Origin of the sequence: Actinomadura rupiterrae (assembly GCF_024172125.1) — a bacterium.
Lineage (GTDB): Bacteria > Actinomycetota > Actinomycetes > Streptosporangiales > Streptosporangiaceae > Spirillospora > Spirillospora rupiterrae.
On record NZ_JAMZEA010000001.1, the window covers coordinates 57672 to 114593 of the forward strand.

Sequence of the window (56922 nt, forward strand, 5' to 3'; positions counted from 1 at the left end):
CAGGCCGCGGTGGCCGAGCCGGTCCCACAGGACCGTCCCGGCAACGTAGAGCAGGACGAGCACGCCGCAGAGCACGAGCTTCGGCCACATGCTCTCGTGCACCCCGTGCCGGGTCACGAACCGGGACGCGGACGCCGCGAGCAGCAGGAAGAACGCCACGTGCATGGCCAGGTCGATCCGCGACTCGGCCGAGCGCGCCACCCGCGCCGCGCCGGTCAGCGGCCCGGTCGCCTCGGCGTCCGCCGGTTCCGTGCTGATCACAAGGCCCTCCTCCCCTGCTCACGAACGGTACTCGGAGCGAAGCTCAGCGCAGCCCACCGGGCATCCATCGTTCGGTTGATGTCGGTCCCAACCGTCCTTGCGATGGAAGCGGCGCGCCCCCGGACCAGAGTTGGAAGCACCGCAGACGGAAGGGATTCACCACCATGAAGAGCATCAAGAACGTCAAGACCCTGGTCGGTATGACGGCGGGCGTCGCCCTGGTCGGCGGCGCCGTGGCGATGTCCGCGGCGACCGCGTCCGCCGCCGCCCCGTCCGGCCCGGCGAAGGCCCCGAGCGCCCCGAGCGCCGTGAGCCAGACCCGCGTGCTCACCGCGGACGCCGCGATGAAGGTCGCCGACGCCGCGCAGAAGGAGGCCGCCAAGCAGCACCAGCGCGTCGCCATCGCGATCGTGGACCGCTCCGGCGACCTGAAGCTGGTCGTCAAGGGCGACGGCGCCGGCCCGCAGACCGTCGAGTCGGCCAAGCGCAAGGCCTACACCGCCGTCGCGTGGGGGCAGCCGACTTCCAAGCTCGCCGCGAACGCCGGTGGCAACGGGCCGTCCGTCCGGGACATCCCGAACACGCTGTTCCTCGCGGGCGGCGTCCCGGTCGCGTCCGGCGGCGCCCCGATCGCGGGCATCGGCGTCGGCGGCGCCCCGCAGGGCTCGATCGACGAGTCCATCGCGCAGGCCGGCCTGAACGCCATCGCGAACCAGCTCGGCTGACGCGCGCATCCTTTGGACGCCCCTTCCGGGCGGCCCCTTCAGCGCGCGTCCTCACGGACCATCCTCCTGGGCCTTCCCCTGTGGGCCCGAACCGGCTCGTGGCTTCCCCGGCCACGGGCCGGTTCCTTTTTGCCCGGCTTGCCGGGCTTTACCAGGAGCCGCCGCCTCCGCCGCCGTCCCCGCCGCCTCCGCCGTGGCCGCCACCGCCGCCGAACCCGCCTCCAGCGAAGCCGCCCGCGTCGCCGCCGGTGTGGCCGTAGCCGCCGAAACCGCCGATCGACGAGCGCGTCCTGCGTGGACGGCGGCCCTTCCGGCGCCGGACGGGGGCGACGCGCTTGGGCACGCGCTTCAGCCCGTCGGGCCCCGCGAACATGAAGGCGAGGGAGTAGAACCGGCGCTCGGCCTCGGCGTCGTCCTTCTTGCCGGTGTAGGAGTACCAGGACGGCAGCGAGCCGCGCGCCCGGTGGGCGCGGATGAAGTGCTGCATCCAGGCGAAGTCGGCCATCGCCGCGGCATACGGGAGGTGCTCCTCCGCCTCGGTCTTGTCGCGTTCGGCGGGGAGCGCGTCGACGTAATGCTGGTAGCGGACGCTCATGTCCTGGCCGCGCCGCGTGTAGGGGTTGTTCTCCGGGCGCAGCAGCCCCGCCGCGAAGGCGAGGACGATCAGCGACGTCCCGATCGCCGCCTCGTCGCCGAAACCGCCGTCCCTTCCCAGGCCGTGCAGGAGCACGACGGCACCGGCGACGCTGACGCCCCAGCCCGCCGCGAGGAACCACGTGCCGAGGCGGGCCGTCCGTTTGCGCAGGTAGGGGTCCCGGCGTTGGCCGACCGACCGGCGGATGGCGTGCTCGATGCGCTTGAGCCGCTCCCGCTCGTCCTGCCCGGGTTCGGCACGGTCCCGGCCGTTGAGCAGCTGTTTGAGGAAGGCCGCTTCGTAGCCGGACAGGTCGCTCGGATCCTGGTCGCCGCAGGTGAGGGTGACGCGTTTGCCGTTGTCGGCGATCCGCAGGTATCCCCGGACGGCCAGGTCGAGCGCGACGACCGCCAGCACGTCCGGCGGGGTGTGGCCGTTCGGGACGCTCGCCACCTCGGCCGGGGGCACGACCTCGCGCGGGAGCGTGGCGGGCAGCCTGCGGCGACGCCGCCGGTCGAGCCAGCGCGTCCCGACGGCCGCGAGCACGGCCAGCAGAACGAACGCGAATGCGGAAAGTCCCGGCACGCCGAGGTGCACCGGGAACGGGCCGGGACGCTGGTTCCGGACCGTACCGGAAGGGAATTTCGCGCGGATCAGCATGCCCTGCCCGGCGCCGAGGTTCTGGCCGAACGCCGCGTTCCCGCCGCCGGTGTTCCACGCGCCCTTGCAGGGTTGCATCCCGAGCGCCGGGCCCGCGAGGCACTCCAGCGACGTGAACGCGGCCGGGCCCTTGAGCCGGACGGTCGCGACGTCGATCGGGACCGTCCACTCGCCGCCGATCGCGTTCCAGCTCAGCTTGTCGGACGCGACGGCGTGCCGGACGTCGTAGTCGATCGTGTAGTGCCGCTGCCCGGTCACCGTCCTCGACGGATCGCCGATCCGGACGTCCAGCTCGTTGCCCTTCCGCGTGACCTGGCTCGGGGCGGGACCGTCGGTGCTGGTGGCGCGCACATGCTCGATCTCGATCCGGTTCGTGGGGATGACCCGGTCGATGCCGTGCTTTCCGGACGCGTCCCCGAAGTCGTACGCGATCTCCTCGTGCACGCGCAGCAGCCCGTCCGCGCCGAGGTCCAGAGTGACCGCGTAGGAGCTGATGTGCTCAGCGGAGGGCGCGGCGGCGTGTGCGGGCGCGGGCGCGGCGAGTGCGGGAGCGGGTGCGGCGTCGGCGGGAGCGGATGCGGCGAGGACGGCCAGTCCGGCCACGACGCAGAGGGGGAACCAGCGCATGACGATTGGACCTACCAGACTTCCGTGCCGGTTCCAATCCGCGCTGATGTGGCGCTAGTCGGACGCCTGGTCGGCGATGACCTCGACGACCTGGTGTGCGGTCTCGGTGGGAAGCGGGAGCGGGTGGCCGCGCCAGCGCTGTGCGGCGAGGACGGCGGCGCCCGTCGCGCCGCCTCCGTACACGGCAGCGGCGATCAGCGACGCGATCTCGGGCGGCAGCTTGCGTTCGAGCAGCTGGAGGCTCGCTCGGTAGGACGCGGCGGTCGCGCACGCGCCAAGCAGTCCCGCCACCGCGCCGAGGCGGAGGGCGGGCAGGCGGAGGCGCGCCTTGCCCGCCATCTCGCGCTGCGCGGAGTCCATGACGAGCTGGACGAGTTCGACGTTCTCGGCCAGCGGCCCGGAGGCGACGGCCCCATGACCCGCGACCTTCGGTTGGCGGCTCATGCCGCGTCCGATACCCGAAAAACACCGGAAAATGCGACCACCTTCGGCGTCCGGGAAGGCGAGCGGTGACCGGGCACGCGACCGCCCTCAGCGTCCGGGAAGGCGGGCGGGGGCCGGACATGCGACCCGCCCTCGGCCTCCGGGAAGGCGGGTGGTGGCCGGGCATGCGACCGCCCTCGGCGTCCGGGGAGGCGGACGGCGAGGGCGGTCCATCAGGCCACCGCTGCCGATCGGTTCAGGCGCGGTGCTTCAAGCCGCGCCCGGACCGGGGCGTTCAGGCGCGGGCGCCCGTCTTCGGGTCGAGGAACAGCTTCCCGGCCCGCGGGTGACGGAAGTCGAACAGGCCGCCGAGGCCGTTCGAGCGCGTGTCGAAGGAGTGGTCGCCGATCCGGCCGAGACCCCAGTTGTCCTCGATGAACTTCAGCACCGAGGTCTGCTCGCTGTAGGAGTGGTCGACGTGGTTGACCTTGCTGTAGGGCGAGATCACCAGCAGCGGCAGGCGCTGGGACGGGCCGCAGCGGTCGGCGTAGCCGCCCGCGACGCGGGCCGTGCCGCACAGCTTGGAGTCGTCCACCGACGCGTCCTTGGAGCCGGTCAGGATGGTCGGCTTCTGGTGGTCGTACCAGCCGTCGGAGTCGTCGTAGGCCACGACGATCGCGGTGTCCTTCCAGAACTTCGACTTCTGGATGGCGTTGATGTACTTCACCAGGAACTGCTGCTCGTCCAGCGGGTCGGAGTAGCCCGCGTGGCCGTCCTGGTAGGCGCCCGCCTTGAGGAAGCTCACAGCCGGCAGGTGGCCGGCCTTGAGCGCGGCGTCGAAGTCGGAGATGTCGTACTGGTGGTTCGCCTGGTCCTGGTGGCCGATCTTCGCGACCGAGGACGGCGGCAGGTGCTTCTCGTTGGCCGTCGACTTGTAGTACTGGAACGGCTCGTGGTGCGGGATGTAGTCGGTGGACGAGATGCCGCCGACGTTCGGGTGCGACGCGTCGCAGGCCGCGTAGGAGCCGTTCTTGCCGGTCGGCTTGAAGCCGCCCTGGAACCAGCCCCAGGTGACCTTCTTGCGGTTCAGCAGGTCGCCGACGTTCGGGCCGGTCATCACGGCGAGGTTGTTGGTCGCCGTGTGGTTCTTGGCCGAGCAGTCGTCGAAGGCCGGCTGCGGGTCGTTGATGACCGTCCCGACGCCGTTCTTGTCCGGCGACTGGATCGCGTAGGAGTCGCTGACCTTCTGGTGGGTCTTGGCGTCCACGGCGTAGCCGCCGTGCGTCTGCCCGGAGACCAGGTTGAGCGCGCCGGGAGTGGACGGGCCGAACACCGTGTCCCACGAGTTGTCGCTCATGGCGTAGTGCTGCGCGTAGTTCCACAGCCCGGTGACGGTGTTGCCGTCGTAGTAGTCCATGACCAGGCCGGGCTCGCCGAACAGCACCGGCTGGCCGGTGCACTTGTCCTTCTCGGTGGCCTGGACGAACTGGTCCATCTTGCCGCCGTTGACGGCCTTCTGCTCGTGCCCGTACGTGTGGTCCTGGTCGCAGGTGAGCGCCTGCTTGGGCGTCAGCCGCTTCGGGTTGTACTGGTTCGGGTTGTGCGTGAGCAGGTTCTTGCTGAGGCCGTTCACCTTCGGCGTCTTCCGCGCGGCGGTGAACTTGGTGCCGTCGGTGTTCGCGGCCTTCGGGTAGGTGCCGAAGTAGTGGTCGAACGAGTTGTTCTCGTCGAACAGCACGACCACGTGCTTGATGGGGGTCTTGGTGCGCGCGTGGGACGCGTCGGTGAAGGTCTCGGCCGCGGTCAGGGCCGTGCCCCGGCCCGTGGCCGTGCCGCAGCCCGCGGCGGTGGCGAGCGCGAGCACGCCCGCCGCGACCGAAGCGACCAGGGCGGGGCGCCGCCTGGTCCAGTTCCCGGGGGTCATTCTTTGCCTCCTGAGCGGATCGCGGCGGCCGGCCTTTCGTTCCCGTGGCCGCGCCGGTCTCCGGATTGATCTCGGGCGGTATCCCACCAGCGCGCGGCGACGAACTCAAGGGCCCCAGGTAACAGCCAGATGACCAGCAGAGATCCGCTGGATGATCGGGTTAGAAAGGTTAGCGAAAGGTTAATTAGCCAAGCGGTCTTTCCCCGCGGAACCCCGCCTCGGGATCAGGAGAGCAGGGCGCGGCCGAGGTAGTCCTTGGCGTCGCGGACGCCGGGCAGGACGAGGAAGTAGCCGCCGCCGAACGGGCGGATGTAGTCCACGAGCGGCTCGTCCTTCAGCCGGTGCTGGACGGCCTCGAACTGGGACGGGATGTCGCGCTGGTAGCAGGTGAAGATCAGGCCCAGGTCGAGGTCGCCCGCCGCGTCCACACCGCGGTCGTAGTTGAAGCCGCGGCGCAGGATGCGGTTGCCGGCGGTCTGCGGGGTGCGCGGGTTCGCCAGCCGGATGTGGCTGGTCAGGGGGATGACCTTGCCGATCGGGTCGGCCGCGAACTTCGGCTCGTCGAACTCGCGGTCGCCGTCCAGCGGCGCGCCGGAGTCGCGGGCGCGGCCGATGAGCTGCTCCTGCTCGCTGATGCCGATCCGGTCCCAGAACTCCACCAGCATCCGGATCAGGCGGACGACCAGGAAGCTGCCGCCGTCCGGCGTCCAGACGAGCTTGCCGAGGTCGGCGGGGGCGGGGTTGGCGGTGCCGTCCCGGAAGCCGAGCAGGTTGCGCGGCGTTCCGGACGGCCTGGGCGGGCTGACGAACCCGTCCATCCGCCAGCGGATCTGCGCCGCGCCGCGCGTGTGCCGGGCGATGTCGCGCAGCGCGTGCAGCACGGTGTCCTCGTCGCGCGCGGACAGCTGGAGGCTGAGGTCGCCGTGGCACCAGGCCGGGTCGAGCGCGTCGTTCGGGAAGGTCGGCATCGCGGTCAGCCGGTCCGGACGGCGCGCGGCGAGGCCGAAGCGCCCGTCGAACAGGGACGCGCCGACACCCACCGTGACCAGCAGGTTCCCGCCGGGCACCTCGGGCCCGAGCATCCCGGAGTCGGTCGGCGGCCCGGAGATGCCCGCGCCGTCCGGGACCCCGCCCGCGGTCAGGACCCGCGCCCGGTCGGTGATCGTCCGCATCAGGTCGGTCAGCTCGGCGCGGTTCCGCGCGATGACGTCGAACGAGACGACCGTCGTGCGCGGCAGCGGCGCCTCCTCGATGCCCGCCTGGTGCGCCCCGTGGAACCCGCGCAACGGCCTGGCGGACGCCTCCGACGCGGCCGCACCGGACACCGACGCCGCGGCCACCCCGCCAACCCCGGCCGCAAGCGCCCCCCGCAAGAACGATCGCCGATCCGTCACTTCACCCTCCCGGTAGAGCCGTCGCCGAACACCCAGGCGCCGTGCTCGTCATGCGTACGGTTCGCGCCACGCGAGCAGCCCAGACCATGCTCGGCGCGCGTGCGGCTCAGGCCGTCCTTGTCGTGCGTGCGGTCCGGGCCGTGCTCGGCGTTCGTCCAGCTCAGGGCGTGGTTGGTGTACGTGTGGTTCATGAGGTGCGGCGGGGGGCGGCGATCTCGGCGATCGGGGCGAGTAGTTCGAGTGCCTGGCCGGTCGTGCCGTTGAGGCGGCGGCGGTCAGGTGGGGACAGGTCCGAGAGCGACGAGCGGCCCTTGAGCTGGGCGTCGAGGCGGTCGAGCCAGGCGTCCACCTGGGGCAGCGCCGGGTAGCGGTCGCGCAGGACGGGGCGCAGGGCGTCGAGCACGAGCCGCGTCCCCTCGACGTTCGCCGCCGCCGTCTGCAACGACGTGCCGGAGCCCTCGTCGGACGCGCCGGTCAGCTCGAACCGGAGCGTCCCTTCGAGGATCTCGTGCGCGCGCAACGGAAGGTCGGCCGGGTCGATGCGCTGCCGGGGCAGGTCGGCCTGGAGGTCGCGGACGTCCTTGTCGAGGCGGTCGGCGACGCGGCCGAGCGAGGACGCGCCCTCGCCGTGCCACAGGCCGTATTCGAGGCGGTGGAAGCCCGTCCAGTCCGGGTCGTGGACGCCGCCGGGCAGCCCGTCCGGACGTCCGTTGATCTTGTCGTCGAAGTCGCCGAACGTGCCGTAGGCCGCGCCGAGCCGCTCGTAGGCGAGGTGCGCGGGCAGCCAGGCGCGGCGCGCCTCCCCGACGTCGCCGGACGCCACGGCGGAACGCAGCGTGCCGGTCAGCCCGGCGAGCCGTCCGACACCGGCGGTGACCTTCGTCCAGTAGGACGTGACCGCGCCCGCCAGCTCGTTCCCGTCCACCGCGCGGACGGCCGGACCCCCGGGACCGCCGCCGGCGATCCGCACGAGCGGGCCGGTGCGCGGGTCGCCCGAACTGTCGTCCGAGCAGCGCAGCGCGTACTCGCCCGCGCCGAGCGTCACCCGCATCGGCCGCGTCACGCCGGGCCCGAGCCCCTCGATCTCGCCGTGCACCGCGCCGGAGCGGTCGACGAGCATCACCTCGGCGATCGCGCTGCCGCTGTTGCGGACGAGCAGCGTCTGCGGACCCGCGTGCGGCCCGGACCAGCCCCTGCCGCAGCGTCCGATCGACGCCTCCAGGACCGTCCCGGACGGCCCGGAGCCGTGCCCGGAGGACAGCAGCCGGTCACCGCCCACGGCCGCCGCGGCGACCGCGGCGAGGGCGGCGACGCCTACCAGCGGCATCCAGGGACGCATCGGGGGAACTCCATCGACGAGCGGACGAACGGGCACACTGTAGCCCCCGTCGGACGCGCCGGCGCCTTCGCCTTGTCGCAGGTGAACGGGGTCGGACGGGCCGGTGAACGGCCGCGGGCGTGCTGACCGCGAGCGAGCGGCGGGATGCGCAGCGTGGGGGCCGGGTTCGCGCGCCGTTCCGTGATCATCTAACGTCCTGCCCCATGGCGTGCGCGGTTTTTTCTGCGAATATCCGGTGTCGCACGATCGGGGTGTTGCATCCTACGGTACGTGTCCGATCGCGCTACGCGCCGTCGCCGCGGGCCGTCCGCACCGGTCCCGCGACGGGCGCGCCGCGCGCCGGCACGAGCCGGTTCGCGCGCACGACGTCCGCCTGACCCCGCCCCCCGAGGACCTGATTCCATGCCAGCACCCGTCCCCGCCGGTCGCCGGGGTGATCACGCCCCGTTGGAACGTGCTCTCGCGGTGTGGCTCGTCGCCGTCGTCGTGCTCGGCGCGGCCTGGCTGTACGGCGTGTTCAAGGCCGGGCACGACCTGCGGCCGGTCGTCGCCTGGGCGGGCGGCGGCGCGGCCCTGGCACTCTGCGTGACGCTCGCCGTCGCCGCCTACTACGCCGCGCTCGCCCGCCGCGCCTGGGACGCCGCGCGGGCCGAGACCGGCGGCGCGGCCTCGCTCGAACGGCAGATCGCCGAGGTCGCCGACTCCACGATGCCCGCGCTGCTGCACCGGGTCGCCGCGGGCGCGCCCGCCGAGGCCGTGCTCGGCGAGATCCTGCCGCCGGCCGACCCGGGGCTGCGGCGCGTCCTCCGGCTCGTCGCGCAGGACGGCTCGGCCCGGCGCCGCGACGCCTCGTCCGCGCAGGCCGTCCTGGACGGGCTGGAGAAGGAGGTCGACCGGATCATCGACGAGGCCATGCCGGTGATCGTCGAGCGGATCCGCCGCGACCGGGTCGGGCCCGAGACCGTCCTGCCGGAGGTCGGCGAGCCCGACAACCCGCTGCTGCGCCGGCTGCTCACCCGCGTCGTCACCGACCTGGCCACCGGGGAGCGCGGCAGCGCCGCCGCGATGATGTCCTGCGCGAACGCCGCCGCGCGCATCCAGGCCGCCTGCACCCGGCTGCTCGGCGACCTGCGCGACCTGGAGCACCGCTACGGCGACGACCCGGTCTTCCACGACCTGCTCGACATCGACCACGAGGTGTCCCAGGCCGGACGCATCGCCGACTCGATCGCGCTGCTCGCCGGCGGCCGCTCCGGCCGCCGCTGGACCAAGCCGATCGTGATGGAGTCGATCCTGCGCGGCGCGATGGGCCGGATCCACGACTACCGCCGCGTCAAGCTGCACTTCACCACCGGCTCCGCCATCGCCGGGTACGCCGCCGAGGGCGTCATGCACTGCCTCGCCGAGCTGATGGACAACGCCGCCTCGTTCTCCGCCGCCAACACCGACGTGCACGTGTACGTCGAGGAGGAGGACGCCGGGATCGTCGTCACCATCGAGGACAGCGGCCTCGGCATGCGGCAGCGCGAGCGCGCCCGCGCCGAGCGGCTGGTGAACGAGCCGTCCGACCTGACCGCGCTGCCCGGCACCCGGCTCGGCCTCGCCGTCGTCGGCCGCCTCGCCGCCAAGCACGGCCTGCGGATCAGCTTCCGCCCGTCCTCGCGCGGCGGCACCGCCGCGATCGTGCTGATCCCCCGCCAGCTGGTCACCCAGCCCCGCCAGGACCTCCTGCCGCCCGAACTGCGCGAGCCGTGGGACGGCTCGTCCCGCCCGCCCCTCGCGGGCACCGGCCTCCCCTCCCCGGAGACCACTCCCCTCACCCCGGGCGAACTCCTCTTCGACGCGGCCTCCGACGGCGCCGCCCCCTCCACCCCCACCGCGTCCGCCTACGGTGCCCCCTGGACCGACGACGACGAAGCCTTCATCTCCTCCGCCTCAACGACGCCCCCCACCTCCCCCCGCAACGACACCCGCACCGGCAGCAGCCAGCCCCCAGCCACGAACACCGCCCGAAGCGCCCTCACGCAAGACACGGACAGCGCGCGAAGCGCAGTCCCCGGAGGCACGGAAAGCGCCCTGCCCCAAGCCACGAACGGCACGCCGACGAACGACCCGCTGGCCGCGGAAGGCGCAGGAAGCCGCCCGCCCCGAGGCGCGGACGGCACGGGAAGCGACCCGGCGCGTGGCGAGAACGGCGCGGGCCCAGCGCGAGGCGCAGAGGGAGCGGGCCTAACGCAAGGCGCGGACAGCGCCGGCCTGGCGCCCGGCGCGGACGGCGCGGACGGCGCGGACGGCGCAGGAAGCTACCCGACGCAAGGCGCGGACAGCGCGGAAAGCGGCCCTGCGCTAGGCGCGGACGGCGCGGAGAGCGCCCTGACGCGAGGCGCGAACAGCGCGGATGGCGCGGGGAGTGGCGGGCCTTTGGAGGACGGCGACGAGGACGACGGGTTCGAACTGCCGCAGCGGCGGCGCGGTGCGACGCTCGCGGCGTCGCCGGACCCGATCGCGCAGGCCGTGGGACGGGACGACGAGAACCGGCCCGCGCCCGGCGCGCGGTTCGCCGCCTTCCGGTCGGCGACCGGCGGGCCTCGGACGGTCGCCCGCGACACCGGCGGCATCCCCACCCCGTCGGCATCCGGCGGCACGACGACCGCATACGCCGACCCCGCGACCGAGGACGCCAAGGCGGACGTTCCAACGCGCGCTGAGGCGGACGTTCCAACGCAGATCGAGGCGGACGTTCCGGCGCAGGCCGGGGTGAACGTGGCAACGGAGGCCGAGGCGGACGCTGCGGCAGAAGTCGAGCCTGTCGCCGGAACCGGTGCCCAGACGGCCGCCGAGATCGACACGACCAGCACGAGCGAGCTGGACGGCGCCCACGTCGCCGCATCTGACGCCACCGCGCCGGAGAGCCCCCTCGCCTCCGACTCCCCCGAATCCGACTCCGCAGAGTCCGAATCCGCAGCGGCCGACTCGGTTGCGCCCAACTCAGTTGCGCCTGACTCGGTTGCGTCCGACTTCAGCGCGTCCCACTCGGCTGTGTCCGGCTCAGTTGCGTCCGAGTCTGGTGCGTCCGAATCCGGTGCGTCCGGGCCAGGTGTTTCGGACGGTTCTCTTGCGTCCGGGGACGGCGTGTCGTCCACCCCGCCTGACGGCACGGCTCCGGAGCGGGATCCGGGGCGGTCATGACCGTCCCCGCGTCCCGGCCCCCGCACGGCGGACTGCCCCTGTTCCGCCCGGCACAACAGATTGGAGGCAGGGGCGGACGTCCCGTGGCGTTCCCCCCGCGATCCCGATGAGTCCCGAAGAACGCGACCTGAGCTGGCTGCTGGACGGGCTGCGCGACCGGACCCCCGGCGTGCGGCACGTGCTGGTGCTGTCCAAGGACGGGCTGAAGATCTGCTTCACCGGCGACCTGGACGTGGACCGGGCGGACCAGCTGTCCGCCGTCGCGGCCGGCGTGCAGAGCCTGTCGCTGAGCGCGTCCGCCGAGTTCGGCACCGGCCTCGGCGTCGGCCAGTCGATGCTGGAGTTCGCCGGCGGGCTGCTGCTGATCGTCCCGGCCGGGGAGGGCGCGCACCTGGCCGTCGTCGCGGCCGAGGACGCCGACGTCGGCCTGGTCGGCCACTCGATGAACGAGCTGGTCGAGCAGATGGGCTCGTTCCTCACCGCGCCGCCGCGGCATCCGGCACGGCGATGAGCGCGCGGCGGCACGAGCAGGAGGATCCGGACCGGTACTTCACCATCACCGGGGGGCGCCGCGACGCGTCCCTCGACCTGGTGGCCCTCGTCGTCGCCGAGATCGGCCCGCTGCCCGGCATGACGTCGGAGCAGGTGCGGATCCTGCGGCTCTGCCGGGACCATCCGGTCGCGGTGGTGGAGCTGTCGGCGCACCTGGCGCTGCCGGTGAGCGTGGTGCGGATCCTGCTGCGCGACATGCTGGCGGACGGCCGGATCTCCGTCCGGCACCCGGTGTCGGCCCCCGAACCCGAGCAACTCCCCGACCTGGAAACCCTGAAGCAGGTGCTCGTTGGACTCCAGAATCTCTGACCCCCCTGCGGCGGCGACCCCGCTGCGCGGCACCGCCGCCGACGGACTGAAGATCGTCATCGTGGGCGGGTTCGGCGTCGGCAAGACCACGATGGTCGGTTCGGTGAGCGAGATCCGCCCGCTGTCGACCGAGGAGGTCATGACGCGGGCCGGCGTCGGCATCGACGAGCCCGGCGCCGTCCCGGGCAAGACCACCACGACCGTCGCGTTCGACTTCGGCCGGATCACGCTGAACGACCGGCAGGTGCTGTACCTGTTCGGCGCGCCCGGCCAGCAGCGGTTCTGGTTCCTGTGGGACCAGCTGTTCGGCGGCAGCCTCGGCGCGGTCGTGCTGGTCGACACGCGCCGGATCGAGGAGTCCTGGTACGCGATCGACCGGCTGGAGCACCACGGCATGCCGTTCGTGGTGGCGGTCAACCGGTTCGCCGAGCGCGGCCCGTCGCTGCCGAAGGTGCGCGCGGCCCTGGACCTGGACGAGCGGGTCCCGCTGGTCGAGTGCGACGCGCGGCTGCGCGAGTCCAGCAAGACGGTGCTGATCGAACTCGTCCGCTACCTGACCGCGCTGCACCACCGCCCCGCCGGAGAGGACGAGCGATGACCGACCAAGCCCACGAGCCCGCGCCGCCGTCGGCGTTCGGCAGCGACGTCCCGGCGCATCCCGGGCATCCGCGGCCCGTCCGGCTGTACGGGCCGACGATCGCGGACGACCCGGCCGAGCTGTACCGCTCGTTGCGCGACAGGTACGGGCCGGTCGTGCCGATCCTGCTGGACGGCGACGTCCCGGCGTGGTTCGTGCTCGGCTACCGCGAGGTGCACCACGTCACCGCGAACCCGCAGCTGTTCGCGCGCGACTGCCGCCGCTGGAACGCCTGGGACCTGATCCCGGACGACTGGCCGCTGATGCCGTACGTCGGCTGGACGCCGTCCATCATGTTCGCCGAGGGCGCCGAGCACCAGCGCCGCGCGGGCGCGATCGGCGACGCGCTGGACGCGTTCGACCGCACCGAGCTCGGCATCACCGTCGGCCAGGTCGCCGACCGGCTCGTCGACACCTTCGCCGGGCACGGGCACGCGGACCTGATCGAGCAGTACTCGCACCAGATCCCGCTGCACGTCGTCGCGCGGCTGTTCGGCCTGCCCGAGGCCGACATCCCCGTCCTGGTGAAGGACGTCGCCAACTCGCTCGACGTCGACTCCGACCCGGTCGCCGCGCACCAGCGCATCCACGAACGGATGGTCCGGCTCGTCGGCGACAAGCACCGCGAGCCCGGTTCGGACGTCCCGTCCCGCCTGCTCGCGCACCCGGCCCAGCTCACCGACGAGGAAGTGGTCATCGACCTCCTCGTCGTCCTCGCCGCCGCCCAGCAGCCCACCGGCAACTGGATCGGCAACGCCCTGCGCCTGATGCTGGTGGACGACAAGTTCTCCAACACCATGCAGGGCGGACGCGGCAGCGCCTCGCACGCCCTCAACCAGGTCCTCTGGGAGGACACCCCGACCCAGAACTTCATCGGCCGCTGGGCGGTGCACGACTGCCAGCTCGGCGACCAGCGCATCCGCCGCGGCGACCTCCTCGTCCTCGGCCTCGCCGCCGCCAACCGCGACCCCGGCGTCAAGCCCCGCGAGTACGGCGGCGCCGTCGCCAACCGCGCCCACATGTCCTTCGGCCACGGCGAGCACGGCTGCCCCTTCCCCGCGCCCGAACTCGCCGAGGTCATGGCCAAGACCGCCGTCGAGGTCCTCCTGGACCGCCTCCCCGACATGGAACTCTCCGTCGCCCCCGACGACCTCGAATGGCGCCCCTCAGTCTGGATGCGAGGCCTCTACACCCTCCCCGTCAAATTCACCCCCACCGCCGACCTCCCCATCGGCATGCGTAATTAATTGAGCCTCCGGCAGTGCTTATTGAGCCTCCGGCTCCGCGCCCTCGCCTAGCGGCTCGGGCGCGGCCCGGAAGCTCGTGCGAGTGCTGCATCGCTTCGCGATCAACCGCGCGGGCCTCGCCTCCGGCGTCACCCCGCCCGGTCGCTAACGCACTCGCGCGCAACTGAAGCCCCCGAACGCACACGCACCCCGCCCAGCCCAGCGCACGGCTCGCGCTCCACCCACCCCCAGCGCGGGGTTCACTTCACACGGGGAACCGTCCCAAACGCGCACGCGCTCCGCCCACCCGCAACGCGGAGCCCGCCCCCTGCGCGCGGCTCGCGTTCCGCCCGCCCGCAGCGGGGGGTTCGCCACGCGCGCGGCACCGTTCACAACGCGCACGCGCTCCGCCCCACAGCGCGCGGCTCGCACTCCGCCCACGCGCAACGGGGAGTTCGCCACGCGCGCGGCACCATTCACAACGCGCAGGTGCTCCGTCCCGCGGCGCGCGGTTCACCCGCGGCGCGGGGGCGGCTCACGTAGGGAAGTGGTCTGGACGTGCGTGCGCTCTGCCCCCAGCGGGGGTCGCTTTGTGGGGGGAAGGGGGCTTGCGCGTGGTGCGTGGGGGCTTTGCGCCGGGTGGCGGGGTTTGGGCTAGGGGGACGGGGTGAATTCGAGGTGGAGTTCGGCGGGGCCTCTTGTGAAGAGGCCCTTTTCGGTGGGGGTGTGGCCGTCGGCCAGGCGGACGTCGGGCATGGCGTTCAGGAGTTGGTTGACGCCTACTTCGACTTCGGTTTTGGCGAGGAGGGCGCCGACGCAGAAGTGGCGGCCGAGGGCGAAGGCGAGGTGGTCGGCGGCGGCGGAGAAGGCGGTGTCGGCGGAGAGGTCGTCGCGGAAGACGTTGAAGGTGTCGGCGTCGGCGTAGCGGGCGGGGTCGCGGTTGGCGGCGCCGATGAGGGCGGTGACCGTTTTGCCCGCCTCGATGGTGCCGCCGGCGATCTCGACGTCCTCGGCGGGCTGGCGCATGATCATGTGGACGGGCGGGGTGAGCCGGAGGGTCTCGGCGAAGGCGCGCGGGATCAGGGAGCGGTCCTTGCGGACGGCGTCCAGCTGCTCGGGGTGGGTGAGCAGGTTGGCGAAGACGGCGGAGATCGCCTTGTCGGTAGTCTCGCCGCCCGCGGCGAGGAGCAGGGAGACGAAGGACTTGATGTCCTCGTCGCTCATGGCGGTGCCGTCGATCTCGGCGGCGCAGAGGGTGGAGAGCAGGTCGTCGCCGAGGTTCGCGCGGCGCTCCCGGACGATCGGGATCATGTACTCGGCGAGCTCGACGCGGGTGCGCTCGCCGGCCGCGGCGACCTCGGGGTCCTGGGCGAGGTTGCCGAGGAAGGCGATGATCGAGGTGTACCAGCGCTGGAAGCGGTCGTGGTCGGCCGGGTCCAGGCCGAGCATGTCGACGATCACGCGGATCGGGAAGTGCGTCGAGTACTGCGCGACGAGGTCGACCCGCCCGTCCCGGCGGAAGGCGTCGATGAGCGCGGCGGAGTTGCGCTCGATCACCGGCAGGAAGCGGCTCTCCAGCTCACTGCCGCGGAACGCGGGCGCGACCAGCGCGCGGCGGACGGCGTGCTCGCGCCCGCTGAGCTGCAGGATCGTCCGGCCGTGCACGGGTTCGAGCTGCCAGTCGTAGTTCGCCGTGGTGAACACGGGGTCCTTGAAGACGCGGGAGACGTCCTCGTAGCGGGAGACGATGTAGCTCTGCATGGGCTCGTGCCACAGCAGCGGCGCGTCCCGGCGGTAGGCGGTGTACGCGGCGTAGGGGTCGGCCGCGAACTCCGGCGACAGGATGTCGGGAACCTCCGGGGCGGTGGTCATTCTTCTCCCTCGCTCGCGTCATGACGGTGGGTCGCTGACCCGAGCCTAGGGAGTGTCCTACGCGCCGGTCCATACCTAGATGATCAAGTTTGTCCGGCCCCGGGGCGGCCCGCAGGTCTAGACCAAATTGCGGTCGGGGCGGGGTCATCGGCGAAAATCTCTGCACAGGACTCACTTCCGTCCCAGCGGCGAACCGCGCCGACCGAGGACGGGATCACGGGAGGACGACGACAACGATGAGCGCCGCTCTGGCCAATCCCCGCCGCACCCGGCTCGACACCTGGCCGTCCCAGGGCCGCCAGGACTCCGAGCCCCAGCCGACCGGAGCCCCGCTGGGCTCGGCGGCGCCCGCGTCGGACGAGGAGCAGTCCGCTAACTGAAGCGGCCCCCCGGGGCCCGTCCGCACCGGACGGCCCCCGGGGCACACGGCGCCGTCCGCACGGGACGGCCCGGAGCACACGGCCGAGCCGCCCTTCCCGAATCCCTGCCGTCCGCGGCGGGGATTCTTCGCGTTCGGACGAAAAGGAACGCGATCGTCCGGTATGCCGTCCATGTCTGGTGGAGGCGGTGGCCCGTGGGAGGGGTGGGGGCGTGCGGCGGATCGAGTTGTCGCGGGCGGAGAAGCGGGTCTGGCGGGCGTACGCGCGAGGCGAGGAGGTCGACTTCCGCACGTCCCCGGACGAGGACGCGTCGGACGGCGCGTCCTGGGGCCGTGACCGCACCATCCGCGCCTCGGTACTGCGCGCGCTGGTTTTGGACGGACCGGTGCAGAACGGCGAGATCCCCGCGCTGCGCGTCAATGGCGCGCGGATCGTCGGGACGCTGAACCTGCGCTACGCGACCGTCGACCACGCGATCCGGCTGTGGGGCTGCCACTTCGAGGAGGTCCCGAACCTGTACGGCGGGCACTTCCGGCAGCTGAACCTGAGCCGCTCGTACCTGCCGGGCCTCGAAGCGGCGACGATCCGCATCAACGGTGTGATGCGGCTCACCGACTGCGTCATCTCCGGGCCCGTCCAGCTCGGCGGCGCGCACAGCACGGGCGTCCTGTTCATGGAGCGGGCCCGGCTCGGCGAACCAGGACGGACCGCCCCGAAGGAGATCCTGCACCTCAACCACGGGACGTTCGAGGACGACGTCTGGTGCCCCGGCCTGCGCGCGCACGGGCTCGTCCGGCTGGCGGGCGCGCGCGTGGGCGGGATGCTGAACCTCTCGGACGCCGTCCTGAGCCATCCCGGCGGGGACGCCCTGGACGCGGAGCTGATCTCGGTCGCCAACGACATCCGGGCGCCGAGGCTGAGCGTCCAGGGCCGGGTCACCCTGCGCGGCGCGAAGATCGGCGGGATCATCGGGATGGCGCACGCGCGGCTGTCCAACCCGGGCGGCACCGCGCTGCGGATCAGCAGCTGCACCGCCAACGAGCTGTGGCTGCGGGAGGCGCCGCGGATCGAGGGGGCGGTGAACCTGCGGCGCTCGCGGTTCAACATGCTGCACATCACGCCGGACGTATGGCCCGACGAGGTCAGCCTGGACGGCCTGGACTACGGCGCGCTGACGCCGCGGCTCCCCGCGCGCCCGCGCATCGAGGTCTTCCAGCGGGACGTCGCCGGGTACGTGCCGCACTCCTACGAGCAGCTCGCCGCGTCCTACCAGCGGATCGGGGACGAGCACGCCGCCCGGAACGTCCTGATCGCGAAGCAGCGGCACTACCGGCGGACGCAGCCCTGGTACGGGCGCATCTGGGGCTACGTCCAGGACTGGACGATCGGCTACGGCTACCGCCCGCTGCGCGCGGCGGCCTGGCTCGCCGCGCTGTGGCTGGTCGGCGCAGTGGCGTACTCGCTCCACAACCCGCCGCCTCTGAAGGCGGACGAGAAGCCGCCGTTCAACGCGTTCGCGTACTCGCTGGACCTGATACTGCCGATCATCAGCCTCGGCCAGGAGGACCGCTTCGCGCCGCACGGCGCTTACCAGTGGCTCTCGTACGTGCTGACCCTGTCCGGCTGGACGCTGGCGTCCACGACCATCGCGGGAGTGAGCCGCGCGCTCCAGCGGCAGTAGACTCCGCGAACCCGGAGAACCATGCCCGTTCCCGACAACCTCCCGTCCCCCGGAATGGCCCGTGCGTAACCTGAGAAACGGCCGACCTCGCGACCTCGCGACCTCGCGACCTCGCGACCTCGCGACCTCGCGACCTCGCGAGGGTTAGGAGCACCCCGCCGCCCTGCCGCTGACCTGCGCAGCAGCACGTCCGCCAACTCGCAAGGCGGGACGTCCGCCGCTTTGCACGGCCAGGCGTTCCCCAACCCGCACACCAGCGCATCCGCCGACCTGCGCAGCCGAGCGTCCGCCAACTCGCGAGGCGGACCGTCCAACAATCTGCGCGGCCATGTGTTCGCCAACTCGCGTGGCGAGGCGTCCACCGACTCCCACGCCAGCGCGTCCACACACTTGCGCGGTGGGGCGTCCGCTGAGTTGGGCGGTGGCGGTGGGGGCTGAGCGGGTGGCGGGGCTCTGGGCGCGGGGTGAGCGCGGGCGCTGGAGCACGTGGGGCGGCGAGCGGCTCGTGCTCGCGGTCGGCCGTACGTTCACCTCGACGGTCCGGTTGCTGGACGCGCTGCCGGTGTTCCGCGGCGACCCGCGCGTGGACGTCCTGTTCGCCTTCGACGACACGACCGCCTACTACGAGGGCGCCGGGGAGCTGGTCCGCGCGGCGGGCTGGCGGACGGTCCCGTGGACGGACGCCGGACGGCTCGACCACGACCTCGTCCTGACCGCGAGCGAGAACGTCGACCTGCGCCAACTGGACGGCGGCGCTCCCGTGGTCGTCCTGCCGCATGGGATCGGGTTCCACAAGAACGTCCCGGACGCCGAGGGCGGCACGCGCGTCTCCGGGGTCGTCCCGGATCGGTACCTGCGCGGACGCGACGTTTCGATCGTGGTCGCGCACGACGCGCAGGCCGAGGCGCTGCGGGCGTCGCATCCCGAGGCGGCGCGGCGCTGCGTGACCGTCGGGGACCCGGCGCACGACCTGATGGCGGCGAGCCTGCCGCTGCGCGAGTACTACCGCGCGGCGCTCGGCGTCCCCGAGGGGCGGCGGCTGGTCGTCGTCTCGTCCACGTGGGCGGCGGACTCGCTGCTCGGCCGCCTCCCGGACCTGCCCGCGCGGCTGCTCGGCGCGCTTCCCGTGGACGAGTACGCGGTCGCGGTCGTGACGCATCCGAACATCGCGTCCTGGCACGGCCCGGCGAAGCTCCGGCAGGTCCTGGCGGACGCGTCGGACGCCGGCCTAGTCCGGATCCCGTCGCACGCCGGATGGCAGGCCGCGCTCGTCGCGTCCGACCTGGTCATCGGCGACCACGGCTCGGTCACGCTCTACGGCGCGGCGCTGGACCGGCCCGTGCTGCTCGGACCGTCCGGGCCCACGGCGGCCGTCCCGGGGACACCGCCGGACGAGCTGTCCCGGCGCGTCCCGCACCTCGACGCGCGCCTTCCGCTGCTGCCGCAGATCGAGAAGGCCCTGGTCAGCGGCCCGGTCGCGGACGGCGCAACCGGTGTTTTCGGGAATCGGGGCGGTGCCGCCGAGGCGCTGCGCGCGTTGCTTTACGAACGGCTCGGGCTCGATCCGCCTGAGCGTCCGGTCGAGCTGCGCGCCTATCCCGATCCTGTGCCGGAGCCGGTCACGCGGCCGCGTTCGTTCCATGTGTTCACGCGGTTTGCGGCTCCTGGCCGGATCGATCTGTGGCGGTTCCCGGTCGGTGTGCCGCTCGGACCGTCCGTCGCGGACGCCTACCGGCATCGTTCGGTCGCCGAGGACGAGCGCGATCTGCGCCAGCGCTGGAACGCGTCCGTCCTGGTCAGGCGGCTGCCGGCGGACGCGTCGTGGGTCAGCCGCCGGCTCGCCGAGGACGACGCCCTTCTGCTCACCGCGACCATCACATCGGACGGCGCCTGCCTCGTCGGTCATCGCGACGGGCGCCTGTTCCGCGCCCACGGGACGGAAGACCCGACGCTCGCCGCAGCGACCGTCTACACCTGCGTCCGCGCCGATGTCGCTCCGGACGGGACGTTCACCTTGCCTACGGGACCGGTGACGGTCACTCCGCAGTGAGGCTCTTCAGGCGTTCGGCGATGTCGTCGGCGCGCGGGTCGCCGCCGTCCCGGTAGATCTTCATCGCTCGCAGCAGGTGCTCGCGCGGGTCGTCGGCGAGATCGGCCAGCAGGAGCCGCGCCTCGGCCTCGTAGTGGACGCCCTCAAGCTCGGCCGCCGCCTCGGTGAGCAGCGCGGTCGCCTTCGCCGTGTCGCCGGTGTCGGCGTGCAGCTCGCCGAGCGCGATCAGCACGCGCGGCGCCATCCGGGCGTCCTTGATCGAGCGGAAGTGCGCGAGCGCGGCGTCCAGCTCCTCGGCGGCCTTGCGGCGCAGGCCGTCCGACTGCCGCTCGCGCGCCAGGGCCCGCAACGCCCGTCCCCGGAAGTACCGGACGAGCGCGACGCCGCGCCACTCCCCCGCCTCCCGGTTCAGCGCGAACGACCGGTCATACGCCTCAAGCGCGGCCTGCGGATTGGTCAGATCAAGCAACCGCCCCCGAAACTCCCACGCCGACGCCAGCAGGGTGCGCGCCTTGGCTCGTCCATGCGCGCCCCTCGTCTGCGCACCGCCCGGGTCGCGCACCAGCTCGCCATGCGCCTCACCCACCGTCCCGCCGCGCGCCTCACCCAACGACTCGCCGCGCGCGTCGCGCGTCGGCCCGTCGTGCGCGTCGCGCGTCCGCCGGCCGTGCGCGTCGCGTGTCGGGCCGTCGTACGCGTCGCGCGTCGGCCCGTCGTGCGTGTCGCGCATTGCTTGGTCGGCCAGGCGGATCGCGATGTCCAGTTCCTCGGCCGCGCGTTCGCGCTCGCCCAGGTCGGTGTACGCGCGGGACACCAGCGAACGCAGCCGCACCTCGGCGAGAACGACTCCCTCCGCATGCGCCGAACGCGCGCCCAGCTCGCTCGTGGCGATCCAGTCAGAGAGGTGCCGATGGTTGAGGTAGTACCCGGTCAGCACCTCCGCGAGCTGCCAGGTCTCGGCGTGACGCCCCTGCTCATGCGCCGCTTCTACTACGGCGACCAAGTTGGCGCGTTCGGCGTCCAGCCAGGCGAGGGCTTTCGCCTTGGCGTCTTTCGGATCGTCCGCGAGGAACGGATCGGTGCGATCGGCCAGGAGCGCGTCCAGATTCGTGATGCGCGTACGCGTCCCCATGAGGACGACGTCGGCGAACGCGGCCGTCACCAAGTAATGCTGAATGACCTGCTTCAAAACCGCTTCCCGCTGTTCGCTCGCGTCCTCCTCGTGCGCGCGCTCGCGCGCGTGGTCGCGGATCAGGTCATGGAATGCATAGCGCCCGGACGGACGCCGTTCCAGCAGGTTGACGTTCGCTAGAAGCGCGAGGCCGCTCCGCGCGGCGGCGAGGTCGAGCGAGGCAGCGACGGCGGCCGTGTCGGCGGTGAAGTCGGGTCCGGGGAGCAGGCCGAGCCGCCGGTACAGGTGGCGGGCGTGGTCGGGGAGGCTGTCGTAGACCGTGGTGAACGCAGCGGACACGATCAAGTCCTCCCCCAGCGACAGCGCCGCCAACCGGCGGCTCCGGTCCGCAAGCTCGGCGAGCAGGTCATCGACGGTCATGTCATGCAGGGCCGCCGTCCGGGCGGCGGTGATGCGGAGCGCAAGCGGAAGCCCAGCGCACAGCGACACAATCCGCTCGGCCGGCGCGATCCGCTCGGCGGGCGCGATCCGCTCGGCGGGCGCGATCCGCTCGGCGGGCGCGGGCGGCGCGGGCGGCGCGGCCGGGGCGAGGCCGCTGATGCCGGTGAAGAGTTCGAGCGCGTCCTCGTGGGCGAGGCGTCCCAGCTCGATGAAGCGCACGCCGTCCAGACGGAGTTCGCCCAGGTCAACGCCCGGTGCCGGGGTGACGAGCAACAGGCTGCCCGGCGCGGACGGTTTCAGCCGCCGCACCTGCGCGGCGTCGGTGGCGTTCTCGACCACAGCGAGCGTCGGGCGTCCCGCCGAGCGCGTGCGCAACTGCCCGATGCGTCCCGCGACCGTGGACGGCATCCACCGCGCCACCAAGCCATAGCCGGCGAGGAACTCGCCTAACAGGACGAACGGATCGGCGTCGGCGCCGTGGTCCGCGACGTCCACGTAGAGGTTCCCGCCGGGAAAGCGATCGCGCGTCCGGAAAGCGAAACTGCGCACGAGCGCCCGCCGCCCGACCCCCGGCGGCCCTGTGACCACTGCCGTCCGAGGCTGCGCCTTCGCGTCCTGGACGAATCGCAGCAGCTCATCCAGCGCGTCGGCCCGGTCAACGAACAACTCCGCCGGACTCGGCGCCTGCCACGGCACCGACCACTCCGGAACGGCCTCGTTGAAGCGGCCGATCTGGACGACCGTTTGGGCGTCACCAGTAAAGGTGTTGTCGCCGCCGTCGCGCACGCGAGCCCCTTCCACGCAAGGGTTTCCGATCGCTCCGCTCGGAACGTACACCGATCGGGCGCGCGGTGGTGGACGGCACGGAGGGCATGGTGGACTGGAACCCACCACCGGACGAGTTCAGGCACGGGAGCGCGCTTCATGGATCCGATCACGATCGCCGTCGTCACCGCCGCGGCGGGCAAGGCCGTCGAGCTGGCGGGCGATCCGGTCAAGAACGGGGCGAAGCAGCTGTACGCGCTGCTCCGGGGCCGCCTCAAGGACGACGCGGAACTCGCCCAGATCGAGCAAACGCCGGACGGCCCGGAGAAGGCGGCCGTCCTGGAGGGCGTGATCCGCCGCGCCGCCGACGCCGACCCGGAGATCCGGCGCCAGGCCGAAGCCCTCGAAGCACTGATCCGCCAGGCCATGGACGCGAACGCCGAGTTCCGCCGCGAACTGGACGCCCTACGCGCCGCCGCGCTGCAGGAGTCCGAGCGCGAGACCTACAGCAACACCTTCAACGGAAACGCCAACAACGTCGTCCAGATCAACGAGATCCGCAACGCGACCTGGAACTTCAACGTCTGACCCACCCGAACACACGCCACCGCCTTCACAGGCGCTCCGCCACGCTCGCAGACCCGTCGCCGCGTTCGCTGGCACGTCGCCTTGTTCGCTGGCACGTCGCCACACTCGCGTGCGCTCGCCGCGTTCGCGGGCGTGGCGTCGCGCTCGCGGGCGTGGCGTCGCGGGCGTGGGCGTGGCGTCGCGTTCGCGGGCGTGGCGTCGCGTTCGCGGGCGTGGCGTCGCGTTCGTGGATCAGTCGAACCCGGCGGACTGACGCAAATCGGGGCCCGCCGCGTAATCTCGCTGACGTGAGCGTGGTGCGTCGCGAGGCCCTGCGTCGCTGGGCGGTGGTGGGGGCGTTCGTGGCCGCGCTCTGCGCCACGCCGGTCGCGCTCGCGGCGCTTCCGGCGGCATCGTCCGGGCGGGACGCGGCAGAGCAGTTACGGCGCGTGCTCGCTTCCGGCGGGCGCCCGCATGAGGGGCTCATCGAGGTGTCCGGCTCGCTCGGGTTGCCCGACATGCCCGGGCTGGACGAGGCGACCGGGCCGCTGCACGGCACGTCCAGGCTGCGGACCTGGTACGACGGCCCGCGGCGCTGGCGGGTCGCGGCGCTGTCCACGACCGGGGAGCGCGACTACCTCGGCGACGGCGACGGTCTCGACGTGTGGGACTACGAGCGGAACCAGCTCACGCGTGTCGTCGGACGGCCTGTTGTGCGATTGCCTAACGCGTCCGATCTGACTCCGCCTTCGCTAGGACGCCGGTTACTCCGCCTCGTGCGCGCGAGCGACAAGGTGACGGCGCTGAAGTCGCGCCGCATCGCCGGAAAGTCGGCGGACGGCATGCGCGTCACCACCGGCGACAGCGACACGACGGTCGGCGCGGTGGATGTGTGGAGCGATCCGTCCACGGGGGTGCCGCTGGAGGTGCACGTGCTGGCGCGCGGCGCGACGCGGCCCGCGCTGTCCACGCGGTTCCTGGAGTTCGCGGCGAGGCGTCCGGCGGCGGACGAGGTCGCGCCGCGTCCGGCACGCGGCCTGATGCGCGGCACCGTGGACGCGCCGGACCTGCTGTCCCGCCTGGTCACGTTCACGAACCTGCGGCTGCCCGACCGGCTCGCAGGCCGCGCCGCGATGCCGGGCACCGCGTCCGTGGCGAGCATCCGCGGCTACCAGGGCGGGTTCGCGTCGCTCGCGGTCGCGCCCCTGCCGCCGCGCTACGGCCAGCGTCTGGTCGGCGCGGCCCAGGACGCGGGCGCGGACATCACGCCGCTGCGCCTCCCGGCGAGGTCGGCCGGAGGATCGCCGATCGCGCACAGCGGCGAGTACCTGATGCTGACCACGCCGCTGCTGAACGCGATGCTGTTCCACGCGGACGCGGGCACGACGTTCCTGCTGGTCGGCGCCGTCCGCCCGGACGTCCTGCGGACCGCCGCCGCGGAGCTCACCCCATGAACGCCCGCGCCCCGATGAACGGCCGCGACGAGGACGCGCGGGTGAACGTGGACGGCGCGGTGGTCGTCACGCGGGGGCTGACGAAGCGGTACGGGCGGGTGGTCGCCGTCCGGGACGTGGACCTCCAGGTCGCCGAGGGCGGACGGTACGGGCTGCTCGGGCCGAACGGGTCGGGGAAGACGACGCTCGTCCGGATGCTGCTGGGGCTGGTGTTCGCGACGTCCGGCGAGATCGAGGTGATGGGACGGCCGATCCCGCGCCGCACGGGCGAGGTGCTGCCGAAGGTCGGCGCGATGGTCGAGGGGCCGGGCGCGTACGGGCACCTGTCCGGACGCGCGAACCTGGCGCTGCTCGACGCGTCCGGGCCGGGACGCGGCTCCCGCCGGACGCGCCGCCGCCGCGTGGACGAGGCGCTCGAACGCGTCGGGCTCGGCGGCGTGGACGACCGTCCGGTCAAGGCGTACTCGCTCGGCATGCGGCAGCGGCTCGGCCTTGCCGCCGCGCTGCTGCACGCGCCGCGCCTGCTGATCCTGGACGAGCCGACCAACGGTCTGGACCCGCGCGGCATCCGCGAGGTCCGCGACCTGCTGCGCGCGCTGAACGAGGACGGCACGACGATCCTGCTGTGCAGCCATCTGCTCGGCGAGGTCGAGGAGCTGTGCACGCGCGTCGGCGTGATGGACCGGGGACGGCTCGTCCTGCAGCGGGACATGGCCGACGTCCGCGCGCCGACCGGCCGCGTCGAGGTCCGCACCCCGGACGCGGCGCGCGTCGTGGCCCTGCTGGACGGCCGGGTCGAGCACCGCGACGGCGACCGGCTGCTGGTGCGCGCCACCGACGCCGCCGAGCTGAACGCGCGGCTCGTCGCGGACGGGCTGCGCGTGTCCGAGATCCGCCCGCAGCGGCACACGCTGGAGGAGGTCGTCCTGTCCCTGACCGGCGCAAGCGCCGACCGCTTCGACCGCCCGGGCGGACGTCGCGCCGAGCCGACAGGCGGGCCGGCGGAGGGCGGGGCAGCGGAGGGCCGGGCGGCGGAGGGCGGGGCGTGATCCGGACGGAGTTGGTGAAGATGCTGCGGCGGCCGCGGACGTGGGTTTCGCTGCTGCTGCTGTGCGGGCTGCCCGGCATCGTCGCGGCGTTCCTCGGCGTCACGAAGATCGCGCCGCCGGCGGGTCAGGGGCCGGCGTTCCTCTCGGCGGTGCTGTCGAACGGGACGCTGTACCCGGCGGCGGCGCTCGCGATGGTGCTGCCGCTGTTCCTGCCCGTGTCGGTCGCGGTCGTCGGCGGGGACGCGGTCGCGGGCGAAGCCAACTCGGGCATGCTGCGCTACCTGCTGCTCCGTCCGGTCGGACGGACGCGGCTGCTGGTCGCCAAGCTCGCCGCGCTTGTCGCGTTCGTCCTGCTTGCGGTCGTCGCCGTGACGCTCAGCTCGTACGCGATCGGCATCGCGGTGTTCGGCGCGAAGCCCGCCTCGGCGGTGACGGGCGCGAGCCTGGTGACCTCGATGTCCGGGACGGGCCTGACCACGCACCAGGTGCTCCTGCGGCTGGCATGCGCGATGCTCTACGTCGGCGTCTCGATGCTCGGCGTCGGCGCGATCGCCCTGTTCCTGTCCACGCTGACCGACTCGGCGCTCGGCGCGGCGCTCGGCGCGCTCGCCGCGCTCGTGACCAGCCAGATCCTCGTCTCGCTGGACGCCGCGGCGGCCGTCCACCCGTACCTGCCGACGCGCTACTGGCTCGCCTGGATCGACTTCTTCCGCGCGCCGGTGCTGTGGCACGACATCGAACGCGGCCTCGCGCTCCAGGCCGTCTACGTCGCGGTCTTCCTCGCGGCGGCCTGGGCCAACTTCGCCACCCGCGACATCACCAGCTGACCACTGACCGCTGACCACCGCGTCACGAGCTGAGCGGCGCGTTACGAGCTGATCGTGCGGAGGGCGGGGCAGTCTGCTTGGGCGGGGGTGGACATTGGCTCGCTGCCTAGGGCTCGTAGGACGATGCCGTCCACCAGGGGGTCGGACGGGAGGTCGCCGTGGCCGGTGCGGGCGTCGGGGCAGACGTCCTGGAGGACGACGTTGACCGCGCCGTCCAGGCGGGCGGATTCGGGGGGTGTGACGGTCTGGTCGCGGGTCGTCCAGATCGACATCCACTCGGGGCGGTCGCCGACGCGGTCGCCCAGGCCGCGGAGCAGGGCGCTGCCCGGGACGAGCTGCTGGCACGCCGCCGGGCACGCGCCGGGCGACAGGGCCGCGCCTGCCGCCGAGACGTCCGCGCCCTGGTGCGGGGAGCCGAGCGTGACGATCCGCCGGGCCTTGTGCGCGCCGTCGTGCTCGCGCGCCCACAACCGCGCCACCACGCCGCCCGCCGAGTAGCCGACGACGTCCACCGAGGGCGCGCCGGCGTGCAGCAGCGCGTTCACCTTCTTGTCCAGCGCGCTCGCCTGCTTGCGCAGGTCGCCGGTACCGTCCCCGGGCGGGACGACGATCGCGGTGCGGCGGCCGAGGCGCTCGAAACGCATCGCGAGGACGGCCAGCCCGTCCGTCGAGCCGCCGTACCCGGGCACGAGGACGACCGGTCCGGGCGCGGCCTGGTCGGCGGCGGGGCCGGGGCCGTGCCCGGCGCGGGCGAGCGCGAACCGCCCGGCCACCAGCAGGACGGCCGCCGCGACGAGCGCCGACATCCCGCCGACGTACCACCGCCGCCGCGGGCTGAGCCCTCCCAGCCACCACACGAACCCACATATACCCGCCCATAAGCCAGGGCGATCGGAATGCGTCGGCGACCTGCCTGGTTGCCGCCTGGGAGGGCTCCCGAACTACGGAGGAACGACATATGCAGTCGACGGCGATCGTGGTGCGCGAGCAGGGCGCGCCCGAGGTGATGCGGGCCGAGCAGCGGGACGTCCCGTCCGAGGTCGGACCGGGTGAGGCGCTGGTGGAGGTCGCGTACGCGGGGGTCAACTTCATCGACGTGTACCAGCGCGAGGGCCGCTACAAGCTGGAGCTGCCCTTCGTCCCGGGCAACGAGGGCTCCGGACGCGTCGTCGCGGTAGGCGCGGACGTCACCGACGTCAAGGTCGGCGACCGCGTCGCGTGGGAGGGCGTCCTCGGGTCCTACACCCGGCACGCCGTGGTCCCGGTCGCGCGCCTGCTGCCCGTCGCGGACGGCGTGAGCGACGCGCAGGCCGCCGCGCTCCCCCTCCAGGGCCTCACCGCGCACTACCTGGCCACCGAGTCGCACCCGATCGCGGCGGGCGAGACCGTCCTGATCCACGCGGGCGCGGGCGGCACCGGGCTGGTGCTGACCCAGGTCGCCAAGATCCTCGGCGCGACGGTGATCACGACCGTGTCGTCCGAGGAGAAGGCGGCGATCTCCCGCGAGGCCGGCGCCGACCACGTCCTGCTCGGCTACGACGACTTCACCGCCCGCGTCCGCGACCTCACCGGCGGACGCGGCGTGGACGCGGTGTACGACGGGGTCGGCAAGACCACGTTCGAGGGCTCGCTCGCCGCGCTCCGCCCGCGCGGCACGTTCGTCCTGTTCGGCGGCTCCAGCGGCGCCGTCCCGCCGGTCGACCCGATGCACCTCAGCGCGGCGGGCTCGGTCAAGTTCACCCGCCCGACCCTCAAGGACTTCGTCGCCGAACGGGCCGAGCTCCTCTCGCGCTACCGCGACCTGCTCGACTGGGCCTCCCAGGGCCGCCTGACCGTCCGCGTCCACGACGAGTACCCGCTGGCCGACGCCGCCCAGGCCCACCGCGACCTGGAGGCCCGCAAGACCACCGGCAAGGTCCTGCTCCGCTGCAGCTGATCCCTCTCCTGGGCGGGCCCTCGTCAGGGCCCGCCCAGCAGGTCCCACCGGTTCCCGGCGATGTCCAGGAACACCGCGACCCGCCCGTACGGCTCGTCCCGCGGCTCCCGGACGAACCGGACACCCGCCGCGACCATCCGCTCGTGCACCGCGTCGAAGTCGTCCACGCGCAGGAAGAACCCCACCCGCCCGGCGACCTGCTCCCCGACCACGGCCTCCTGCCGCTCCCCGTCGGCCCGCGCGAGCAGCAGTCCCGTCCCCTCACCCGGCGGACGGACCACGACCCACCTCTTGGGCCGCCCGTCATTGGTCAGCGAGGGCACGTCCTCCACCAGCTCGAACCCGAGCACCCCGGTGAAGAACGCGATCGCCGGGTCGTACTCCTCGACCACCACCGTCACAAGATCGATCCGCATCCCGCGAGCGTAATTCGTTTGCCCGCGGCACCCCGCACCCGTTCTCATGCAGGAGATGAGCATGCACGCAGGCGAGGCGGCCGTCACCGCGGAACTCGTGCGCGGCCTGGTGCGCGCGCGGTTCCCCGAGTGGGACGGGCTGCCGGTGGTCCCCCTCGTATCCTCGTCCGGCACGGTCAACGCGATCTTCCGGCTGGGCGACACCATGTACGTCCGCCTTCCGCGCCTCAAGGGCGGCGTGAAGGGCCTGCTCAAGGAGCAGGAGTGGCTTCCGCGCCTCGCGCCGCACCTGTCCGTCCCCGTGCCGGACCTCCTCGGCCGCGGCACGCCCAGCGACGACTTCCCCTGGCCCTGGTCGATCCACCGCTGGCTGGACGGCACGCACCCCGCGCCGCACGCCGACCTGGCCCTTGACCTGGCCGAATTCGTCGAGTCCATGCGGCGCGTCCCGTACACCGGAGGCCCGCCGTCCTATCGCGGCGGCTCGCTGGCCATGGTGGACGCCGCGACGCGCGAGGCCATCGCCACCCTCGAACCCGACCTCGACACCGCCCAGGCCACCGCGCTCTGGTCCGAGTCCCTCAACGCCCCCGCCTGGGACGGCCCGCCGACCTGGGCGCACTCGGACCTCCTCCCGGCCAACCTGCTGGTCCGGGACGGCCGCCTCAGCGGCGTCCTCGACTTCGGCACGGTCGGCATGGGCGACCCGGCGTGCGACCTGATGCCCGCCTGGGCCGTCCTCTCCGCAGAGGCCCGCGAGGTCTTCAGGGAGAAGCTCGCCCCGGACGACGCCACATGGCAGCGCGGCCGCGGCTGGGCCTTCTCCATGGCGCTGCTCGGTTTGCCCTACTACCGCGAGACCAACCCGCCCTTCGCCGAAATGTGCCGCCGGACGATCGAAGCGATCACAACCACGAGTAGTTCGCGTCGGTGATCCCCGGCGCCGCCGCGTCCGGCACAGGGGACGTCGGGGACGGAAGCGACGCCAACCGCGCCGCTACGGGTGGGTAGAGCGAGAGGCCCACGGTGTCCCGGTAGGGCAGCCAGACGATCTCGCCGGAATCATGGCCGTCGTCGTCCTCTTCGGTGGCCAGAGTCCGGCGGACGTCGGCGGTGATGTGGAGGCGGTAGACCAGATGGAGCTTGCGCGGCGATGGCGTGGGCCCCGGGCGCGTGACCATCTGGTCGACGACCCACAGGAGTTGGGGCGGGGTCGCGTCGTCCAGGTCGAGGGCCAGCTCTTCGGCGAGTTCGCGGCGGAGGGCGGACGGCAGGTCCTCGGCGGGTTCGACGTTGCCGCCCGGGAGCGAGTGCAGGACGGCGCCCGCGCGGGGGCGGCGGATGAGGGCCACCTCGTCGCCGTGGAAGACGAGGGCGCCGACGCGGAGCTTGATGCGGTGGAACTCGGGCATCAGGGGTGGCCTGGGGTTATGAGGGCGGTTTCGTAGGCGACGATGATCGCCTGGGCGCGGTCGCGGAGGTCGAGCTTGGAGAGGATGCGGGCCACGTGGGTCTTCACGGTGGCCTCGCTCAGGTGCAGGTGGGCGGCGAGTTCGGCGTTGGTGTGGCCGCGGGCGAGGAGGCGGAGGACCTCCAGCTCGCGGGTGGTCAGCGGGGTGAGGTCGCGGTGCAGGGCTGCGGTGGTGTCGGGGCGGGTGGCGAAGCGCTCGACCAGGCGGCGGGTGATGGCCGGGGCGAGCAGGGCGTCGCCGGTGCGGACGAGGCGGACGGCGGCGGCGAGGTGCTCGGGCGAGACGTCCTTGAGCAGGAAGCCGCTGGCGCCGGCGGCGAGCGCGGCGTAGACGTAGCGGTCCAGGTCGAAGGTGGTCAGCATGATCACGCGCGGCGGGTCGTCGGCGGCCAGGACGCGGCGGGTGGCGGTCAGGCCGTCCAGGCCGGGCATCTGGATGTCCATCAGGACGACGTCGGGGCGCAGCGCGCGGACGGCCTCGACCGCGCGGGCGCCGTCCTCGACCTCGGCGACCACGTCGATGCCGGCGGCGGTGAGGATCATGCCGAAGCCGGTGCGGACGAGGGCCTGGTCGTCGGCGATGACGACCCGCGGCGCGGGGGCCGGCGGCGCGGGCGGCGGGCCCGGCGGCGGGCCGGACGGCGGGGCGGTCACCGGGCCGCCGGGAAGACGGCGCGGACGCGGTAGCCGCCGAGGTGCGGGCCGGCCTCCAGGGTGCCGCCGTAGACGGCGAGGCGCTCGCGCAGGCCGATGAGGCCGCGGCCGCTGCCGGAGTGCGCGGACGCGCCGCCCCCGGTGTCGGTGATCGCGATCGTGAGGGCGTCCGGGGCGTGCTCGATCGCGATGGCGACGCGGGCGCCCTCGGCATGCTTGACGGTGTTGGTCAGCGACTCCTGGACGACCCGGTACGCCGCCAGGTCCATGCCCTCGGGCAGGTCGGACGGCACCCCGCTGACGGTCAGGTCGACCTTCACGCCGGTCGCGCGGACGCGGTCGGCGAGCGCCGGGACCTGCGCCAGTCCGGGGCGCGGCGCGAGGTCGGCCTCGTCGGGCTCGCCGTCCATGGTGAGCAGGTTCATCACGTGCCGCAGCTCCGTCATCGCCGAGCGCCCGCCGGACTCGACGGCGCGCAGCGCGGCCTCGGCCCGGTCCGGTTCGTCCCGCAGGACCATGCGGGCGGCGCCCGCCTGAACGACCATCACGCTCACATTGTGGGTCACGACGTCGTGGAGTTCCTGCGCGATGCGCGCGCGTTCGCGCTCGACGGCCTGGCGCGTGGCCGCCTCGCGTTCGCGTTCCAGCACGCGGACGCGCTGCTGCCAGGTATGGACGGCGTTCGCGACGAGCCCGACCGGGATCAGCGCGAGGAAGCCGAGGAGACCGGGACGCAGCTGCGGCAGCAGGGCGTGCCGGAACGTCACGGTCAGCACGGCGACAGCGAGCGCGCTCGCGATGGCCGCCCGGTGGTAGCGGCTGTAGAGGACGGCGCTGTACGCGGCGATCACGCAGGACGCGAAGGTGAACGCCGAGTCGAGCGGCGGCCCCCAGTGGTACATCAGGGTCGCGATGCTGACCGTCCACAGCGCGGCGAGCGGGTACCGGCGGCGGACGACCAGGGGCAGCGCCGTCATGACCGCGAGCAGCAGGTGCAGGGCCATCGACGCGTCGCTGAGCGCGACGTGTTCCGTGCCGGGCATATACGGGCCCGGTTGACCGGGCGGCGGGGGCAGGGGCGGCAACGGCGGCAGGGGGCCCGGGCCTGGGCCTGGGCCTGGGCCCGGGGGGCCGGTCTGGTCGAGGTTGGGCGTGGCCGCGACGTCCGAGACGTGCAGGGTGCCGTTCACGGTGGCGGCGGCGAGCAGCAGCGCCAGCGCCACGTCCGCCGCGAAGGCCCAGCGGGACAGGCGGGGCGGCGGGACGGCGGTCGCGCGCAGCACGGCGCGCCACCGGTCCCGGAGAGCGGATCCCATCACGCCGCAATCCTCGCAAAACGCCAGGTGCCCGAACATCCTCCGCGGGACGCCCCGGACCCGCCACGCGGACTACATCGCGCGGATGACCCCGCCGCCGGTTCGCCCGCCCGGACGACCCGACCCCATCAGCGCGGCCGACGCGCCGGACGGCCCGCGCTTCCTAGCGTCGGGGCGATCCCCAGACGACGAGGAGAAACGCCGTGATCGAGATCCGCGCGGTGACGAAGTCCTATGACGGCAGGCCCGCCCTGGACGACCTGACGCTGAGCGTGGCGGCGGGCGAGGCGCTGGCCGTGCTCGGCGCGTCCGGCAGCGGCAAGTCGACGCTGCTCAACCTGGTCGCGGGCCTGGACCGGCCGACCGGCGGCACGGTCACGGTCGCCGGGACGCGGGTGGACGACCTGTCCGAGACCGCGCTCGCGAGGTACCGCCGGGCCCGGGTCGGGATGGTCTTCCAGTTCTTCAACCTGCTGGACGACCTGACCGTCCTGGACAACGTGCTGCTGCCCGCCCAGCTCTCGCGCACCCCGCGCCGCGCGGCCCGCGACCGCGCCGAGGAGCTGCTCGGCAAGCTCGGCGTGCTCCGGCACGCGAGGGCGTTCCCCGGCCGGCTGTCGGGCGGCGAGCGGCAGCGCGTCGCGGTCGCCCGCGCGCTGATGAACCGGCCGCCGCTGCTGCTCGCGGACGAGCCGACCGGCGCGCTCGACACCGCGTCCGCCGCGGACGTCCGGGACCTGCTGGCCGAGCTGAACGCCGAGGGGCAGACGATGCTGCTGGTCACGCACGACACCGCGCTCGCCGCGGCGTGCGCGACCCGGACGATCGAGCTGGCCGACGGCCGCGTCACCCGGATGGTGACCCGGTGAGCGCGCTCGGCCGGATCGTCCGCTCGGGCGTCGCGCGCAAGCGGGTGCAGACGCTCGTGCTGACGCTGACGACGATGCTGGCGGTGACCGCGTCGGTGCTCGCGGCGGGGCTGGTCGTGGCGTCCCAAGGGCCGTTCGACCACGCCTTCGGACGGCAGCACGGCGCGCACCTCACCGCGCGGTTCGACGGGGGCCGCGCGACGCCGGAGCAGCTCGCCGCCACCGTCCACGCGCCCGGCGTGACGGCCGCCAGTGGCCCGTTCGCGGTGGTGACGCTGCGCCCGAGCTTCACGGTCGACGGCGACACCCCGTCCGCTCCCCCGATGACCATCGCCGGACGCGCCGACCCGCACGGCACCGTCGACTCGATGGACCTCCTCGAAGGCCGCTGGGCGACCGCCCGGGGCGAGATCGTGCTGGACGGCGACCACGGCGCGCCCGTCCCGATCGGCGAGAAGGTCACCTTCCCGGAGGCGCCCGGCCGCCCGACCCTGCGCGTGGTCGGACGCGCCCGCTCGATCGGCCGGAGCGCGGACGCATGGGTCGTCCCGGCGCAGGCCGCGGCGCTGACCACGCACCCCGAGTACGAGGTGCTCTACCGGTTCAAGGACGCGGCGACCGGCGCGCAGATCAAGGCCGACCGCGCCGCGATCGCCGCCGCCGCGCCGCGCGGCTCGCTGACCGGCGCGGGCTCCTACCTGGAGATCCGGCACGCCGCGCAGCGGGAGACCGCGACGTTCGTCCCGTTCATCGTCGCGTTCGGGGTGCTGGCGCTCGCGATGTCGGTGCTGACGATCGGCGTGGTGGTGAACGCGGCCGTCGCCGCCGCGACGCACCGGATCGGCGTGCTGAAGTCGCTCGGCTTCACGCCGTCGCAGGTCGTGACCGGTTACGTCGGCAAGGCGCTGATCCCGGCCGCGATCGGGACGGCCCTGGGCGTCGTGTTCGGGAACGTGCTGGCCGTCCCGGCGATGAGCGAGCAGGGCCGGGCCTACCAGACCGGGTCCCGGTCGATCGCGCCGTGGATCGACGTCGCGGTGGCCGCTGCCGCGCTCGCCGCCGTCGCGTTCACCGCGCTGCTGCCCGCGCTCCGCGCCGGACGGCTGCGCGCGGCGGAGGCGATCGCGATCGGCCGTGCGCCGCGTCCTGGCCGGGGACGGGCCGTCCGGCGGCTGCTCGGCCGGCTGCCGCTGCCGCGCGCGCTGAGCCTCGGTCTCGCCGCTCCGTTCGCGCGTCCGGCCCGGTCAGTGGCGATGGGCCTGGCGCTGATGCTCGGCACGGCGGCCGTCGCGTTCGGGACCGGCCTCGCGCTGTCGCTCAACGCCATCCAGGACGGCCTGAACAAGGACACGCCCGGAACCGTCGTCGCGCACACCTTCGGACGCACCCAGTTCCAAGGCCCCCCACCCCAGAACAGCGGCCCGCAGAACGGCGCACCTCCCCAGAACGGTGCACCTCCGCAGAACGGCGGGCCGAACCCGCTGCCGAACGGCTCCCAGCCTCCGGGCGGGAGCGGGAGCGGGAGCGGGCGTGATCCGCGGCTGCCGCAGGCGGCGGACCCGGCGGCCGTCGCGCGGACGATCGCGGCGCAGGCGGGAACCCGGCGGTACTTCGGCATGTCCACCGCCGAGGTCGGCGTCGCCGGGCTGACCAGGGCCGCCACCCTGATCGCCTACACCGGGGACGCGTCGTGGGGCTCGTTCCAGCTGGTCTCCGGGCGCTGGTTCAAGGGCGAGGGCGAGGCGGTCGCGCCGTCCGGGCTGCTCAAGGCGGCCGGGGCGCGGGTCGGCGACACGCTCACGCTCACCAACGCCGGGCGGACGGCCCGCGTCCGGATCGTCGGCGAGGTCCTGCTGCTGCGCGAGGACGGCATGGACGTCCTGACCGACACGGCGTCCCTCACACCGCTCCGGATGAACCTCGACCCGGGGATGACCGAGTTCGAGATCGACCTCAAGGACGGCACCGACGCGCACGCCTACGCGACCGCGCTGGACGGCGCGCTGCAGAAGATCGGCGCCTCCGCGGAGCGGACGAACCGGCAGCTGAGCGCCACGGTCATCGCCATGGACGGCCTCGCCGGCATGCTCACCGCGCTGCTCGTCGCGGTCGCGGGGCTCGGCGTGCTCAACACGGTCGTGCTGGACACCCGCGAGCGGGTGCACGACCTCGGCGTCCTCAAGGCGCTCGGGATGGCGCCGCGGCAGGTCGTCTCCATGATCATCACGACGGTCGGGCTGGTCGGGCTGTGCTTCGCGGCGGCCGGCATCCCGCTCGGCATCGCGATCCACGCGGCCGTCCTGCCGCTGATGGGCAAGGCCGCCGGGACCGGCATCCCGGAGGCCGACCTGGCCGTCTACCACGTGCCGCAGCTGGCCGTCCTGCTGCTCGGCGGCGTGCTGATCGCGGTGGCGGGCGCCCTGCTCCCCGCCGGCTGGGCCGCCAGGACCCGCACCTCCACCGCCCTCCGCACCGAATGAACCGGACGCGGGCGGATCAGGGCCAGCGGTAGGGAGTGTCGGCGGGCGGGATGTGGTGGGGCAGGTAGCACATGGTGGTCACGTGCTCGTCCTTGCAGGTCAGGCAGAGGTAGGTGCGGTGGCCGCGCAGCCCCCGCCCGCGCTCCAGGACCGGCGGGCACCCGCACGGGGACCAGCCGACGATCACGCGGCCGGGCCCCAGGCGGTGCCCGCGCGGGCACAGGAACGGCACGTGCTCGGTCGTCACACCGAACACTCTAGTCGAACATACGATCGAACATGAGCGGCGGGCCCGTTCCGGCCGACCACCCCGCGCACATGAGCGGCGGATCCGCTCCGGCCAACCATCCGGGCACGCAAGCGGCGGGCCCGTTCCGGCCATCCGGAACGGGCCCGCCGCTCGATCGGTCGCGCGTCAGCGCTTCCACGCCGGGTCGCGGCCGGACAGCGCGAGGGCGCGGTCGAAGACCGGCGCGGACGCGTCGATCTCGACCGGGTCGGCGAACCCGTCGTACTTGCGGTAGATCTCGGCGTTCTCCTCCACCACCGAGAGCACGAACGCGGCGGCCTCCGGGGAGACCTCGAACCGCTGGCCGGTGGACGCCGCGACGTCCCACCCGTGCACGGCCATCTCCTTGATCACCATGCCCGCGATGGACGCCGCCGGGACGGACATCTCGCCGAGGTCGATGTCCCCTTCCCAGACCGCCGGGTCGGCCCAGGCGGCCACCGCCCGGTCGAGCTGCGCGGCGTAGGACTCGGCCCAGTCCGCCTCGGCGGTGAAGTCGCGGTTCACCAGCTCGTCCGGCAGGGCCTCGCGGCGCGCGCGGTGCTCCAGGCCGTGCGAGGTGTAGAGGACCCAGTGGTTCACCAGCGTGCGCAGGTCGAAGTCGGCGCAGGTGGTCGGGTCGTCCCAGCGGTCCGCCGGGACGTTCCGGGCGACGCGCGCCGCCTCGGCGGCGCATTCCTTCATGTGGCTGTGCAGGTCCTTCATGCCGTCCAGGCTACGGGCCCGCGACCTCCCGGTTCTTGGAGATTTGCGCCAGATACGCTGGTCAGGTGGTGGAGAACGTGGCACGCGGCGTCCTGTACCCCGGGCGGCACGTGCAGGTCGTCGAGACCGCGCGGCATGACCCGGCCCCGGACGCCGCCCGGTTCGTCGAGCTGTACTGGCACGTGCGGTGGCGGGTGGACGCGCCGCACGACAGCAAGGTCCTGTCGTACCCGAGCGTCCACCTGGTGTTCGAGGAGCCGGAGCCGAAGATCTACGGGGTGGTGCGCGACCTGTTCGTCCGGCGGCTCGAAGGCGAGGGCCAGGTGCTCGGCGTGAAGTTCCACCCGGGCGCCTTCCGGCCGTTCGCGGACGGCCCGGTGAGCGCGTTCACCGACCGGATCGTCCCGGCCGCCGAGGTCTTCGGGCCGGAGGTCGCGGAGGCCGGACGGGCGATCATGGCGAAACGCGACACCGCCGACCTCGCCGGGCTCGCCGAGGAGTTCGTCCGCGCGCGCCTGCCCGAGCCCGACCCGGTCGCCGAGGACGTCGCGGGGATGGTCGAGCGGATCAGCGCGCGCCCGGACCTGTTCCGCGTCGACCAGGCCGCCGAGGCCCTGCACGTCTCCACCCGCACGCTCCAGCGGCTGTTCGCCGAGTACGTCGGCGTGAGTCCCAAATGGGTGATGCGCCGGGCCCGCCTCCAGGAGGCCGCGACCCGCGCGGACGCGGGCGACGCCGTCGACTGGGCCGCGCTCGCCCGCGACCTCGGCTACTTCGACCAGGCCCACCTCGTCCGCGACTTCACCGCCACGGTAGGTGTCCCCCCAGCCCGCTACGCCCGCAGTACTGATTGAGACGTGCTTATTGAGCTTCCGGGCCGCGCCCCTCGCCTAGCGGCAGTGCTTATTTGAGCTTCCGGCTCCGCGCCCCTCGCCTAGCGGCTCGGGGCGCGGCCCGGAAGCTCGTGCGAACGCGGCATCGCTTCGCGATCAACCGCGCGGGACTCGCCTTCGGCTTCGTCCCGCACGCTTGGTAACGCGTTCGCGCCGGTTCAGGTCGCGGGGGGCGGCGGTCGCGGGGGACAGTGGTCTCGGGTCAGTGGTCTCGGGTCAGTGGTCTCGGGTCAGTGGTCTCGGGTGGTTACTAGGGCGGCGAGTTCTCGGAGGCGGACGGCGGCGGAGTCGGTGGGGGTGGCGGCGTCGAGTTCGGTGAGCGCCTCGGTGAGCAGCTCGTCGGCGCGGCGGCGGGCCCAGTCGCGTCCGCCGGCGGCCTCGACCAGCGCGGCGGCGCGGGCGCGCTCGTCGTCGCCGAGCGGACGGTCCTGGTAGTACAGGGCGGCCAGCTCGTCCGCGGCCTTGGTGCCGGAGGTGAGGGCCGCGACGACCGGCAGGGACTTCTTGCGGCTGCGCAGGTCGGAGTGCGCGGCCTTGCCGGTGGCGGACGGGTCGCCCCAGATGCCGAGCAGGTCGTCCACGAGCTGGAAGGCCAGCCCGAGCCGGTGCCCGAACGCGGTGAGCCGCGCCGCCTGCTCCGCCGAGCCGCCGCCGGCGGACGCGCCGAGCCCGCAGGACGCCCCGATCAGCGCGCCGGTCTTCCGCTCGGCCATCCGGACGCATTCGGGCAGGCCGACGTCGGTGCGGCGCTCGAACGCCACGTCGCTGGCCTGGCCCTCGACCAGGTCCAGCACCGCCCGGGACAGCACCCGGACCGCGTCCGGGGACGCGGCGAGCAGCTCCTGCGCGCGGGCGAGCAGCGCGTCCCCGGCGAGGATCGCCGCGCCCGCGCCGAACACGTTCCACGCGGTCGGCCGGTGCCGCCGGGTGAGGTCGCCGTCCATCACGTCGTCGTGCAGCAGCGAGAAGTTGTGCACGAGCTCGACCGCGACGGCGGCGGGCAGCGCGGCGCGCGCCGTGCCGCCCACCGCCTCCGCGCACAGCAGGACCAGCGCCGGGCGCAGCACCTTGCCGCCGTCGGCGCGGGCCGGACGGCCCCGGGCGTCCTCCCATCCGAAGTGGTAGGCCGAGATGCGGGCCATCGAGTCCGGCATGGCCGCGACGGCGGCGCGCAGCTCGGGCTCGATCAGGTCCCGCGCCCACGAGAGCGTCTCGGCCCCCGCGGGCGGTGCCGCCGCGCGGCCGCCCCCGGGCCCGCGCGCCCGCCGCGGGGCGGGCGGCTGGGCGGAACTCGGTTTCGCGGCGGCCTGCATGGTCGCTGCGGCGCGGGTCGGCGCGGGGCGTCGGCGGGGCACGGCGGCCTCCCTGGTGTGGATGCGAGGAACGGGGGTCATCTGCTGACTTCGACGTTCTCCAGCACTCCGAGCGCGTCCGGGACCAGGACGGCGGCGGAGAAGTAGGCGGACACGAGGTAGGACGAGACGGCGCGCTCGTCGATCCCGGTGAAGCGCGCCGACATGCTGGGCTGGATCTCGTCCGGGATGCCGGTGCGGTGCAGCCCGATGACGCCCTGGTCGTCCTCGCCGATCCGCATCGCCAGCACCGAGCTGGTGCCGCGGTCGGTGACCCGGATCTTGTCGCAGGGGAAGATCGGGACGCCGCGCCAGGCGGTCACCCGGCGGCCGAACCGCTCGACCACGCCGGGGTAGACGCCCTGCCGCGTGCACTCGCGCCCGAACGCGGCGATCGTGCGCGGGTGCGCGAGGTAGAACTTGGTGCCCCGGCGGCGGCTGAGCAGGTCGTCCATCGCCTCGGGGGTGGGCGGGCCGGAGCGGGACTGGATCCGCTGCTTCAGGTCGGCGTTGTTGAGCAGCCCGAAGTCGCGGTTGTTGACCAGCTCGTCCTCCTGCTTCTCGCGCAGCGCCTCGGCGGTCAGCCGGAGCTGCTGCTCCAGCTGGTCCATCGGGTGGCTGTACAGGTCGGTGACGCGGGTGTGCACGCGCAGCAGCGTCTGCGCGACGCTCAGCTGGTACTCGCGCGGGGACGGGTCGTAGTCGGCGAACGTGCCGGCCAGGGCGACCTCGCCCTCGTGCCCGGACGCGAGCGCGATCTCGGCCTCGCCCTTGGCGTTGGTCGCGGGCGCGGGCGCGTCCGCGACCGACGCGATGTGCTCGCGCAGCTCCGGGTAGCGGCCCAGCAGCTCGCCGATCTGCTCGTTCGGCAGCACCAGCACGGTCGTCGGGGTGACCGCGCGGTAGGCGTGCTCCCAGGTGCCGGGCGCCGGCAGCAGCGCGGCGTCGCCGAAGTACCGGCCGTCGGCGAGGACGTCCAGCACGATGTCCGCGCCGTACTCGCCGCGGCCGACCTTCTCCACCTTGCCGTGCGCGAGCAGGACGACCCGGTCGACCGGCCCGCCGGGCTCGACGATCACCTCGCCGGGCGCGTACTCGCGCTGCTCGAACCGGCCCGCCGCATCCGCCAGCAGCGCCTCGTCGGAGACGCCCGCCAGCTGCGGCAGCTCGCCGAGCTCGGCCGGGATCACGGCGATGTCGGCGCCGGTGTTGACGAACTCCACGACCCCGTCGCCGACGGTGTGCGCGAGGCGGCGGTTCACCCGGTAGGTGCCGCCCTTGACCTCCACCCAGGGCAGCAGCCGCAGCAGGTAGCGCGGCGTGATGCCCTGCATCATCGGGACGGACTTGGTCGTCGTCGCCAGGTTCCGCGCGGCCCTGGTCGACAGGCTCAGCTGGTGCTCCCCGTTGGACGCGGTGGTCACTGGGCCACCCCGATCTCCACGCTCTCCAGCACGGCGAGCGCGTCCGGCACCAGCACGGCGGCGGAGTAGTAGGCGGAGACGAGGTAGGACATGATCGCCTTCTCGTCGATGTTCATGAACCGCGCGACCAGGCCGGGCTGGACCTCGTCCTTGAGGCCGGTGCGGTGCAGGCCGATCACGCCCTGCGCCTCCTCGCCGGTCCGCATCAGCATGATCGAGCTGGTCCGGGTCTCGCTGACCGGGATCTTGTTGCACGGGAAGATCGGCACGCCGCGCCAGGCCGGGATGTGGTGGCCCTGCACCTCGACCGGCTCGGGGTAGACGCCCTGCCGGCTGCACTCGCGGCCGAACGCGGCGATCGCGCGCGGGTGCGCGAGGAAGAACGCCGGCTCCTTCCAGACCAGGGTGAGCAGCTCGTCCATGTCGTCCGGGGTGGGCGGGCCGCTGCGGGTGTGCACGCGCTGCCGGAGGTCGGCGTTGGCCAGCAGGCCGAAGTCGCGGTTGTTGACCAGCTCGTGCTCCTGCCGCTCGCGCAGCGCCTCGGTGGTCAGCCGCAACTGCTGCTGCACCTGGTCCATCGGGTCGTTGAACAGGTCGGCGACCCGGGTGTGCACCCGCAGGACGGTCTGCGCGACGCTCAGCTCGTACTCGCGCGGCTCGGGCTCGTAGTCGACGAACGTGCCGGGCAGGGCCGGCTCGCCCTCGTGCCCGGCGACCATCGCGATCTCGGCCTCGCCCTCCTCGCTGGCGGCCTTGGGCGGCGCGTCGCGGAACGCCGCGACGTGCGCGCGCAGCTCGTCCGAGCGGTCGGCAAGCTCCTGGAACCGCGCCACGCTCAAGGTCAGCACCGTCGCGGCGGTCACCGCCCGGACGGTGTAGGGCCAGTCGTGCGCGTCCGCGTGCAGCGCGTCGTGCCCGAAGAAGTCGCCGTCGGCCAGGACGCCCTGTACGGCCTCCCCGCCGTACTCGCCGCGGCCGACCTTGGCGAGCTTGCCGTGCGCGATCAGCACGACGGTGTCGGCGGGGCGGCCCTCGGCGGCCACGACCTCGCCGGGCTCGTACTCGTGCTGCTCGAACCGGCCCGCGAGGTCGCCGAGGACCTCCTCGTCCTCGTAGCCGCGCAGCACCGGGAGCTCGCCGAGTTCGAGCGGGATGGGCCGGACGTCGGCCCCCGTCTGCACGAACTCGATCCGGCCGTCCCCGACCGTGTAGGCGAGCCGCCGGTTGACCCGGTACGCGCCGCCCGAGCACTGCACCCACGGGAGCAGCTTGAGCAGCCAGCGCGAGGAGATCCCCTGCATCTGCGGGACGGACTTGGTCGTCGTCGCGAGGTTGCGCGCCGCCGCCGTACCCAGACTCTGCTGTTGCTGTTGGTCGGTCTGCTGTTCGGTCACGCTGGACACCACCGTTCCGGTTCGTGGTCGGCTGCCGAGGGGCGCGGACTGGCGCGCGGCCACCTTGACCGAGGTTTTGCCGGTCGTTGGACCGCGTGCAGCTGTGACATTACCCAGCGTAATCATGCTGACACAACGGAAGTGTTTTCTCACCTTCCGTCACACAAACGAATGCCCCAAGGTGACCCTTGCCCGGCCGCCCCGGGGCCGCCCGGCAAAGCGGATGCCAAAGCACCAGCGCATCCGTCCGGAAAGGCGGGCGCCCGCGCGGAAACGATCACAGGGGGTCGTTCCGGCGCGGGCGGGAGCGGGGCGTACGAACCCTCACGGGAGGGACAGGTTTGGCTTACAGATCGTCAGGAAGTTCGGGGAGCTTGTCGGTGCGCTGCGGGTCGTGGTCGACGCTCAGCACCTCGTCCTCGTCCGGGATCATCAGCAGCGCCTGGGTCGCCTGCGACTCGCGGGTGATCACGCCGCTCGTCAGCACCGTGTTGCGGTGCCGGAGCAAGCCGTTCTCCCGCAGCAGGTCGTCGTTCTCCTTGCGGGCGCGGGCGAGCCGCTTGGCCATCCGCGTGTACACCACGAACCCGCCGACCGCCATGCCCAGCACGAACCCCGCCAGCGGCAGGCCCACCGAACGCGGCAGCAGCAGCGCCGCCGCGGCGGCCGCGACCAGCGCCACCGCGGTCGCCAGCGCGCCGAAGTGCTGCTCCGCCCAGTCGAGGGCCGCGTTGACAGGCTTGGGAATCCGCAACTGGACTACTCCTCCGAGGGGAAGGCGGGGACGGGGCTCCCTTGAACGTTACCGTCCCGAGACCGGCGACTCGCCGCTCCGCCCCGAGACCGGCGGCCCGCCCGCGAGTCCCGGGACCGGCGTCCCGCCCACCCGGCCGGGACCCGCGTCCCGCTTGACACTGTGTGACGAACGCCTCTCCGGAGAGCCCGCGGAAGATGCGAGCACTGCCGCGCTCGCAATATCGTCATAGGAATGAGCGAACACTTTGACGTCGTGGTCCTGGGCTCGGGCCCGGGCGGCTATGTCGCCGCGATCCGGGCGGCCCAGCTGGGGCTGAAGACGGCCATCATCGAGGAGCGGTTCTGGGGCGGTGTCTGCCTCAACATCGGCTGCATCCCCTCCAAGGCGCTGCTGCGCAACGCCGAGCTGGCCCACATCTTCACCACCGAGCAGGAGAAGTACGGGATCAAGGCCGAGGGCCCGGTGTCGTTCGACTACGGGGTGGCCTACCAGCGCAGCCGTCAGGTCTCGGAGAAGCTCGTCAAGGGCGTCCAGTTCCTGATGAAGAAGAACAAGATCACCTCCTATGAGGGCCGCGGCACCTTCACCGACCCGCACACCCTGCAGGTCGCGAAGAAGGACGGCTCGTCCGAGACGGTCTCGTTCGACCACTGCATCATCGCGGCGGGCGCGCACACCCGCCTGCTGCCGGGCACGCAGCTGTCCGAGCGCGTGGTCACCTACGAGGAGCAGATCCTCTCCGCCGAGCTGCCCGAGAGCATCGTCATCGCGGGCGCCGGCGCCATCGGCGTCGAGTTCGGCTACGTGCTGCACAACTACGGCGTCAAGGTCACGATCGTCGAGTTCCTCGACCGGATGGTCCCGAACGAGGACGCCGACATCTCCAAGGAGCTGGCCAAGCGCTACAAGAAGCTCGGCATCCAGGTCCTCACCTCCACCCGGGTCGACGGCATCGACGACTCCGGCGACAAGGTCAAGGTCACCGTCACGGGCAAGGACGGCGCGCAGCAGGTGCTGGAGGCCGACAAGGTCCTGCAGGCCATCGGCTTCGCCCCGAACGTCGAGGGCTACGGCCTGGACAAGACCGGCGTGGCGCTCACCGAGCGCGGCGCGATCGAGGTGGACGGCCGCAGCCGCACGTCCGTCCCGCACATCTTCGCGATCGGCGACGTCACCGCGAAGCTGATGCTCGCGCACGCCGCCGAGGCCATGGGCATCGTCGCCGCCGAGACCATCGCGGGCGCCGAGACCATGGAGATCGACTTCGTCATGGTCCCGCGCGCCACCTACTGCCAGCCGCAGGTCGCCTCCTTCGGCTACACCGAGCAGCAGGCCCGCGACCTCGGCTACGACGTCAAGGTCGCCAAGTTCCCCTACAGCGCCAACGGCAAGGCGCTCGGCATGGGCGAGGGCGACGGCTTCGTCAAGCTCATCTCGGACGCCAAGTACGGCGAGCTGCTCGGCGGCCACCTGATCGGCCCCGAGGTCACCGAGCTGCTGCCCGAGCTGACCCTCGCCCAGCAGTGGGACCTCACCGTCCACGAGGTCGCGCGCAACATCCACGCCCACCCGACCCTGGGCGAGGCCGTCAAGGAGGCCGTGCACGGCCTCGCCGGCCACATGATCAACCTCTAGCGGCCGGCCCGCCACGGCGCTCACACCGGCCGTCCCCGCACCCCGGGGACGGCCGCGTGCGTTTCCGGCCCCCTCCCTCCCGTCGTCACTCTGCGTGTTCGCTTCCGTACCTGTGCCGACCTTGGCGGGAGGGCGCAACGAATCGCCGGGTTGGGGGCTGGAAACGCAATGAAACTCCTGGTCAGCGCAATTTCGTGGGCTTGGGCTGCGGGCTCCGCGTTCCTAGGCTTGCGATCACCTGATGGCCCGTGGACTTGAGCAGGAGCGCGCGTCATGACCGTCACCCCGGCTATGGAGCCGACCCAGCCGTCCGCCGCACCGGTGACCCCGGAGCGGACGGCGCTCCGGCGGCACTACCTGATGTGCCGTCCGGAGCACTTCGCGGTCACCTATGCGATCAACCCGTGGATGGACCCGGCTGCGGGGGCGAGCGCGGAGAAGGCCGTGGCGCAATGGGAGGCGCTGCGGCAGGCCTACCTGGCGCTGGGCCACGAGGTGAGCCTCATCGACCCGATCGCCGGGCTGCCGGACATGGTGTTCGCCGCCAACGGCGCGCTGGTCGTGGGCGGGCGGGCCTACGGCGCGCGGTTCACCTTCGCCGAGCGGGCCGCCGAGGGCCCGGCCTACAGCGCGTGGCTGCGCGCGAACGGCTTCCCCGAGGTGCTCGACCCCGAGCACACCAACGAGGGCGAGGGCGACTTCCTCACGCTGGACCGGCTGATCCTCGCCGGGACGGGCTTCCGGACCGACATCGCCGCGCACCAGGAGGCGCAGGAGTTCCTGGGCCGCCCGGTGGTGACGCTGCGCCTGGTGGACCCGCGCTTCTACCACCTGGACACCGCCCTGTTCCCGCTGGACGGCGAGAACGTCGCGTACTTCCCGGGGGCGTTCTCGCCCGGCAGCCGCGCGGTGCTGGAGCGGCTGTTCCCGGACGCGGTGCTCGCGACCGAGGCGGACGCGGCGGTGCTCGGCCTGAACGCGGTGAGCGACGGCCGGAACGTGGTGATCAACGCCGAGGCGACCGGGCTGGCCGAGACGCTGGCCGAGCACGGCTACAACCCCGTCCCGGTGGACCTGACCGAGCTGCGCAAGGCGGGCGGCGGGCCGAAGTGCTGCACGCTGGAGCTGCGCGGCGCCTGACCCCGGTTCGCCGGGGGTTCCGGACATCCGGGACGATGGGGGCATGCTTCACGAGGACGCCCATGGCCACCTGCCGTTCGACGGCGCCGACAACGTGCGCGACCTGGGCGGCCACCGGCTGCCCGGGGGCGGCGCGACGGCGCGCGGCCGGGTGCTGCGCGCGGACGCGCTGAACCGGCTGAGCGACGCCGACGTGCGGCGGCTGGCGGAGTTCGGGGTCCGGACGTCGATCGACTTCCGGACCCCGATGGAAGTGGACACCAACGGCGCCGACCGGCTGCCGGACGGGGTCCGGACCGTCCACCTGCCGGTCGGCGGCGGCAACCTGGGCGTCTTCTACGACGTGATCGGCAGCGGCGACCCCGAGCGGCAGCGCGCCGCGTTCGGCGGCGGCCGCCTCGAACAGCTCATGATCGACATCAACCGGACGTTCGTCCGGGACGAGACCGAGCGCGGCCGGTTCGCGCAGGCCGTCCGGCTGGTGGCGGACGCGGAGGCGGTCCCGCTGGTGTTCCACTGCACCGCGGGCAAGGACCGGACCGGCTGGCTCGCCGCGATCCTGCTGGCCGCGGTCGGCGTGGAACGCGCCACGATCATGGATGACTACCTGCGCTCCAACCACTACCTGCGGAACGCCAACGACAAGATCCTGTCGGCGATCGCGGAGCTCGGCCAGATGCGCGAGCCGGAGCTGCTCCGCCCACTGCTGGAGCAGCAGCCCGCCTACCTGGAGTCCGCGTTCAACGAGGCCGACGATCTGTTCGGCTCGTTCGAGGCGTTCCTGCGCGACGGCCTCGGCCTGGACGACCCGACCCTTACCGCCCTCCGCTCGAATCTGACCTGATTTCCGGCCCCCGGGCCGATAACGGTCTGTTACCCCGCACCCTGTTGACGGGTCGTCCATCACGGTCGATATTCGGCGCGACGACCTGCCTGGCGGAGGAAGGGGCGCGTTGGACCACGTGGGGGCGGGACGGACCGTCGCGGGGCGCTACCACCTGCGCGAACGGATCGGCAGCGGCGGCATGGGGACGGTGTGGCGGGCGGACGACGCCGTCCTGCACCGCGAGGTCGCGGTCAAGGAGCTGACCGCGTTCGCGGGCGGTGACGGCGGCGGGCCGCGCGGCGCGGCGGCCGAGGAGGAGCTGCGGCTGCGCCGGGAGCGGTGCGTCCGGGAGGCCCGCGCGGTCGCGCGGATCGACCATCCGGGCGTCGTCCGGGTGCACGACGTCGTGGACGACCACGGCCAGCTGTGGATCGTGATGGAGCTGGTGCGCGCGCCGAGCCTGGCGAGCGTGCTGGAGACGCGCGGCCCGATGCCCGCGGACGGTGTGGCGGCGCTCGGCGCGCAGCTCGCGCACGCGCTCGCCGCCGTGCACGCGGCCGGGGTGCTGCACCGCGACGTCAAGCCCGGCAACGTGCTGCTGCGCGGGGACGGCCGGGCCGTGCTGACCGACTTCGGCATCGCCGTGATCAGCGGGGACGAGCCGCTGACCCGGTCCGGGCAGCTGGTCGGGTCGCCGGAGTACATGGCGCCGGAGCGGCTGACCGGGGGCGGCGCGGGCCCGGCGTCGGACGTGTGGGCGCTCGGCGCGACGCTGGGCGCGCTGCTCGCCGGGAAGTCCCCGTTCCGGCGCGGCGACCTCCCCGCGACGCTGCACGCGATCACTTCCGGGCAGCCGGAACTGCCGCAGGGGACGGGCCCGGTCGGCGAGGTCGTCCGGGCGATGCTGCACCGGGACCCGGCGCGCCGTCCGGACGCGGCGGAGGCGGCCCGTCTTCTGGAGACGGGCTCGGAGCCGCCGCGCCGCCGCCGGGCGGCCGTCCTGGTGCCGGTGATCGCGACGGCGGCGGCCGTGGTCGTCGGGACGGGCGCGGCGGTCCTGCTGGCGGACCCGTTCGGCCCGCACCACACCGCCGCCCAGCCCCGCGCGGCCGTGACCAGCACGATCACCGTGCCGCCGACCACGGCGAGCAGCGCGCCACCTTCGTCCACGCCGCCGTCCTCGGCTCCGCCTTCGTCCCCGGACACGCCGGAGGAGTCGTCACCGCCGCCGGCGCCGTCGGCGAGCAGCCCGAGCCCCTCGCCGACGCACCGGACCGAGACCGTGTCCGTGCAGGTGGACTCGACGAGCGGCTGGCAAAGCACGGGCCTGACGGTCCGGTCGGGCGAGCGGATCGGCATCGACTTCGCGGGCGGCGGCTGGTCGGTCGACCACCGCTACTTCCCGAACGTCGGCCCGGGCGGCTACGACTCGGCGACCGACGCGCGGATCTACCAGGGTTGCAAGTACGACAAGAGCCTGCCGTACGGGGTCCTGCTGGGCCGGGTCGGCGGCGGGAGCTGGTTCGCGGTCGGCTCGCGCGACTCGATCACCGCGCCGGGCTCGGGCGCGCTCCAGTTCCGCATCCATGACCAGGACCACTGCCTGGTCGACAACGCCGGCAGCCTGCTCCTCAAGCTCACGCACACCACCTCATAGCGGGGCAATACGGTGTGGGGATGTGGAAGCGGACGCGGGAACGGCTGAACGACGACCGGTACGGGTTCGGGCTCGCCGCGGCGGCGCTGTACCCGGACGTGCCGCGGGTCGCGGACACGACGCTGCTGGCACGGCCCGGCTGGATACCGGACGAGCCCGTCCCGCTGTCCGCCGTCCGGACGCGTTGGGAGCCGGTTCCGGAACGTCCGGCCGTCACCGCGCCTACTGAGGGACTGCCGGACGGCTTCACCAGCTATGCCGACGCCATGGCCGCCCTCGCGCGCCCGCGCGTCTTCGAGGACCGTCCCGCCTACCGGCTCCTCGCAGTGGACGGCCCGACCCTGACGTTCGGGCCCGCCCGGTACTTCGACGCTGTGAACGTGGGCGAGGCCGTCGCGCACGAGCTGGCCGCGGCCGTCCCGGGCCTGCCGGTGCGGACGCGGGTCGGCGACCCGACCGACCTGGCGCGGCGCCCGGCGCTGGTGGCGATCGCGACGCTGACCGTCACGGTGTCCGGACGGTACGTCCTGCACTGGCGCGATCCGGCGAAGGTCGCGCACGCGGGCGGGCTGCACCAGGTGATGCCGGTCGGCATGTTCCAGCCGCTGACCGGCCGGAACGTCGAGCTGGACCCGTGGTTCACGATGGTCCGCGAGTACTCGGAGGAGCTGCTCGGCGCGTCCGAGGAGTACGGCGGCGGCTTCGACCAGGAGGCGTGGCCGTTCCACCGGCGGATGACCGCGGCGCTGGAGGGCGGCGAGCTGCGCGCGTCCTTCCTCGGCCTCGGCGCCGACCCGCTGACGCTCGCCCTCGACGTCCTGACCGTCGCCGTCTTCGAGGACGAGGCGTTCGACGCGCTGTTCGGGGAGCGGCTCGTCCGGGAGAACGAGGAGGGACGCGTCCGGATGGCGAAGTTCGACGGGACCGTCCCGGAGCCGATGCAGCCCGCCGGGGCCGCCCTGCTGAAGCTCGCCTGGCGGCACCGGCGGGCGCTCGGAATCAACGTCTGACCTGCGCGGTCACGCCGCGGACCGACGTCCCGGCTGCGCGGCCACACCTCGGATCGACGTGCAGGTCGGTGCGGTCACGCCTCGGTTCGGCGGCTGACCGGCGGGGTCATGCCTCGGCGAGTTCCTTGAGCTCGGCCATCGCGTCGGCGAGGTGGTCGATCAGCTCGTCCGGGTCCGGGACGAGGTCGCGGCAGGACACCAGGCCGACGTGGACCGTCCCGTCGTAGGAGAACACCGTGATGTTGATGCCGCCGCTGACCCCGGTGACCACCGACAGCGGGTAGTAGGCGAGCACCCGCGTCCCGCACAGGTACAGCGGGAACTGCGGGCCCGGGACGTTCGACACGATCAGGTTCATCGGCCGGATCGGCAGCTCGGGCAGCACGCTCAGCGCGAGGCGGGCGACGGGTCCGGCGAGCGGGGCGGGCACCACCCCACTGAGCTCCCGCACCCACACGCCGGACGATCCGACGAACCTGCGCTTCGCGCGCTCCATGTCCTCCCGGACGGCCGCGTACCGCGCGGCCGGGTCCGGGACGTGCACCGCGAGCGGCGCCGACATCAGCGACACGTGGTTGCCCAGGTCCCCGTCCCCCTCGTCCCCCCGGCGCAGCGACACCGGGACGCCCGCGACGAGCGGGCCGTCCGGGAGCGCGCCGCGCTTGTCCAGCCAGGACCGCAGCGCGGACGCGCAGACGGCCATGACCACGTCGTTCACGCTGCCGCCGAGCGCCGTCCGGACCCGCTTGATCTCGGCGAGCGACAGGTCGCCGAACGCGACCGCGCGGTGCGGGCCGACCGGGCCGTTGAACGGCGTCGGCGGCGCACTGACCCGCGGCGCCTCCGGCACCTCCTCGCGGCCGAGCGCGCCCTGCATCGCGTGCGTCATCCGGGCGACACCGGGCAGCGCCGCCACGCCGGGCACCTCGTCCAGGTAGGGCGCGGTGCGGGCGACCGAGAGCGCGGCGCGGAACGGGTGCAGCGCCGTCTTCAGCAGGCCCGTGCCGAGCCGGGACAGCGGGTTCGGCGCGCGCAGCGGCGCGGCGTCGTCGGCGGGCAGCTCGCGCGGCTCGGGCGACAGGTCGAGCAGCGCGGCGAGCGTCTCGGCGGCCATCACGCCGTCGATCGCGGCGTGGTGCGCCTTGACGTAGACGGCCGCCCGTCCGCCCGACAGGCCCTGGATGACCACGATCTCCCAGAGCGGACGGTTCCGGTCCAGCGGCCGCTCGTGCAGCGCGGCGACGGCGCAGGCGAGCTGATCGCCGTCGCCCGGGGCGGGCAGCGTCACCTCCGAGACGTGCCGCTCGGGGTCGAAGTGCGGGTCGTCCTCCCAGTACGGGCGGTCGAGTCCGAAGGGGACCTCGACGAGCCGCTGCCGCAGCGGCCTGGCGGCCAGGTGCGCGCGCTCGCGGATCAGGTCCGCGACCGCCGCCACCGTGAGCCGGCCCCCGGGCAGCGCGCTCGGGTCGAGGATCCCGAGCCCCGCGATGTGCGCGTGGGTGCTGCCGCTCTCGGCGTTCAGGAACGTGGCGTCCAGGGTGGTCAGCTGAGTCATGTGCGTGGTGTCCCGCTCTCGTCGGTGGATCGTGCGCCGGCCCGGCTGGGGTGGGTCGGGCGTCCGTCTCGGCGGTGCCCTGCCTCTAGGAGTTATGCGGTACGGCACGGTAGGTCAATGCGGGACTTCAGGAAGTAACACCGACTTAACGGGAGGTTTCCCCTGGTCCACGTGGGCGGTTGCCGGGGGAACGGTGGAAAGTTACCTGTTTCTGTCGTCCGCATGTGGTCAACTTCCCACCATCGCTAGGCTGGGGCGCCATGACCGGACGACCACTCGCGGAGATCGTCGAGGCGGGCTGGGCCGAGGCCCTCGCACCCGTCGCGCCCCGCATCGCCCAGATGGGCGAGTTCCTGCGCTCCGAGGTCGCGGCGGGCCGCCGCTACCTGCCCGCCGGAGACCACATCCTGCGCGCCTTCCAGCAGCCGTTCGCCGAGGTCCGGGTGCTGATCGTCGGCCAGGACCCGTACCCCACCCCGGGCCACCCGGTCGGCCTGTCCTTCTCGGTCGCCCCGGACGTCCGGCCCCTGCCCGGCTCGCTCGTCAACATCTACCGCGAGCTCGGCAACGACCTCGGCCTGCCGCCCCCGTCCAACGGCGACCTCACCCCCTGGACGCACCAGGGCGTCCTGCTCCTCAACCGCGCCCTCACCGTCATGCCCGGCAAGCCCGCCTCGCACCGCGGCAAGGGCTGGGAGGAGGTCACCGAGCAGGCCATCCGCGCCCTCGCCGCCCGCGGCCGCCCCCTCGTCGCCATCCTCTGGGGCCGCGACGCCCGCAACCTCCGCCCCCTCCTCGGCGACGTCCCCTGCATCGAGTCCGCGCACCCCTCCCCCATGTCCGCCGACCGCGGCTTCTTCGGCTCCCGCCCCTTCAGCCGCACCAACCAGCACCTCACCGACCAGGGCGCCTCCCCCGTCGACTGGAAACTCCCCTAAGAACCCAGCCGGACCCCGGCGCCTAGACGGCGCCGGGACCCGGCGTAATAACCCCGCCCACACGAGAGAGCGCGCCCCCGCCCGGGATAAAGCACCCAGCCCACACGGTCACCTCGCGCCTCAGCCCGCTCGGCCCAAGCTCACCCGCTCCCACCCGCGCAACCAACAGCCCCACACCCGCAAGCCCCCACGCGCGAGGCAAGTTCCTGTGCGCTGCTGTCAGGGGGTGGGGAGGGTGGTTAGGAGGTCTTGGAATTCTTTGTGGGTTACGGGGGTTAGGCGGCGTTCGCCGTGGGACCAGTAGACGCCGGGGGCGCAGGGGTCGTCGGCGGTGGCGTGCATCTCGGCTACGACGTCGGTGAAGACGGGGAGGACGTCTTCGACCGCGCTGGTGGTGATGGGATAGAGGAGCAGGGTGCTGTGGCTGGGGGCGCCGACGAGGGCGCCGTGCTCGTTCGGGGACGGCAGGAACTGGTGGACCTCGGAGAGCAGGGCCGAGACGTAGCGGCTGCCGGGCTTGGTGATGACGCGGACGTCGCGGCCCGGGAGGAGCGGCTGGTCGCGGACCTCGACGTCGGCGAGCTCGCGGTCGTGGGTGTTGGTCATCACGTAGCCGAGGCGGCGCAGGCCGAGCAGGCCGGCGCGGTCGCGGGTGAGCGGGCCGCCGTAGCGGGGGTGGTCGATCACGACGACGGCGTCGAAGTGGTCGCCGGCCGGGACGACGACGAGACCCTCGCGGTCGCCCGGCGCCAGCTTGGGGACGATGCGCAGCCGCAGCAGCTCGCGGACGTCGCCGAACAGCTCCATCTCGCCGACGGCGCGGAAGGCGCGGTCGCCGACCTCGCGGACCCACTCGTCCACCAGGCGGGGCCAGCGGGTGCGGGGCTGGTCGGCGCAGCGCTCCAGGACGGTCGCGGTGGACGCGCGCGCCTGGGAGTGCCCGATCGGCAGCACCATCTCGGAGGTGGCGGCGTCCAGCCAGGCGCTGGGGGCCAGCACCGGGAGCAGGTCGCGGATCAGCGCGTGCACATCGGACGCCGCGTCGAGCGAGCCGCCGCCCGCCCGGCCGCCGCCGGTCGCCTCTGGGTCCATTCCGCAACCTCCCTTCACCGGAGTCCGCCGCTGTCCCGGACAGCTTCTCAGAGTCGGCCCCTCCCGCGCGATCCATCCGGCAGGCCGGTCGCTGATCTTGGTCGGCGCAGGTAGGTTGCAAGCATGTCGGAATACGTGTACCCGCCGGTGATCAAGACGGCTCTCGGCCTCTTCCGTGCGCTGAACCTGAAGATCCGTCTTGAAGGGACCGAGAACATCCCGTCCACCGGGGGCGCGGTTCTGGTCAGCAACCACATCAGCTACCTGGACTTCATCTTCGCCGGGCTGGCCGTCCACCCGGCCGGACGGCTCGCGCGTTTCATGGCCAAAAGCGAGATCTTCGACCACAAGATCGCAGGTCCGCTGATGCGCGGCATGCATCACATCCCGGTCGACCGGGACGCGGGCGCGGCGTCCTTCAAGGCGGCGCTGACCGCGCTGAAGGGCGGCGAGATCGTCGGCGTGTTCGCCGAGGCGACGATCAGCCGCTCGTTCACCGTCAAGGACATCAAGAGCGGCGCGGTCCGGATGGCCGTCGCGGGCAAGGTGCCGCTCATCCCGATCGCGATCTGGGGCCCGCAGCGGCTGTGGACCAAGGGCCGCAAGAAGCGGCTGTTCCAGCGGAACGTCCCGGTCACCATCCTCATCGGCGAGCCGATGTACCCCAAGCGCGGGGACGACTACGACCAGGTCACCAAGGACCTGCGCGCCGCCATGTCCGCGCTGCTGGAGAAGGCGCAGCGCGAGTACCCCGACATCCCGTCCGCGGACGAGTCCTGGTGGCAGCCCGCCTACCTGGGCGGATCCGCGCCGACGCCCGAAGAGGCCGAGGAGATGGACGCCCGGGAGGCCGAGGAGCGCCGCGCCCGCCGCGAGGCCCGCGCCGCCGCAGCCACCGCCCCCGCGGCAGCGGCCGACACCGCCCCCGCGGAGGCGCCCAAGCCCGCCGCCAAGTCCGAGGACGCCGCCGGCAAGTCTGGGGAAGATGAGCCGGGAGAGAAGTAATTCACTGGACGTGGGACGCCCCGGCTACCGATCATCGAAGACATGACGGCACCACGCGAGGGACGCGGGGAGATCCTGCACCTGGTCGAGGCTCCGGAGGTCGCGACGGCCTCCGGTGACGACCTCACGCTGCCCGTGGTGCTGAACCTCAGCGACAGCAACTCGCCCGCGGACGTGATGGACGTGCTGTCGCTGCGCCCGTTCGCGTCCGGGGAGCAGCCCTGGTCGCGCTCGACGCGGCTGGACGACGTCCGCAAGGACGCGCCGCTTCTGCCCGAGGGCGCCAAGCTGCTGCGGGTCGCGAACGAGAAGGACAAGAAGTCGGTGCTCGCCGAGGGCGAGGGCTGGACGCTGCTGGTGAACCGCTGGTCGCACGGGACCGCGTACGTCGCGGTGTCGGCGGTCGACGACGACCTGGCCGCGTCCGTGCTGGACGAGACCGTCCGGGACGCGACCGAGCCGCCGAAGCCGGCCGAGACGCACGTCGAGATGGGGTTCTGGCACCACGGACGGCACGGTCCGCAGCGCACCGAGCGGTCGATCACGGCCGACCCGTGGGCGGACGTCCGGCGCAACTACAGCGCGGGCGTGGCGTCCGCGCTGGACCGGGTGATGGCGCTCACGCCGGGCGAGGTGGACGGCCGGATCCTGCTGCTGCACGGCCCGCCGGGCACCGGCAAGACGACCGCGCTGCGGGCGCTCGCGCGCGCCTGGAAGGACTGGTGCCGGTCGGACTGCGTCCTCGACCCGGAGGTGCTGTTCGGCTCGCCGAGCTACCTGTTCCAGGCGGCGATGGGCGACGATGACGACGAGGAGCGCGACTGGCGGCTGCTCATCCTGGAGGACTGCGACGAGCTGATCCGCGGCGAGGCCAAGCAGTCGGCCGGGCAGGGCCTGTCCCGGCTGCTGAACCTGACCGACGGGATGCTCGGCCAGGGCCGGGACGTGCTGGTCGCGATCACCACGAACGAGGACCTGGCGCGGCTGCACCCGGCGGTCGTCCGGCCGGGGCGCTGCCTGGCGCAGATCGAGGTCGGACGGCTCGGCCGCAAGGAGTCGCTGGCCTGGCTCGGCGACGAGGCGGGCGAGGCGGAGCGCGCCGCGATCGGCCCGGACGGCGCGACGCTGGCGGAACTGGCGGCCCTCCGCAAGGGAGAGCCGCGCCCCGCCGACGGCCCGGATGCCCCCGGCACCGCGACCGGCTTCTACCTCTGACGATCCGGCGAGGGGTCCGGACCCGGGGCGTCCCCGTCGGGGCGCGCCGCGGGAACGGCCCTCGCTGGACCGTTCCCAAGGTAGAAGGCTTCGGCGGGACCGCCCTCGGAACGCCGTTCTGGGAACGGTGGCCGCACCGTAGGACCGTCGCGCAGGTCGGCGCGCCCGGTCCCCCGAACCGGGCGCGTCCGCTTCCTCCGCCGTGTTCCGGATCCCCCGATCCGGAGCGCGACCTCCCCCGTCCGCCGCGGTCCCCCGACCGCGACGAGCGTCCACCGCGGTCCCCCGACCGCGGCGGGTCTCATGCCGCGGCCCCCGAGCCGCGGCAAACCTGCGGGGCGTCCCGGCCCCCACCGGGACGCCTCCCCCGCGAGCGCTCCGGCCCCCGACCGGCACGCTCTTCCGCCCGACGCCCCGCTTCCCCCGAAGCGGTGCGTCCTTCTGTAGGACGCCCCGAACCCCCGATCGGTTCGTCCCGTTCTCGCCGCACCGGAACCCCCGTTGCCGGCGCGGCGGCCACCCCGTCCGATGCGGCCGCCGAACCCCACTAGTCGACGGCCGCACGCCCGGTCGGAATCGCCCGTTCATGTGGCCGGCGAGAGCGCCCGCCCGCTCGGGTGGAGGAGAGGGACCGCCCGCCGGAACTCCCACCCCGCGAAGGAGCTCCGGCGGCCGGGGCCCGGTCCGCCCGGTTGGGCGGGGCGCTCTCGGCCGGTGAAAGAACTATCCCGCGTTCAGGGTCGTACCTACATCCGGGATTCCACGGTCATCGGACACGTATCCCTACGCAGCGGGACCACGTACCGATCCCGTACTCCGGGCACGTAGGTGGTCACCAACCCCTGACGCCACCGGGCCTCCAGCCCCCACGCACCCGGACTCCACCGGGCTCCGGCCCTCACGCGCCCCGGACACGACCGGACCGCCGCCCTCCCGCCACCGAGCCGCCGCCCTCCCGCCAGCAGGCCGCGGGCCCTCACACCAGCAGGCTGCGGCTCCTCACATGCCCCGGACGCCGGCGGAGGCGAAGAGGTGGCGGTAGGCGCGGCGCAGGCCGTCGACGTCCCGGGCCGGGACGCCGAAGTCCACGCGGTGGTCGCCGTCCGGGGTGCGCAGCCACAGCCCGTACCGGTCCAGCGCCACGGGGCGGACCTCCCCCGGCTCCGCCCCCGGGACGAGCCGGGCCAGCTCGGCGCGGTGCGCGCCGTCCAGGTGCCGGAGCATGGCCGGCTCGACCGCGGTGAACGGGTCGGGCCAGGCGTCCCGGTACTCCTCGGGTTCGAGGTCGGCGGCGCCCCAGCCGTCCGCGATCTCGATCTCGGCGAGGTCCATGGTCAGGATCGTCCAGTCGGATCCGGCGGAGCCCCCGGAGGACGAGAGGTCCTCGAAGGCGGCCGGGACCTCGAAGGTGCCCGGGCCATCGGAGATCGCGAGGTCCAGCAGCTCGGGACGGGGGTGGAGGCGGGCGAGCCGGTCGGCGGCGTCGCGCCGCCCGTCCGGCGGGACCTCGCTCACCCAGCCGTGCAGCCAGGCGCGGCCGCGCACCCGGTCGGCGAACGGGACGGGCGCGAGATCGCTGATCCGCAGCGTCGCGGGCAGGTCGGAGACGGCCGTGAGACCCACCACAACGGGCGACTGCCTGGGCATGAGCAGCAGCGGGGCGCCGTTCTCACCGGTCGTGTGCGCGGGGACGGGGTCGTACGGGACGCCCGGGGCGACGAGCACCGCGCCCGCGATGCCGTAGGCGATGGAACGCGCCCGTTCGGCGGCCGTAGGACCGGCGTGCGGCACGCCCTTCCGCTTGCCGGCGCTCACCTCGTGCATCCCAGCCTCCTTGACTATGTAGGTTAGGCTTACCTAAGTAAGCACGTCCCACGACAGGAGGTCAATCCGTGAACAACACCGGGCCGAAGGTCCGTCTGTCCCGCGCCCTCGGCCTGCCGCTCACGCCCAAGGCCGTGAAGTACTTCGAGGCGCGCCCGTACCCGCCCGGCATGCACGGCCGGGCCCGCAAGAACGAGTCCGACTACAAGATCCGGCTGCGCGAGAAGCAGCGCCTGCGCGCGCAGTACAACATCCGCGAGACCCAGCTCCGCAACGCCTTCGCCAAGGCGGCCAAGGTCAAGGGCGCCAAGACCGGCGAGGCCCTGATCGTGGACCTGGAGACCCGGCTGGACGCCGTGGTCCTGCGCTCCGGCTTCGCCCGGACGATCTACCAGGCCCGGCAGTTCGTCGTGCACCGGCACGTCCTGGTGAACGGGCGCCGGGTGGACCGGCCGTCCTTCCGGGTGCGCCCGGACGACGTCGTCCAGATCGCCCAGCGCAGCCGCTCGATGGTGCCGTTCCAGATCGCCGCGACCGGCGCGAACACCGAGAACGTCCCGCCGTACCTGGAGGTCGTGCACGACGCGCTGACCGCGCGGCTGTCCCGGCTGCCCGAGCGGCGCGAGATCCCGGTCGTCTGCGACGAGCAGCTCGTCGTCGAGCACTACTCCCGCTGACGCCCTTCCCGCGGCAAGGCACTCCAGCCCTCCCTCCGCCGGCCCGGGCCGTCCGCCCCCCGCCGCCCGCCGAACCTCCTCTGAAGCCGAACTCCCCCTGAACAGGGGCGCCCTCCCCCTGGACAGCTGTCCGCCTCCATCGGTTAGAGTCAACCTAGCGATTGCTTGGCACACGCCGCGCCGCCGCCGCACCGGCCGCCGTTCCCCGATGGAGGCACCAGGACATGATCGAGTTCCAGCCCATGACCGCGAACATCGGCGCCGAGGTGACCGG

Annotated in this window: 51 protein-coding genes (2 of these 51 running past the window's edge); 28 read left to right on the forward strand and 23 right to left on the reverse strand. The window is 73.3% G+C overall.

Annotated elements, in window-relative coordinates:
- Positions 1–261: the start of a sensor histidine kinase gene (locus tag FHU30_RS46820; protein ID WP_253869864.1), read on the reverse strand. 906 nt of this gene lie to the left of the window's left edge; the window shows 261 of its 1167 coding nt (coding positions 1–261); it begins with the start codon at positions 259–261; its stop codon lies beyond the left edge, outside the window.
- Positions 262–425: 164 nt separating this feature from the next.
- On the opposite strand from FHU30_RS46820, the gene FHU30_RS00245 reads away from it, so the two are divergent.
- Complete coding sequence (locus tag FHU30_RS00245) at positions 426–986, forward strand: GlcG/HbpS family heme-binding protein (RefSeq protein WP_253869866.1); 561 nt, start codon at positions 426–428, stop codon at positions 984–986.
- Positions 987–1134: 148 nt separating this feature from the next.
- On the opposite strand, the gene FHU30_RS00250 is transcribed toward FHU30_RS00245, so the two are convergent.
- The 6 genes from FHU30_RS00250 to FHU30_RS00275 all read right to left on the reverse strand — a co-directional run bounded on the left by FHU30_RS00250 (position 1135) and on the right by FHU30_RS00275 (position 7987).
- Positions 1135–2907: a DUF2207 domain-containing protein gene (locus FHU30_RS00250; protein ID WP_253869869.1), complete on the reverse strand. Its 1773-nt coding sequence runs from the start codon at positions 2905–2907 to the stop codon at positions 1135–1137.
- A 54-nt stretch (positions 2908–2961) separates the two neighbouring features.
- Entirely contained in the window at positions 2962–3351 is a 390-nt protein-coding gene (locus tag FHU30_RS00255; RefSeq protein WP_253869872.1) for a phage holin family protein, read from the reverse strand.
- Between the two features lie 274 nt (positions 3352–3625).
- Positions 3626–5254: a phospholipase C gene (locus tag FHU30_RS00260; protein WP_253869875.1), complete on the reverse strand. Its 1629-nt coding sequence runs from the start codon at positions 5252–5254 to the stop codon at positions 3626–3628.
- Between the two features lie 224 nt (positions 5255–5478).
- The gene (locus FHU30_RS00265) at positions 5479–6594 is read right to left on the reverse strand and encodes a Dyp-type peroxidase (RefSeq protein WP_253869878.1); all 1116 of its coding nucleotides are present in this window, start codon (positions 6592–6594) and stop codon (positions 5479–5481) included.
- Between the two features lie 50 nt (positions 6595–6644).
- Entirely contained in the window at positions 6645–6839 is a 195-nt protein-coding gene (locus FHU30_RS00270) for a hypothetical protein (RefSeq protein WP_253869880.1), read from the reverse strand.
- Positions 6836–7987: an EfeM/EfeO family lipoprotein gene (locus FHU30_RS00275; RefSeq protein ID WP_253869884.1), complete on the reverse strand. Its 1152-nt coding sequence runs from the start codon at positions 7985–7987 to the stop codon at positions 6836–6838. Before FHU30_RS00275 ends, FHU30_RS00270 begins: the two co-directional genes overlap by 4 nt.
- A gap of 447 nt (positions 7988–8434) precedes the next feature.
- Here FHU30_RS00275 and FHU30_RS00280 point away from each other — a divergent pair, with 447 nt between their 5' ends.
- From FHU30_RS00280 to FHU30_RS00300, 5 genes are all read left to right on the forward strand, one after another.
- On the forward strand, positions 8435–11176 hold the full coding sequence (locus tag FHU30_RS00280) for an ATP-binding protein (protein WP_253869887.1): 2742 nt from the start codon (positions 8435–8437) through the stop codon (positions 11174–11176).
- A gap of 106 nt (positions 11177–11282) precedes the next feature.
- Positions 11283–11687: a roadblock/LC7 domain-containing protein gene (locus FHU30_RS00285; RefSeq protein WP_253869889.1), complete on the forward strand. Its 405-nt coding sequence runs from the start codon at positions 11283–11285 to the stop codon at positions 11685–11687.
- Positions 11684–12037 carry a DUF742 domain-containing protein gene (locus tag FHU30_RS00290; RefSeq protein ID WP_253869892.1) on the forward strand — a complete coding sequence of 118 codons (354 nt, stop codon included), beginning with the start codon at positions 11684–11686 and terminating at the stop codon, positions 12035–12037. The genes FHU30_RS00285 and FHU30_RS00290 overlap by 4 nt, the downstream gene beginning before the upstream one ends.
- A complete protein-coding gene (locus tag FHU30_RS00295) occupies positions 12018–12635 on the forward strand; it encodes a GTP-binding protein (protein WP_253869895.1) in 618 nt (205 codons plus the stop codon). Before FHU30_RS00290 ends, FHU30_RS00295 begins: the two co-directional genes overlap by 20 nt.
- Positions 12632–13921, forward strand: a complete 1290-nt coding sequence (locus FHU30_RS00300) for a cytochrome P450 (protein ID WP_253869898.1) — start codon at positions 12632–12634, stop codon at positions 13919–13921. The genes FHU30_RS00295 and FHU30_RS00300 overlap by 4 nt, the downstream gene beginning before the upstream one ends.
- Positions 13922–14554: 633 nt before the next feature.
- Here the strand turns inward: FHU30_RS00300 and FHU30_RS00305 are convergent.
- Positions 14555–15772: a cytochrome P450 gene (locus tag FHU30_RS00305; protein WP_253869901.1), complete on the reverse strand. Its 1218-nt coding sequence runs from the start codon at positions 15770–15772 to the stop codon at positions 14555–14557.
- A gap of 236 nt (positions 15773–16008) precedes the next feature.
- On the opposite strand from FHU30_RS00305, the gene FHU30_RS00310 reads away from it, so the two are divergent.
- From FHU30_RS00310 to FHU30_RS00320, 3 genes are all read left to right on the forward strand, one after another.
- Complete coding sequence (locus tag FHU30_RS00310) at positions 16009–16152, forward strand: hypothetical protein (protein ID WP_253869904.1); 144 nt, start codon at positions 16009–16011, stop codon at positions 16150–16152.
- Between the two features lie 211 nt (positions 16153–16363).
- A complete protein-coding gene (locus FHU30_RS00315; protein WP_253869907.1) occupies positions 16364–17833 on the forward strand; it encodes a hypothetical protein in 1470 nt (489 codons plus the stop codon).
- Positions 17834–18230: 397 nt separating this feature from the next.
- Positions 18231–19883: a CDP-glycerol glycerophosphotransferase family protein gene (locus FHU30_RS00320; protein ID WP_253869909.1), complete on the forward strand. Its 1653-nt coding sequence runs from the start codon at positions 18231–18233 to the stop codon at positions 19881–19883.
- Here the strand turns inward: FHU30_RS00320 and FHU30_RS00325 are convergent.
- Positions 19870–22242 carry a hypothetical protein gene (locus tag FHU30_RS00325; RefSeq protein ID WP_253869911.1) on the reverse strand — a complete coding sequence of 791 codons (2373 nt, stop codon included), beginning with the start codon at positions 22240–22242 and terminating at the stop codon, positions 19870–19872. The two genes, FHU30_RS00320 and FHU30_RS00325, sit on opposite strands and share 14 nt — an antisense overlap.
- A 138-nt stretch (positions 22243–22380) precedes the next feature.
- On the opposite strand from FHU30_RS00325, the gene FHU30_RS00330 reads away from it, so the two are divergent.
- From FHU30_RS00330 to FHU30_RS00345, 4 genes are all read left to right on the forward strand, one after another.
- Entirely contained in the window at positions 22381–22809 is a 429-nt protein-coding gene (locus FHU30_RS00330; RefSeq protein ID WP_253869913.1) for a Het-E N-terminal domain-containing protein, read from the forward strand.
- Positions 22810–23096: 287 nt separating this feature from the next.
- Positions 23097–24242 (forward strand): hypothetical protein, encoded by a 1146-nt coding sequence (locus tag FHU30_RS00335; RefSeq protein WP_253869915.1) that lies wholly within the window; start codon positions 23097–23099, stop codon positions 24240–24242.
- A complete protein-coding gene (locus FHU30_RS00340) occupies positions 24239–25291 on the forward strand; it encodes an ABC transporter ATP-binding protein (RefSeq protein WP_253869918.1) in 1053 nt (350 codons plus the stop codon). Before FHU30_RS00335 ends, FHU30_RS00340 begins: the two co-directional genes overlap by 4 nt.
- Complete coding sequence (locus FHU30_RS00345) at positions 25288–26118, forward strand: ABC transporter permease (protein WP_253869921.1); 831 nt, start codon at positions 25288–25290, stop codon at positions 26116–26118. The genes FHU30_RS00340 and FHU30_RS00345 overlap by 4 nt, the downstream gene beginning before the upstream one ends.
- Before the next feature lie 41 nt (positions 26119–26159).
- Here the strand turns inward: FHU30_RS00345 and FHU30_RS45715 are convergent, their stop codons facing one another.
- Positions 26160–26975: an esterase/lipase family protein gene (locus tag FHU30_RS45715; protein WP_308211129.1), complete on the reverse strand. Its 816-nt coding sequence runs from the start codon at positions 26973–26975 to the stop codon at positions 26160–26162.
- Positions 26976–27076: 101 nt separating this feature from the next.
- Between FHU30_RS45715 and FHU30_RS00355 the strand changes: the two genes are divergently transcribed.
- Positions 27077–28054, forward strand: coding sequence for a quinone oxidoreductase family protein (locus FHU30_RS00355; RefSeq protein ID WP_253869924.1), 978 nt, complete (start codon positions 27077–27079; stop codon positions 28052–28054).
- Between the two features lie 23 nt (positions 28055–28077).
- On the opposite strand, the gene FHU30_RS00360 is transcribed toward FHU30_RS00355, so the two are convergent.
- Positions 28078–28470 (reverse strand): VOC family protein, encoded by a 393-nt coding sequence (locus tag FHU30_RS00360; RefSeq protein WP_253869927.1) that lies wholly within the window; start codon positions 28468–28470, stop codon positions 28078–28080.
- A 55-nt stretch (positions 28471–28525) separates the two neighbouring features.
- Between FHU30_RS00360 and FHU30_RS00365 the strand changes: the two genes are divergently transcribed.
- Positions 28526–29404 (forward strand): aminoglycoside phosphotransferase family protein, encoded by an 879-nt coding sequence (locus FHU30_RS00365; protein ID WP_253869930.1) that lies wholly within the window; start codon positions 28526–28528, stop codon positions 29402–29404.
- Here the strand turns inward: FHU30_RS00365 and FHU30_RS00370 are convergent.
- The 3 genes from FHU30_RS00370 to FHU30_RS00380 are packed head-to-tail and all read right to left on the reverse strand — an operon-like array spanning position 29376 to position 31911.
- Positions 29376–29882 (reverse strand): NUDIX hydrolase, encoded by a 507-nt coding sequence (locus tag FHU30_RS00370; protein WP_253869933.1) that lies wholly within the window; start codon positions 29880–29882, stop codon positions 29376–29378. The two genes, FHU30_RS00365 and FHU30_RS00370, sit on opposite strands and share 29 nt — an antisense overlap.
- Entirely contained in the window at positions 29882–30595 is a 714-nt protein-coding gene (locus tag FHU30_RS00375; protein ID WP_308211130.1) for a response regulator, read from the reverse strand. The genes FHU30_RS00370 and FHU30_RS00375 overlap by 1 nt, the downstream gene beginning before the upstream one ends.
- Complete coding sequence (locus FHU30_RS00380; RefSeq protein WP_253869936.1) at positions 30592–31911, reverse strand: sensor histidine kinase; 1320 nt, start codon at positions 31909–31911, stop codon at positions 30592–30594. The genes FHU30_RS00375 and FHU30_RS00380 overlap by 4 nt, the downstream gene beginning before the upstream one ends.
- 203 nt (positions 31912–32114) lie before the next feature.
- Between FHU30_RS00380 and FHU30_RS00385 the strand changes: the two genes are divergently transcribed.
- Both FHU30_RS00385 and FHU30_RS00390 read left to right on the forward strand, forming a co-directional pair.
- Positions 32115–32780, forward strand: a complete 666-nt coding sequence (locus FHU30_RS00385) for an ABC transporter ATP-binding protein (RefSeq protein WP_253869939.1) — start codon at positions 32115–32117, stop codon at positions 32778–32780.
- Entirely contained in the window at positions 32777–35260 is a 2484-nt protein-coding gene (locus FHU30_RS00390) for an ABC transporter permease (protein WP_253869942.1), read from the forward strand. The genes FHU30_RS00385 and FHU30_RS00390 overlap by 4 nt, the downstream gene beginning before the upstream one ends.
- 16 nt (positions 35261–35276) lie before the next feature.
- Here FHU30_RS00390 and FHU30_RS00395 read toward each other — a convergent pair whose 3' ends face one another.
- Positions 35277–35507: a hypothetical protein gene (locus FHU30_RS00395; protein WP_253869945.1), complete on the reverse strand. Its 231-nt coding sequence runs from the start codon at positions 35505–35507 to the stop codon at positions 35277–35279.
- A 168-nt stretch (positions 35508–35675) separates the two neighbouring features.
- On the reverse strand, positions 35676–36254 hold the full coding sequence (locus FHU30_RS00400) for a TIGR03086 family metal-binding protein (protein WP_253869948.1): 579 nt from the start codon (positions 36252–36254) through the stop codon (positions 35676–35678).
- Between the two features lie 65 nt (positions 36255–36319).
- Here FHU30_RS00400 and FHU30_RS00405 point away from each other — a divergent pair, with 65 nt between their 5' ends.
- The gene (locus FHU30_RS00405) at positions 36320–37108 is read left to right on the forward strand and encodes a DUF6597 domain-containing transcriptional factor (protein ID WP_253869950.1); all 789 of its coding nucleotides are present in this window, start codon (positions 36320–36322) and stop codon (positions 37106–37108) included.
- Positions 37109–37377: 269 nt separating this feature from the next.
- Here the strand turns inward: FHU30_RS00405 and FHU30_RS00410 are convergent, their stop codons facing one another.
- The 4 genes from FHU30_RS00410 to FHU30_RS00425 form a co-directional block, all read right to left on the reverse strand.
- Positions 37378–38502, reverse strand: a complete 1125-nt coding sequence (locus FHU30_RS00410) for a family 2 encapsulin nanocompartment cargo protein polyprenyl transferase (protein ID WP_253869953.1) — start codon at positions 38500–38502, stop codon at positions 37378–37380.
- A gap of 35 nt (positions 38503–38537) precedes the next feature.
- Positions 38538–39923 carry a family 2B encapsulin nanocompartment shell protein gene (locus FHU30_RS00415; protein WP_253869956.1) on the reverse strand — a complete coding sequence of 462 codons (1386 nt, stop codon included), beginning with the start codon at positions 39921–39923 and terminating at the stop codon, positions 38538–38540.
- Positions 39920–41317, reverse strand: a complete 1398-nt coding sequence (locus tag FHU30_RS00420) for a family 2B encapsulin nanocompartment shell protein (protein ID WP_253869959.1) — start codon at positions 41315–41317, stop codon at positions 39920–39922. The genes FHU30_RS00415 and FHU30_RS00420 overlap by 4 nt, the downstream gene beginning before the upstream one ends.
- A 346-nt stretch (positions 41318–41663) precedes the next feature.
- A complete protein-coding gene (locus FHU30_RS00425) occupies positions 41664–42071 on the reverse strand; it encodes a hypothetical protein (RefSeq protein WP_253869962.1) in 408 nt (135 codons plus the stop codon).
- A gap of 234 nt (positions 42072–42305) precedes the next feature.
- Here FHU30_RS00425 and lpdA point away from each other — a divergent pair, with 234 nt between their 5' ends.
- The 5 genes from lpdA to FHU30_RS00450 all read left to right on the forward strand — a co-directional run bounded on the left by lpdA (position 42306) and on the right by FHU30_RS00450 (position 48342).
- A complete protein-coding gene (gene lpdA / locus FHU30_RS00430; RefSeq protein WP_253869965.1) occupies positions 42306–43709 on the forward strand; it encodes a dihydrolipoyl dehydrogenase in 1404 nt (467 codons plus the stop codon).
- Between the two features lie 291 nt (positions 43710–44000).
- The gene (gene ddaH, locus FHU30_RS00435; RefSeq protein ID WP_253871828.1) at positions 44001–44849 is read left to right on the forward strand and encodes a dimethylargininase; all 849 of its coding nucleotides are present in this window, start codon (positions 44001–44003) and stop codon (positions 44847–44849) included.
- A 43-nt stretch (positions 44850–44892) separates the two neighbouring features.
- Entirely contained in the window at positions 44893–45693 is an 801-nt protein-coding gene (locus tag FHU30_RS00440; protein WP_253869968.1) for a tyrosine-protein phosphatase, read from the forward strand.
- Positions 45694–45811: 118 nt separating this feature from the next.
- On the forward strand, positions 45812–47332 hold the full coding sequence (locus tag FHU30_RS00445; protein WP_253871830.1) for a serine/threonine-protein kinase: 1521 nt from the start codon (positions 45812–45814) through the stop codon (positions 47330–47332).
- Between the two features lie 20 nt (positions 47333–47352).
- Positions 47353–48342, forward strand: a complete 990-nt coding sequence (locus FHU30_RS00450) for a hypothetical protein (protein ID WP_253869970.1) — start codon at positions 47353–47355, stop codon at positions 48340–48342.
- Positions 48343–48448: 106 nt separating this feature from the next.
- Here FHU30_RS00450 and FHU30_RS00455 read toward each other — a convergent pair whose 3' ends face one another.
- The gene (locus FHU30_RS00455) at positions 48449–49897 is read right to left on the reverse strand and encodes a WS/DGAT/MGAT family O-acyltransferase (RefSeq protein WP_253869973.1); all 1449 of its coding nucleotides are present in this window, start codon (positions 49895–49897) and stop codon (positions 48449–48451) included.
- A 260-nt stretch (positions 49898–50157) separates the two neighbouring features.
- Between FHU30_RS00455 and FHU30_RS00460 the strand changes: the two genes are divergently transcribed.
- The gene (locus tag FHU30_RS00460) at positions 50158–50835 is read left to right on the forward strand and encodes a uracil-DNA glycosylase (RefSeq protein WP_253869976.1); all 678 of its coding nucleotides are present in this window, start codon (positions 50158–50160) and stop codon (positions 50833–50835) included.
- Positions 50836–51054: 219 nt separating this feature from the next.
- Here FHU30_RS00460 and FHU30_RS00465 read toward each other — a convergent pair whose 3' ends face one another.
- On the reverse strand, positions 51055–51927 hold the full coding sequence (locus FHU30_RS00465) for a hypothetical protein (protein WP_253869979.1): 873 nt from the start codon (positions 51925–51927) through the stop codon (positions 51055–51057).
- Between the two features lie 123 nt (positions 51928–52050).
- Between FHU30_RS00465 and FHU30_RS00470 the strand changes: the two genes are divergently transcribed.
- Both FHU30_RS00470 and FHU30_RS00475 read left to right on the forward strand, forming a co-directional pair.
- The gene (locus FHU30_RS00470) at positions 52051–52932 is read left to right on the forward strand and encodes a lysophospholipid acyltransferase family protein (protein WP_253869982.1); all 882 of its coding nucleotides are present in this window, start codon (positions 52051–52053) and stop codon (positions 52930–52932) included.
- Positions 52933–52974: 42 nt separating this feature from the next.
- The gene (locus tag FHU30_RS00475) at positions 52975–54147 is read left to right on the forward strand and encodes a DUF5925 domain-containing protein (RefSeq protein WP_253869985.1); all 1173 of its coding nucleotides are present in this window, start codon (positions 52975–52977) and stop codon (positions 54145–54147) included.
- A gap of 999 nt (positions 54148–55146) precedes the next feature.
- On the opposite strand, the gene FHU30_RS00480 is transcribed toward FHU30_RS00475, so the two are convergent.
- Positions 55147–55971 (reverse strand): DUF2470 domain-containing protein, encoded by an 825-nt coding sequence (locus tag FHU30_RS00480; RefSeq protein WP_253869988.1) that lies wholly within the window; start codon positions 55969–55971, stop codon positions 55147–55149.
- 68 nt (positions 55972–56039) lie between these two features.
- Between FHU30_RS00480 and rpsD the strand changes: the two genes are divergently transcribed.
- A complete protein-coding gene (gene rpsD / locus FHU30_RS00485; protein ID WP_253869991.1) occupies positions 56040–56648 on the forward strand; it encodes a 30S ribosomal protein S4 in 609 nt (202 codons plus the stop codon).
- A gap of 224 nt (positions 56649–56872) precedes the next feature.
- On the forward strand, positions 56873–56922 hold the start of the coding sequence (locus FHU30_RS00490; RefSeq protein ID WP_253869994.1) for a TauD/TfdA dioxygenase family protein. The gene runs 838 nt beyond the window's last position; only the first 50 of its 888 coding nucleotides appear in the window; the start codon lies at positions 56873–56875; the stop codon falls past the right edge of the window.

Excerpts from the sequence above, each read along its gene's own strand:
- FHU30_RS00300 (WP_253869898.1), top strand. The coding sequence starts at position 12,632 with ATGACCGACCAAGCCCACGAGCCCGCGCCGCCGTCGGCGTTCGGCAGC.
- FHU30_RS00255 (WP_253869872.1), bottom strand. The coding sequence starts at position 3,351 with ATGAGCCGCCAACCGAAGGTCGCGGGTCATGGGGCCGTCGCCTCCGGG.
- FHU30_RS00440 (WP_253869968.1), top strand. The coding sequence starts at position 44,893 with ATGCTTCACGAGGACGCCCATGGCCACCTGCCGTTCGACGGCGCCGAC.
- FHU30_RS00400 (WP_253869948.1), bottom strand. The coding sequence starts at position 36,254 with ATGAAGGACCTGCACAGCCACATGAAGGAATGCGCCGCCGAGGCGGCG.
- FHU30_RS00370 (WP_253869933.1), bottom strand. The coding sequence starts at position 29,882 with ATGCCCGAGTTCCACCGCATCAAGCTCCGCGTCGGCGCCCTCGTCTTC.
- FHU30_RS00260 (WP_253869875.1), bottom strand. The coding sequence starts at position 5,254 with ATGACCCCCGGGAACTGGACCAGGCGGCGCCCCGCCCTGGTCGCTTCG.
- FHU30_RS00340 (WP_253869918.1), top strand. The coding sequence starts at position 24,239 with ATGAACGCCCGCGCCCCGATGAACGGCCGCGACGAGGACGCGCGGGTG.
- FHU30_RS00285 (WP_253869889.1), top strand. The coding sequence starts at position 11,283 with ATGAGTCCCGAAGAACGCGACCTGAGCTGGCTGCTGGACGGGCTGCGC.
- FHU30_RS00360 (WP_253869927.1), bottom strand. The coding sequence starts at position 28,470 with ATGCGGATCGATCTTGTGACGGTGGTGGTCGAGGAGTACGACCCGGCG.
- FHU30_RS00450 (WP_253869970.1), top strand. The coding sequence starts at position 47,353 with ATGTGGAAGCGGACGCGGGAACGGCTGAACGACGACCGGTACGGGTTC.
- FHU30_RS00475 (WP_253869985.1), top strand. The coding sequence starts at position 52,975 with ATGACGGCACCACGCGAGGGACGCGGGGAGATCCTGCACCTGGTCGAG.
- FHU30_RS00250 (WP_253869869.1), bottom strand. The coding sequence starts at position 2,907 with ATGCGCTGGTTCCCCCTCTGCGTCGTGGCCGGACTGGCCGTCCTCGCC.
- FHU30_RS00275 (WP_253869884.1), bottom strand. The coding sequence starts at position 7,987 with ATGCGTCCCTGGATGCCGCTGGTAGGCGTCGCCGCCCTCGCCGCGGTC.
- ddaH (WP_253871828.1), top strand. The coding sequence starts at position 44,001 with ATGGAGCCGACCCAGCCGTCCGCCGCACCGGTGACCCCGGAGCGGACG.
- FHU30_RS00470 (WP_253869982.1), top strand. The coding sequence starts at position 52,051 with ATGTCGGAATACGTGTACCCGCCGGTGATCAAGACGGCTCTCGGCCTC.
- FHU30_RS00455 (WP_253869973.1), bottom strand. The coding sequence starts at position 49,897 with ATGACTCAGCTGACCACCCTGGACGCCACGTTCCTGAACGCCGAGAGC.
- FHU30_RS00330 (WP_253869913.1), top strand. The coding sequence starts at position 22,381 with ATGGATCCGATCACGATCGCCGTCGTCACCGCCGCGGCGGGCAAGGCC.
- FHU30_RS00270 (WP_253869880.1), bottom strand. The coding sequence starts at position 6,839 with ATGAACCACACGTACACCAACCACGCCCTGAGCTGGACGAACGCCGAG.
- FHU30_RS00310 (WP_253869904.1), top strand. The coding sequence starts at position 16,009 with ATGAGCGCCGCTCTGGCCAATCCCCGCCGCACCCGGCTCGACACCTGG.
- FHU30_RS00245 (WP_253869866.1), top strand. The coding sequence starts at position 426 with ATGAAGAGCATCAAGAACGTCAAGACCCTGGTCGGTATGACGGCGGGC.
- FHU30_RS00460 (WP_253869976.1), top strand. The coding sequence starts at position 50,158 with ATGACCGGACGACCACTCGCGGAGATCGTCGAGGCGGGCTGGGCCGAG.
- lpdA (WP_253869965.1), top strand. The coding sequence starts at position 42,306 with ATGAGCGAACACTTTGACGTCGTGGTCCTGGGCTCGGGCCCGGGCGGC.
- FHU30_RS00380 (WP_253869936.1), bottom strand. The coding sequence starts at position 31,911 with ATGGGATCCGCTCTCCGGGACCGGTGGCGCGCCGTGCTGCGCGCGACC.
- FHU30_RS00465 (WP_253869979.1), bottom strand. The coding sequence starts at position 51,927 with ATGGACCCAGAGGCGACCGGCGGCGGCCGGGCGGGCGGCGGCTCGCTC.
- FHU30_RS00365 (WP_253869930.1), top strand. The coding sequence starts at position 28,526 with ATGAGCATGCACGCAGGCGAGGCGGCCGTCACCGCGGAACTCGTGCGC.
- FHU30_RS00305 (WP_253869901.1), bottom strand. The coding sequence starts at position 15,772 with ATGACCACCGCCCCGGAGGTTCCCGACATCCTGTCGCCGGAGTTCGCG.
- FHU30_RS00290 (WP_253869892.1), top strand. The coding sequence starts at position 11,684 with ATGAGCGCGCGGCGGCACGAGCAGGAGGATCCGGACCGGTACTTCACC.
- FHU30_RS00480 (WP_253869988.1), bottom strand. The coding sequence starts at position 55,971 with ATGCACGAGGTGAGCGCCGGCAAGCGGAAGGGCGTGCCGCACGCCGGT.
- FHU30_RS00355 (WP_253869924.1), top strand. The coding sequence starts at position 27,077 with ATGCAGTCGACGGCGATCGTGGTGCGCGAGCAGGGCGCGCCCGAGGTG.